This is a genomic window from Streptomyces spinosisporus, from assembly GCF_022698145.1.
Lineage (GTDB): Bacteria > Actinomycetota > Actinomycetes > Streptomycetales > Streptomycetaceae > Streptomyces > Streptomyces spinosisporus.
The window spans coordinates 112,549-167,998 of record NZ_JALDAX010000008.1 but is presented as its reverse complement, the minus strand read 5'-3'; the positions used below and the strand labels follow the sequence as shown (position 1 = coordinate 167,998).

Here is a 55,450-nt window from a genome sequence, read left to right as displayed (position 1 = left end):
GCACCGACGAGGGCTTCACCAAGGACCCCCGGGTCGGCCCGTGGGCCCAAGTGATCCGCACCGACACGGAGTTCGCCGACAGCTACGCCCGCACGGACCCCGCCCGCTACCGCTCCACGGTGTCCGGCATGGCCCGCCTGCTGTTCGACCGCGACACGGTGCCGGGCCCCGAGCCCGAGGACCTGCTCGCTCTCGACGTACCGGCGCTGATCGTGCCGGGCCAGGACACCTCGCACGCGCCGTCGGCCGCGCGGTACTTGCAGGAGTGCCTTGCGGACAACGAGTACTGGGACGTCCCGGTGGCCGAACAGACGGAAGAGACCGCGCCCGCACGGGTGTTGGAGTTCCTGTCCCGGAAGCCGGCGTGAAGAACGGCGCGGCCACGGCTTCGAAGCCGTGGCCGCGCCGTTCTGTTCAGCCCTGCGAGGCGACCCGCTCCAACTCGGCGATCTGCGCCAGCCTGCGCGCATGCACACCCCCGTTGAACGGCGTGCTCAGCCACACCTCCACGATCTCCTCCGCCACCTCCGGCGCGAGGACCTTCGCCGCGAGGACGAGGACATTGGAGTCGTTGTTGCCCCGGGAGATGCGCGTGCTCCACAGGTCGTGGCAGAGCCCGGCCCGTATCCCGCGGAGCTTGTTGCAGGCGATGGTCTCCCCGAGCCCGCTGCCGCCGAGAACGATGCCGCGGTCGACGCGGCCGTCGGTCACCTCGCGGCAGACATCCGCGCACAGCGGCGGATAGTCCACCGTCCCGTCGGAGTGACTGCCCCGATCATCGACGATGTGCCCGGCGGCCGTGAGCCAGTCGGTGAGCCGGGTCTTCAGGGCGAAACCGTTGTGGTCGGCGGCGATGGCGATGCGCATCGGTGTCCCTTCGGCGGGTCGGGCGGCAGGCGGTCGGGTGGTGAGGCGGTCGGGGGGTCTGGCGGTCTGGCGGCAGGCGGTCTGACGGTCGGGCGGTCTGGCGACAGGCGGTGAGGCGGCAGGCGGCAGGCGGTGAAGCGGTCGGGTGGTCACGCGGCAAACGGTCGGGCGGTCTGCGGTGAGGCGGCAGGCGGTCTGACGGTCCGGTGGTCTGGTGGTGAGGCGGTCGGGTGGTCTGGCGGTGCGGCGGTCGGGGGTCTGGCGGTCGGGCGTTGAGGCGGTCTGGCGGTCGGGTGGTGAGGCGATCGGGTGGTCAGGCGGCAGGCGGCAGGCGGCAGGCGGTCGGGGGTCTGGCGGCGAGGCGGTCGAACGGTCGGACGGTCACGCGGCAGGCGGTCGGGCCGTCACGCGGTCACGCGATGAGGCAGTCAGGCAGGCACGCTGCGGTCACGCGGTCAGTGTGCGGGTCGTCTCTGCGAACAACTCCTCCAGCGGCAGAGGCCGTTCGAGGATCCGTTGGTCGATCGCATGCCGCATCAGCCGCTCCAGCACGGCGCGGTTGGGCTCGATCCCGTACGGCAGTGGATCCGTGCCGGTCGCGTCCATGACCCGCCGGTACATGCGGTCGGTGGGGGAGTCGCCGGCGCCGGCCCGCAGCCGGTCCACGTACAGCCCCTTGGCGCGGGCGAACGCGTCCAAGACGTCCGCCCCCAACTCCGGCCGCTCGGCGAGCAGTTCGTCCCGGATCACCACCAGGTGGTTGATCGGGTACAGCCCGCGTTCGCGCAGCGCCGCCAGTCCGGCCCGTTCGGCGTCGGGGATCAGCGGGACCAGCGCGGACGACTCGGGCCTGGGGCCGATCACCGCGGCCAGGTCACCGTCGATCACGGACTCCTCCAGCGAGCGCCCCGCCTCCAGCGGTACGACGTTCGCCGGCGGCCGGAACTCGGCCACGTGCTCGTCCCCGGACAGCACCCAGGTCACCTTGTCGAGGTCGACGCCGTACTCCTCGGCGAGGACCGCACGCGCCCAGACCCCGGTTGTCACCGTGTAGCCCCGGCTGACGCCGACCCTGCGGCCCTCCAGGTCCTTGGGCTCGCGCACTCCGGACGACGGGTCGTAAAAGATCGCGCCGTGATGGAAGCCGCGCACCAGGAAGGCGGGCACGGCCGTGAAGCGCGCGCCGTGCGCCTTCGCCACCAGATACGTGGTCAGCGCCATCTCGCTGATGTCGAACTCGTTCTCGCGCACCATCCGCCGGAACGCCTGCACCAGCACCGGCACTTCCTCGAACTCGAACGCGAAGCCGTGGGGCGTCACCGCCCCGGTCTTGAGCGCCTCGTTGTTGCCCTGGGTACGGGTCACTGTCCTGAGCTGAGGTATCACCATGCGCCGAAAGGTAGCATGGTTAGTCCATTCGTCCATAGACTGTCGTCACCCCCGAACGTGAGGAGACGACGTCATGGCGGAACAGGTGCTGGCGGCCGTACGGACGGCGCCCGGCCGGACCGAGCTGAGGGAGTTCCCGATGCCGGACATACCCGACGACGGGGCCCTGCTGAAGGTGGAGGTCGCCGGGATCTGCGGCACGGACGTGAAGATGTACGGCAAGCCGCCCTTCCCCGACCCGGTGATCATGGGGCACGAGAACGTGGGCGTCATCGCGAAGGCGGGACGCACCTTCACCGAACGCAAGGGCCTCGCGGAGGGCGACCGTATCTTCGTCGAGCACTACGTCGGCTGCTTCCGCTGCGAGTGGTGCCACCGGGGCGAGTACCGCCACTGCGAGGCCACAGACTGGCGCACCAACCCCGACGCCCGCCGCTACGGCTACACCTCGGCAGACAACCCGGGCCGCCTGTGGGGCGGCTTCTCGCAGTACCTCTACCTGCCGTGGAACGCGGTGACGCACCGCGTGCCGGACGGCGTCTCGGCCGAACTCGCGGGCCTGGTCACCCCGTTGTCGAACGGCATCGAGTGGGCCCTGGTCACCGCGGGTGTCGGCTACGCCTCCACCGTCCTGATCCAGGGCCCCGGCCAGCAGGGCCTGTCCCAGGTCGTCGCCTGCAAGCAGGCGGGCGCCTCCCTCATCATCGTCACCGGCACCACCAGGGACGCCGCGCGGCTGTCCCTGGCCAGGGAGCTGGGCGCCGACCACGTCATCGACGTGACCCAGCAGGACGCGCTCACCGCCGTCCTGGAGATCACCGGCGGCCGGGGCGTCGACGTCGTCCTGGACTGCACGGCGGGCGCCGGTACCGCCCCCGTCCTGCTCGGCATCGACGCCCTCAAGCGGCGCGAGGGCGTCATGGTCGCCCAGGGCGAGCTGGCCGCCTTCCCCGACTTCCCCATGAAGAAGCTGACGGAGAAGTCGATCGCCCTCAAGAGCGCCCGCGGCCACAGCTACCGCGCCTGCGAACTCGCCCTGGAGCAGCTCGCGTCGGGCCGCTTCCCGCTGGAGAAGCTGAGCACCCACAGCTTCCCGCTCGCCGAGGCCGACCGTGCCATCCGTACCGTCGGCGGCGAGAGCGGCGAGGACGCCGTGCACGTCTCCCTGCTGCCCTGGGCGGCGGCATGAGCATCGTCGTCCGCGATCCCCGCCGCGCCGACCGCGCGACCGTCGACGCCTTCGCCGAGTTCGGCGTCGCCACCGTCCACGAGGCCCAGGCGCGCACCGGCCTGCTCGACCCTGCGCTGCGGCCCGTCTGGTCGGGCGCGCACATCGCCGGCACCGCCGTGACCGTCAGCGTGCCGCCCGCCGACAACTGGATGATCCATGTCGCGGTCGAGCAGTGCCGCGACGGCGACGTCCTCGTCGTGGCCCCCACCTCTCCTTCCGAGGCGGGCTACTTCGGCGACCTGATCGCCACCGCAGTCGCCGCACGCGGAGTGCGCGGCCTGGTCATCGACGCGGGCTGCCGCGACGTCGCCGACCTCAAGAGGATGGGCTTTCCCGTGTGGGCGCGGCACATCAGCGCCTTCGGCACGGTCAAGGAGACCCTCGGTGACGTGAACACCCCGATCGTCTGCGCCGGACAGCGGATCGCGCCCGGCGACGTGATCGTCGCCGACGACGACGGCGTGGTGGTCGTGCCCCGGCTCGAAGCGACCGCCGTGCTCGCGGCGTCCCGCGTCCGCGAGGAACGGGAAGCCGCACTGCGCAAACGCTACGCGAGCGGTGAACTCGGCCTCGACATCAACGACATGCGCGAGCGACTGGCCCGCAAGGGCCTGACCTACGTCGACCGGGAGCCGACCGATGATCATTGACATCCACGGCCACTACACGACGGCCCCGCCGCAGCACCAGGCCTTCCGCGATGCACAGTTGGCCCGGCTCGCCGACCCGTCGCTCCCCGCCCCGCAGCCCGCGGCGATCAGTGACGACGCCATCCGGGAGAGTGTCGAGCACAACCAGCTCAAGGTTCTGCGGGAGCGCGGCGCCGACCTCATGCTCTTCTCGCCGAAGGCCTCCGGCATGGCACACCATGCGCCGGACCCGGCCACCGCCCGCGACTGGGCCCGCGCGAACAACGACCTCGTCCGGCGCGTCGTCGGCCTGTTCCCCCAGCACTTCGCGGCCGTCTGCCAGCTGCCCCAGACCGCGAACGGCCCGCTCGACGACGCGATCGCCGAACTGCGCCGCTGCGTGGAGCAGTTGGGCTTCGTCGGCTGCAACCTCAACCCGGACCCGTCCGGCGGCCACTGGAACGCACCGCCGCTGACGGACCCGTACTGGTACCCGCTCTACGAGATGATGACCGAGCTGGACGTCCCCGCGATGATCCACGTCTCGACGTCCTGCAACCCCAACTTCCACACCCTGGGCGCCCATTACCTCAACGCGGACACCTCCGCCTTCATGCAGTTCGTCGAGGGCGACCTGTTCGACCGCTTCCCGACGCTCAGGTTCGTCATCCCGCACGGCGGCGGGGCGGTGCCGTACCACTGGGGCCGCTACCGCGGACTGGCCGTCCGGATGGGCCGCCCCGACCCGGCCCAACACCTCAGGAACAACGTCTACTTCGACACCTGCGTGTACCACCAGCCGGGCATCGATCTGCTGCATCGTGTGGTCGGCACCGACAACATCCTGTTCGCTTCGGAGATGCTGGGTGCGGTGCGCGGGGTCGACCCGGCGACCGGGATCGCCTGGGACGACACCAAGCAGTACGTCGACCGGGCTTCACTCACCGACGAGCAGCGCAGGAAGGTCTTCGAGACCAACGCCCGGCGCGTGTACCCGCGGCTGGACGCACGACTGACGGCGGAAGGCAGGTAGCCCACACCCATGTCCCGACTCCGACTCACCTTCGCCTGCGGCGACTACGACCGCACCCGCGCCCTGGAAGAGGGCACGGTCCGACCCGACGGCATCGAGCTGACGTATCTGCGCCTGCCCGTCGAGGAGACGTTCTTCCGGATGATGCGCCACCAGGAGTTCGAGGTGGCGGAGATGTCCCTGTCCTCGTACGTCCTGTCCCTGCGAAACGACCCCTCGCCCTTCGTGGCCCTGCCCGTCTACACCTCGCGGATGTTCCGCCACGGAGCGCTGTACTGCCATGCCGACTCCGGCATCACCACGCCCGAGGACCTCAGGGGCAAGCGGATCGGCACCCCCGAGTACCAGCTGACCGCCTGTGTCTGGATGCGCGGCATCCTCGCCGACCGCCACGACGTGCCCGTCGACTCCGTCAGCTACTTCACCGGCGGACAGGAGACGCCGGGACGCATCGAGAAGGCGGGCGTCGACCTGCCGGACTCGCTGCGCATCAGCCGTATCCCCGAGGACCGCACGCTCGCGCAGATGCTCGCCGAGGGCGAGATCGACGCCCTGTGCACTCCCCGCGTGCCGAGCCCCTTCACGGCGGGGGATCCGCGCGTGCGACGGGTGTTCCCGGACGTCGTCGCCGCGGAGAAGGAGTACTACGCTGCGACCGGCATCTTCCCGGTCATGCATGTCGTGGTGATCCGCCGGGACGTCTACGACCGGCACCGCTGGGTCGCGCAGTCCCTGTACAAGGCGCTGCTGTCCGCCAAGGACGCCGCCTACGACACCCTCTACGACACCTCGGCCCTGCGCTTCATGCTGCCCTGGCTGACACCCCAGCTGGAGGAGGCCCGGGAGCTGATGGGCCGGGACTACTGGTCCTACGGCGTCGAGGGCAACCGGGAGACCCTCGCGACCTTCCTGCGCTACCACCACGAGCAGGGGCTGTCCGCCCGGAGGTGGGAGCCGGAGGAACTGTTCGCCCCTGAGTCGCTGGAGGCGGCGGTCATCTGACGGGCAAGGCACTTCGGCCGGAGCGAGGGCGGTAAGCCCTGACTCCGGCCGGCTGCTTCGTCAGGCCGACGTCACGGCGTCGGTGCGGGCCGTCAGCAGGGTCTTGAGCGGCGTCGCGGGATCGGCCGCCAGGGCGGCCGGGACGGTCCTGCCGTCCGTGAGGGCCTTGCGGACCGCCATGTAGTCGGCCGGGCTGTTGACCGCGTCCACCGCCAGGAGCTCGCCCCGGCGGTAGTAGAGGACGGAGAACCGCTCGTCGTCCGGCTCACCCCGTACGACGTACTCGTCGTATCCGGCCGCAAGCCCCGCGATCTGCAGCTTCAGATCGCCCTGGTACGACCAGAACCAGGGCACCGTCCGCGCCGGTTCAGGCCTGCCGAGCAGCGTGGCGGCAGCGGCCGTCGCCTGCGCCACGGCGTTCTGCACCGACTCCAGCCGGATCCGGCCCAGCCCCGTCAGGGGGTGCGGCTGGACCGTGCAGTCCCCGGCGGCGGTGATGTGCGGATTGCTCGTACGGGCACAGGCGTCGACGACGATGCCGCCGTCGCACTCCAGCCCCAGCTGCTCGGCGAGTTCGGTGCGGGGCACGACACCGACCCCGACCAGCACGAGGTCGGCGGGCAGCGTCGAGCCGTCGCTCAGCCGTACCGCGCCCACGCGGCCGTCCGTTCCCTCGAAGCCGGTGACACCGGTCGACAGCAGCACCCGGGTGCCGCGCCGCCGGTGCGCCTGCAGATAGAACTCGGAGACCACGGGCGCGACCGCGCGGGCGATCAGACGGTCGGCCGCCTCGACGACGGTGACGTCCTTGCCGAGCCCGCGGGCCACGGCGGCGGCCTCCAGGCCGATGAACCCGCCGCCGACGACCACGACGCGGGAGGCGGAGCCGAGCCGGGTGCGCAACTCGGCGGCGTCGTCACGGTCCCGCAGCGAACAGATGCCGTCCAGCCCGGCGCCGGGGACGTCGAGCCGCCGGGGTCCGGCTCCGACGGTGAGGGCCAGCCGGTCGAAGGACAGGGTGCGTCCGCCGGAGGTCCGGGCCGCTCCGGAGCCCGGGCGGCCGGAGCCGGCGAGCGTGATCCCGGTGACGCGTTCCCCGCTGACGAGATCGATGCCCGCGTCGGCGTAGTAGGCGGGCGAACGGAAGGCCAGGGACTCGGCGTCGGCGTGGCCGGCCAGGAACTCCTTGGACAGCGGCGGCCGCTGATACGGCGGATGGCGCTCCTCGCCCACCAGCGCGATCGGTTCCATGTCTCCCAACTGCCGCAGGGAGACCGCCAGTTGGAGACCTGCCTGGCTGGCACCGACGATGAGCGTTCCGCCCGTCATTGCGTGACCCCTCTCGACCCCCGGTTAATGTCATACCATTATACCAAGGTGGAGGGTAAAAAGAAGGGCGGGCCGGGAACGCCAACGTCCCCGGCCCGCACCCGCCCCTTGGGCCTACCGCCCGGACCGCACCACGGTCACGTCCGCCGCCCGCACCCACTCGACACGGTGGCCGTACTGGATCTCGTAGTAGAGGTCCTTGCCCCGCACCACCTTGTGCGAGTCGGTGGTGAAGGTGACCGCGTAGTAGTACTCGCCCGGCATCACATCACCGACCACGTACTTCTGGCCCTTCGGCAGCGTGTACGGCAGCGGAGAGACGGACTGGACCGGCACACCCGCCGGATACGCCGACGCCTCCGGATAGGCACGGCCGTACACCGGGACGCTGTCCACACCCGGCTTGGGGGTCACCACGAAGCCGGACGCGTTCACCGCGGTCGGGTGCTTCTTCGGGTTCTTGAACCACGCCTTCTGACCGAGGTACCAGATCGCCGTCCAGTCGCCCCAGTGACCGGCGACCGCGTACTGCTGGCCCGTGGAGACCCGTGAGGACACGTCGTTGACGTCGATCGTGGACGGGCCGGTGCCGTGCGCGCCGACGTCCTTGATCAGGGCCGAGTTCTCGTCGTGGTCGGAGTAGAGCCGCACCTCACTGGAGCCGTGCGCCGCACAGGGCTCGTCCTTGGTGACACAACCGGTGTACTCCGGCTGGTTGGACGCGTAGTCGGGCAGGATCGTCACCAGCCCGCCGCTCTTGCCCGCGGTCCGCTTGAAGGGGTGGCCCAGCAGGTCGAAGTAGTGCCGCCAGTCCCAGTACGGGCCGGGGTCGGTGTGCATCCCGGGGATGGTCGAGGTCGTCGGCCCCGGCACGTTCTCATGGCCGAGGATGTGCTGCCGGTCCAGCGGGATGCGGTACTTCGCGGCGAGGTACTTCACCAGCCGCGCGGACGAGCGGTACATCGCCTCCGTGTACCAGGCGTCGGGCGAGACGAGGAAGCCCTCGTGCTCCAGACCGATCGACCTGGCGTTGACGTACCAGTTGCCCGCGTGCCAGGCCACGTCCTTGGCCTTCACATGCTGGGCGATGAACCCGTCCGTGGAGCGCAGGGTGTAGTTCCACGACACATAGGTGGGGTCCTTGATCAGATTCAGTACGCCGTCCCAGGCGCCCTCGGTGTCATGGATGACGATGTACTTGATGCTCTGCGCGGCCGGGCGGTCGCCCAGGTCGTGGTTGCCGTAGTCGCCGTCCCCGAACTCCTCGTACGGCGCCGGAATCCACTCGCAGGACACCGACTTCGGGCACTCGGTGCCCTCGTTCGAGACCGTGCGCAGACCCGTCCTGCTGATCTGCGCGGTGTCGGGGGCGAGCCCCGGCCGGGCCGCCAGGGCGACCTGCTGCCCCGCGTCCGTGGTGCGCCGCTCGCCGGTGCGGATGACGTCGTACACGTCGTTCGCGTACGCCGCCGCCGTCGCGGTGTCGTCCGCGCCGGAGAAGCGTGCCACCGCGCCGTACCAGTCCGCCGGGTCCGCGCTGAGCGGCTCACCCAGGTCCTTCTGGGCGGCGGCCAGCAGCGCGGCACCGCCCGCCACGTTCGCGGCCGGGTCCGTACGCAGCTTCTCGGCACTCAGCCCGGTGAGGCCGGCCGCCTTCGGCAGGGTCCGGAGGCGGGCCGGGAGCTGGGAGTTCGCCGGCACCTCGGTGTCCGGGTGCAGGGCGGGCCGGGCCGAGTCCCCGCGGGGGTCCTCGGTGCCCTCGCTGTGGTGCGAGGCGGCGGCGAGTGCGGTGTGGGCGTCGGTGAGATGCATCGGGCCGTACCCGCCGGAGACACTCGGCGCCCCCTCGTGGGCGTCCCAGCGCGACTGCAGATAGGAGACGCCGAGCAGCACGCTCTGCGGTACGTGGTACTCGGCGGAGGCGGACGCGAACGCCGACTGCAGTCGGTTCGCGCTTGTGGAGGACTGGGCCTCGGACGGGGCCGCGCCGAGCAGCGGCAGCAGCAGCGCCGCGGTGGCGAGAGCGCCCGCGGTTCTGCGGGCGCGTCTGTGACCGGATGCGGACGTGGGGTCGGGGGCGGATTCTCGCAATGCAGCCTCCAGGGACGGACGAGCGTGACGGGGCGTGCAGGGCCGAACGGGTGCGTCTGTGTTACCCGCTGGCAGATGATCCGTCAATCATGCCCAGAGGCAGCAGATTTCCCACGTCAACACGAGGATGGGGGAGTTTCGCGGCGGCGCCGTGCGGGCCTGCGGGGCGTCAGTGGCGTACACCAATGGCCCCGCACAAAGGTTTTTGCAAAGACAAAAGGCCCGCGGTGCGCACCCCCCGTGCGCATCGCGGACCTTCGTCCCCCTCAGCGAGTGCCGACCGCCGCGCGTACGGCCCTGCGGGCCAGCTGGCAGTCGTCGTGCAGCCGCCTCAGCAGCAGCCGCTGTTCCTCGCCGGACGGCGCAGCACCCGGGTGGGCCGTGCCCGGTGCCGCCGGGGCCGTGTCGTGCATCGAACGCTGCACGGCCGTCTCGTAGGTGCGGATCTCCCGGGTCAGCACCAGCATCAGGTTCACCAGGAAGGCATCGCGCGAGGCCGGGCCCGCCGACTGCGCGATCTGGCTGATCTGACGACGGGCCACCGGGGCGTCACCCAGCACCGACCACAGCGTCGCCAGGTCGTAGCCCGGCAGGTACCAGCCCGCGTGCTCCCAGTCCACCAGCACTGGACCGGCCGGTGAGAGCAGGATGTTCGAGAGCAGTGCGTCGCCGTGGCAGAACTGGCCCATGCCCTGCCGACCCGAGGTGTGCGCGATGCCGTGCACCAGTTTCTGCAGGTCGCCCATGTCGCGGTCGGTCAGCAGGCCCAGTTCGTGGTAGCGGGAGATGCGGGCCGCGTAGTCGAGCGGGGCGTCGAAGGTGCCGGCCGGTGGCCGCCAGGCGTTGAGCCGGCAGACCGCGCCGAGCGCCATCCTGATGTCCGCGCGCGGCGGGGCCTCGGCCGGGTGCCGCTGCAGTGCCGCGACCCGCCCCGGCATCCGCTCGATGACCAGGGTGCAGTTGTCCGGGTCCGCCGCGATCAGCCTCGGCACCCGCACGGGCGGGCGGTGCCGGACGAACGAGCGGTACGCCGCTATTTCGTGGCGGATCCGCTCGGCCCAGGCAGGGGAGTGGTCGAGTAAGCATTTGGCGACGGCCGTGCTGCGCCCGGTCGTGCCGACCAGGAGCACGGACCGGCCACTGCGGCGCAGCACCTGCACCGGAGCGAACTCCGGACAGATCCGGTGCACCGACGCGATGGCGGTACGCAGCTGGGCGCCCTGGGGGCCGGACAAGTCGAGTCTCCCGCTGAGCGGTTGGGTGCCGATCCCCGGCATACGCCGCGGCCGGCCCGCGCCGAGCGCGGGGGCCGCCGGACGGGCCCCGGGGTCGAGATACGGGCCGCTGTCCGCCGGGCGGGGGCGCAGCGACCGGGGCGGTGCGGACACGGAGGACGATGCTGCGTACATGGGCGAAACAGATCCCTTCGTGTGCCTGCGACGACAATGCGCTACCCGGCCCGGCCCCTTGGGTGCACCCTGGGGAATGCACCCCGTCTTGCGACAGGCGACCGGGTCGGGGTGGCGCGTTCCTACCTGACACCCGTCGGCCAGTGGCACACCATCTGGCGGACCCTGGCGAACCCTGGCGAATAGTCGCCCGGCAACTTGCACCGGGCTACTGTCAACTCAGCCGAGAACCTGGGGGCTTGACGTGAGCGGACAACCCAACACCCGCCTTGCGGACCTGTTCGGCCTGGCCGGCTGGTCCAAGGGGGAACTCGCGAGGCTGGTCAACCGGCAGGCGGCGGCCATGGGCCACCCCCAGCTGTCGACCGACACCTCCCGGGTGCGGCGTTGGATCGACATGGGAGAGATCCCGCGCGATCCGGTGCCGCGGGTGCTGGCGGCCCTGTTCACCGAGCGTCTCGGCCGTGTCGTGACCATCGAGGACCTCGGTCTGGTCCGGCACGGGCGTGTGGGGAAACGGCAGGACGCCGGGAGTGCGGAACATCCCGACGGTGTGCCGTGGGCGCCCGAGCGGACTGCGGCGGTCCTCACCGAATTCACGGGAATGGACCTCATGCTCAACCGACGCGGCTTGGTGGGTGCGGGTGTCGCGCTCACCGCGGGATCCGCACTCAGCAGCGCCATGTACGACTGGCTGCACACCGATCCGACCCTCTCCGCCGACGCTCCCGACTACGACAATCCCCTGCACGCCGACCCCGCTGGGTTCGACCGCTTCGAGGCCGCCCCCATCGGGTCGCAGGAGATCGAGGAACTGGAGCGCTCGGTCGAGGTCTTCAGGGCCTGGGACGCCGCCCGCGGCGGCGGGCTGCAGCGCAAGGCAGTCGTCGGCCAGCTCAACGAGGTGGGCGGCATGCTCGCCTACCGTCACCCCGACCATCTCCAGCGGCGCCTGTGGGGCGTCGCCGCCAACCTCGCCGTCCTCGCGGGCTGGATGTCGCACGACGTCGGCCTGGAGCCCACGGCCCAGAAGTACTTCGTCATCGCCGCCCATGCGGCCCGTGAGGGCGGCGACCGGCCACGCGCCGGGGAGGCGCTCTCCCGAGCGGCTCGCCAGATGGTGCACCTCGGCCGGCCCGACGACGCACTCGACCTGATGAAGCTCGCCCAGTCGGGCTCCGGCGAAGAGGTGCTGCCGCGCACCAGGGCGATGCTCTACACCATCGAGGCCTGGGCACAGGCCTCCATGGGCAAGGGCCAGGCGATGCGCCGCACGCTCGGCCTGGCGGAGGACCTCTTCGTCTCCGACAACGGCGACGTGCCGCCGCCGAGCTGGATGCAGATGTTCAAGGAGGAGGACCTCTACGGCATGCAGGCCCTGGCCTACCGCACGCTGGCCGAGCACGAGCCGGGAGCGGCCGCGCACGCCCAGCACTACGCGGAGAAGGCCCTGGCCCTGCGGGTCGACGGACGGCAGCGGTCGAAGATCTTCGACTTCCTGTCCATGGCCTCGGCCTGCTTCATCGCCGACGACCCGGAACAGGCGGACCGGTACGCACGCCTGGCCCTGATGTCGATGGGAACCAACTCCTCCCACCGCACCTGGGACCGGCTGCGCCAGATGTACCGGCTCACCGCGGAGTACTCCAGCTATCCGAAGATCCATGAGTTGCGGGAGGAGATCAAACTGTCGCTGCCGAGGGCGGCGAAGGGCAGCAGCGCACGGGTATAGGGGGTCCGTGCAGCTGAGGCCGCTTCGTCACGCCGTCCGGGTCGATACCGCTCGGCGGCGGTTCACAGCACCCTCGCGACGAGTACGCACGCGTCGTCGTTCCGTTCGGCCGCGCCGAACTCCTCCACGACCGTCCGTGCGCAGTCCTGCGCGGTCCGGGCCCCGCCGAAGCGGGGGGCCAGGTCGAGGAGCCGGTTCACGGTCTGCGTGACCGTGTGCCGGGGCACCAGCCCGTCGGTGTGCAGCAGCAGCAGGTCGCCCGGCTCGAGGGTCTCTTCGGCCTGCTCGTAGGAGGCGACCGAGGTCGCACCGAGCAGCACACCGCCCGGTGCGTGCAGCATGCGCCCCGTCCCGCCGCGGAACAGCAGCGGGGCGGGGTGCCCGGCCTGCGCCCAGGTCAGCGTGCGGGTCTCGGGGCGGTAGCGGCAGCAGACGGCGCTGCCGAGGGCGGGCTGCACGGTGGCGTCGAGCAACTGGTTGAGCCAGGTCATCAGTTGCCCGGGCGCGGTGCCGGCCATCGCCATGCCGCGCACGGCGCCCAGCAGTGTCGCCATGCCCGAGGTGACGGCGACGCCGTGTCCGGTGAGGTCGCCGACGCTCAGCAAAGTCTGGCCGTCGGGCAGTTCGAGTGCGTCGTACCAGTCGCCGCCGATCAGGTCGCTCGTCGTCGACGGCAGATGGCGGGCCGCCAGATCCAGCGTCTCGGGCCCCTTGTGCGGGAGCCGCAGGCTGCCGCGCCACGGCGGCAGCACGGCCTCCTGCAGCTCGACGGCGACCCGGTGCTCCGTCTGCGCGCGGTGCTGGTGGTGCTGGAGCGAGTCACGGGTCTCGCTCACCACCCGTTGGCTGCGGCGCAGTTCACTGACGTCGCGCAGCACGGCCCACATCGAGGCGGTGCTGCCGTCGGTGTCGAGCACCGGTTCGCCCATCATGTGCACCGTGCGCACCTCGCCGTCCGGCCGCACGATGCGGAACTCGCCGTCGATGGGCTTGGCGTCGATGAGGCAGTCCGTGACCATCGTCGTCAGCTTGGTGCGGTCCTCGTCCATGACCACGGCGGGCAGTTCGTCGAGGGTGAGCGGGGGAGCGGCGGGGTCACGGCCCAGGATGTGATACAGCTCGCCGGACCAACTCGCCTCGTCCGTCAGCAGGTTCCACTCGGCGCTGCCGACCCGGCTGAGCAGCGAGCCGCGCCGGGACGCGGGCGCCGCGGCCCGGGTCTGTGGTGCCTGGGGCACGGGGGACGGCCCGTCCCGCAGCTGCCCCAAGTGGGCGTCGAGGTCGGTGAGTTGGTGCAGTGCGAGGTCGTACAGCGCGCGCTGCCAGCGTTCCTGGGGGTCCGAGCCGTCGCCGTGTGCGTCGCGCCGTACCGCGTCCACGTCGCCCTTGAGCCGCCGCGTCTGCGATATCAGCGCGTCGACCGAGCCGCGTCCTGGCGGCTCGGCGGCTGGGCGATCCGCGGAGAGATGGGACGGCATGGCGCACTCCGAGGCGGGACGGTACGACCGGGCTGACTGCTCTGGGGACCGTTACGACTCTTGCACAGCCCGCGACCGCCTGTAAGGGGTTTGGCAAGACACGATCCGGTGGTGCTTCTGACATATGCCACCGTCCCCACGGAGGGGTCGTGCGGTGCGCATGGTGTACGTGCGACGGTCGAGCAAGTCGTAGGCAGCGTACGCGATTTGGGGTGCTGCCCGGAGCGTCGGTCGCATGTTCCATCACACGTTCGACGGCTGTCTGTTCCAGGGCGACCCGGGGCCTTCGGGGCGCACCGTGCGGGCTGCACGCCAAGCCGATCAAGGTGTGATGCAGGTCACATAAACTTGTAAGCGCTTCCCTGTAATGCGATCGGCATCAGCGGGGTCGTACAAGCATGGACATCACGCTCGAGCAGCCTGCCCGCGGCCGCCTCATCACCGCCGACGAGCAGGAGCTGCCCGCTCCGGTCACCTTGCGCTATGTCTCCACGGACCCGCTGGCCGTGCACCTCGACTTCCCGCCCGAGGTCTCCCTCGACGGCACGCCGGTCACCTGGACGTTCGGCCGCACTCTGCTGGACGAGGGGCTGCGCGGCCCGGCCGGCGCCGGTGACGTGCACATCTGGCCGTGCGGTCCCGCCCGCGTCGTCATGGAACTCCACTCGCCCCACGGCCTGGCCCTCATCCGGTTCGAAAAGGCAGTGCTGCAGCGGTTCCTGCTGCGCACCTACGCCGCGGTGCCGGCCGGCCAGGAGGACATCGGCGCGGCCGTCGAGGAGAGCCTGGGCTCGCTGTTCGGCAACGTGTGAACCGGTGCCCCCGGGCCGGTACGTCCGAGCCGGGGCCACCGGATCGTTCAGTAGCGCAGGATGCCCGCGATGCCGGTGGCGTCGCCGAGCATCCCGTCGGGGACGAAGCGCACGTCCGCGCCCGTCTCCAGGCACTGCTCGACGATCTCGTCCACGATGTCCTCGCGCGCGTCGAGGTCGCCGCTCTCGGCGGGCACCAGATGGTCGCCGTGCGCGTCGCGCATCGTCACGCGGTAGTTCTCCTCGACGGCGAGCAGCCGGACGCGACCCTCGCGGGCGCTCTGCCAGACCTCGTCGACACCGGCCGCGAACGCCTTGCGGCCACGGGCCGTTTCGAGCTCCCGGGCCACCGCGTCGCTGCTCTTGCGGGCCACGGATTCGATCACGGGCCGGATCGCCTGCCACACGGCGTCCGGGGTGCCGTGCGCGAGACCGCCGTGCGGCACGTGCACCGCCTCCTTGGTCGCGCCGCCCACCTCGTCCAGCACCGACAGGGCGGCCGGATCGCCGGTGACGTAGAGCGGCCGGGGGGACTCGCGCAGGACCATGCCCATCGCGGTGTCGGCGTCGCGCAGGAAGTGGCGGGTGTCCTCGTCGCGGAAGGTGCTCGGCATGTCGCCGATCCGCTCCTGCCGCTCGGCGTCGAAGTTCTGCGGGCGCCTGGTCAGCGGGAATCCGCCGGCGCCGTCCTCCGTGACCCGGTCCGCGCCTCCGCTCCAGAGCGTGGCCCGGTCGGCGGAGACCGACAGCACCCAGAACGGCCGCTCGGCGGCCTGTGCGGAGACGAGGTTGCGGGTGAGGAAGGTGTCGGAGAGCACCACCCGCTCCGGGACGGTACGGCCGAGCGACCACACCTGGTGCTCGCCCGGAGCGGCGAAGATCACCAGACCGTCCTCGGCATGCGTGAGATCCACCTCCGTGAGTGCCTGGTCGAGCTGACGGACCACGTCCAGGCGGCGCTCCCGCGTCACCGCGGGATCGGCCTCCAGTTGCTTCTTGGCCTCGGCCACCACATTGCGCAGCCGGACCGGATCCTGGGTGTTCTCGGGCTCGCGGCGATGCGTCGGCGTCAGCACGGACACGGCCGGATAGACGCGCGGGCGCCGGAGCTCGGACAGCGTTGACGGACTCAGGTCGTGCTCCATAACAGCACCATAGGACCGTTTCGCCGATCGGGCATTAGGGGCAGGAACGGCAGACACACGGGCGTTTCACACGGCGCGGACTACCGTCGGTCGCCGACCGGTTCGATCACCGCGATGTTCCCCTGCGCCACGGCGCACAGGGTCTGTGTACCGGCGTCGTCGATCGTGACCACGTCGCAGCGGGAGACGACCCGGGTGCGGCCGGCCCGCACCACCTGGGCGTGGGCGCGCAGCAGCCGGCCGGTGGCCGGGCGCAGATAGTCGACGGTGAAGCCGGACGTGATCACATCCGTCCCGACGACGGTCGCCGCGGCGAGCGTCAGCGTGTTGTCGGCCGCGTAGGAGAGCACACCGCCGTGGACGAAGCCGTACTGCTGGAGCAGGTCCTCGCGGATGTCCAGCTCCACCGTGGCCTCGCCGTCGCCGAAGGCCGTCACGCGCGCGCCGAGCAGCCTGCTGAACGGCTGTTCCGCGAGGGCCTTTCGGGCCAGCTCCAGATCCGTCGTCCCACCCACGTCCCCACCTCACTTCACCTGTGAAGTGAGGGTGGCGCGAACGCGTGCCGTCTGTCAACATCGGCCCATGTCCGAGCCTGATCAGCGGCTTTTCTTCCTGTTGCAGCGGGCGGCGCACCGGCTGCGCACCGCGGTCGACCGGCGCTGCCTGGCCGTCGCCCACGTGACCACCGCACAGCTCGGCGCGCTGTACGCGGTGCGGGACCGGCCGGGGATCACCCAGCAGGAGCTGGCCCGCGTCCTCGGCCTGCGGGAGTCCGCGGTCACCGCGCTCGTCGGCCGGCTCACCGCGGCCAACCTGCTGCACAAGCAGGCGCACCCCCGTGAACACCGGGCCGTGGTCCTGGAGTTGACCGACGCGGGGACCGCTGCCCTGAACGCCGCGGAGCCGGAGGTCGACCGCTTCAACGCGGAGTTGCGGGCGCTGCTCGGCGACGACGGGTTCGTACGGACGGCCGAGGCCCTGCACCGTCTCGCGTACTGGGAGATCTGAGGCGCAGCCGGGAGAGCCGGGCCGCCCCGGACGTCAGTGTTCGTCCTCCTCCGGCCCGCAGGAGCTGCCGGTCGGCGGCAGGCTGCCGTACAGCAGGAAGGCGTCGACCTTGCCGTGCACGCACTTGGAGGAAGCGTAACCGGTGTGCCCCTCGCCCTTGTTGTCGAGCACCACGGCCGAGTCGCCGAGCCGTTTCGCCGTCTCCACGGTCCAGCGGTACGGCGTCGCCGGGTCACCGCGGGTGCCGACGAGCAGCATTCTGGGCGTGTGGAGGTCCCGTACGTCCTCGCGGATGTAGTCGGTGCCCTTGGGGCGGCCGTAGCACATCAGCAGTTCGGTCAGGCGGTAGCGGCCGAAGACCGGTGATGCCTGCTCGTACTCGGTGCGCAGCCTGCCGAGTTCCCTGACGATGGTGGCCGCGGCCGGACGGTCGGGGTCGTCCGCGCAGTTGATCGCCATCAGGGCCGCCGGAAGGTTGTCGAGCGGTACGTCGTTCTCGTCGACCAGTCCGTCGTGCCGCTGCTGCCGCACGGGCAGACCCGCGCCGCCGCTCGCGAAGGCCATGACGCCGCGGGTGTCGCCGTCCTCCACGAGTTCGGCGATCGCGCGCTCCAGCGAGGGCCACAACTGCTTGCTGTAGAGCGCCTGGCTGATCGCGCCCACGAGATCCTGTCCCGTGAACTCCTGGCCGAAGTCCGTGGGCACCGGATCCTCGTCGAGGGAGTGGACGAGCCGTACGACCTGCTCCCGGGCGTCGCGCGCGTCCTGGCCGAACGGGCAGGCGATGTCCTCAGCGCACCAGTCGATGAAGTCGTCGAGTGCCGTCTGCTGCCCCTCGGCGCCCGCGACCCCCTGCTCGGACATCGGCTCGGTGAGCGTGTCCACCCCGTCGAGCACCAGCCGGCCGACCTTCTTGGGGAACCGGGCCGCGTACACCGCACCGAGCCGGGTTCCGTAGGAGAACCCGAGGTAGTTGAGCTTCTTGTCGCCCAGTGCCTGGCGGATCACGTCCAGGTCGCGTGCCGTGTTCACCGTGCCGATGTGGGGGAGCACCGGACCCGAGTGCTTGGCGCATTCGGCAGCCGCCTTCTTCAACTGTTCGAGGACGGCCCGCGGATGGTCCGCCTCGGCGCCCGAGGCGGCAGTGATCGAGGCCTCGGCGGCCCCGTCCCCGCAGCTGACCGGCGAGGACCGGCCGACGCCGCGGGGGTCGAAGGACACCACGTCGTAGTTGTCGGTCAGGCCCATGAAGTCGTCCCCGCCGGCGGCGAGTTCACTGACGCCCGCCGCGCCGGGGCCGCCGAAGTTCAGCACGACCGAGCCGCGCTTCTTGCCCGTCGCGCGGTAACGGGCCAGCGCCAGGTCGAGCGTGCGGGCCCTGGGCCTGCCGTAGTCGAGGGGAACGGTGACCTTGCCGCACTGCAGGTCCCTGGGCATGTCCTCGCCCTTGCACGGGGACCACTTGACCTGCTGCCCGTAGAACCGCGTCAGGCCGGGGCCGGTACCGTCCGAGGCCACGGCGGGCAGACCCGCGCCCACCAGGGCTAGAGCGGTTGCTCCGGTGGCGGCGCAGCGTCGGACGACCGCGGGCCGCGTCGACAACTTGGCCAGCATGGATGCCTCCAGGGACGCCTGCCGGGGACCGGAAGCGCGACGCCCTCGATCACGATAAGCGGGCCTCGCCGGGCCCGCCTCCGGACCGGCGGGACCGCGCCGGGTGCCCTACCCTGTGCGCCCCTGCGCGGTCGTACGGCAGTTTTGCTGCTAGTTCGATAACCGTGCCGCTCGATGGGGTGAAAGACCGATAAGCCATAACCCGGATGGTTCGCCCGCGTTTTATCCCGTGCGGGCAGGTGCCCGCTTCTCCGGCGCGGGGTACGTGCCCGCGACCATGTCTGGAAGGCAGGGAACCTATGAGAAGGGTTACCCGAAACGGTCTGATCGCCGTCGCCGCTGCGTCGGGCGCGATGGCGCTGACGGCGCCGGTGACGGCCGCCTTTGCGGCCGACGGCGCCTCCGCGAATGGTGCCTCGGCCGACTCGCCCGGCGTGATCTCCGGCAACACCGTCCAGGTCCCGGTGGACATCCCGGTGAACGTGTGCGGGAACACCGTGAACGTGGTGGGGCTGCTCAACCCGGCCGCGGGCAACAGCTGCACCAACGACAGCGCGAGCGGTGCGCACGGGACGGAGGGCACCGCCGCCGGTGGCAGCTCGGCCGAGGGAAGCGGAAAGGATTCGCCGGGAGTGGGCTCCGGCAACACCGTCCAGCTGCCGGTCCACGTGCCGGTCAACATCAGCGGCAACACCGCGAACGTGGTCGGCGTCGGCAACGCGGCCACCGGTAACGAGTCCACCAACAGCTCGGGCCACCACACCGAGCCCGCCCCGGAGCAGGCCGCCCCGCCCAAGGCGCACCCCCGGCCGGTGACCGACCGCCACGAAGCCCCACCGCGGCCGGAGGCCACACTCGCCCACACCGGCACCGACCGGACGCTGCCCACCGCCGTGGCGGGCGCCGCGCTGGTCCTCGGCGGAGCCGCCCTGCACCGCGGTGTCCGGCGCCGGGCGATGCGCTGACCGCGCCGCCCGCGCCACTGATCACGGAGGGTCCTGCCGGTCATGACGCCCGGCAGGACCCTCCGTCGTCAGGACCCGGCCAGGCATCGGCTCAATCCCACCGTGACGCCTCCCTCAAGATCCGCAAGGATGCTGCGGGCGCGGTCGATCACCGCGCGCCGCATCCGCCGTCCCACCAAGGAATGGAGCGCACGCATGACCTCCGCCGCCCTCGAAGACCTCGTCGTCACGCAGGCCGGTCCCGACGACTGGCCGGTCATCGGCGGATGGGCCGCGGACGAGGGCTGGAACCCGGGCACGGCCGACGGACCGGCCTTCTTCGCACAGGACCCGGAGGGCTTCTTCCTCGGCCGGATCGACGGTGAGCCGGTGTCGGCGATCTCCGTCGTCAACTACGGCGCCGACTACGCCTTCCTGGGCTGCTATCTCGTACGGCCGGACCTGCGCGGGCGCGGACACGGCCTGACGACGTGGAAGACCGCGCTGGCCCACGCGGGCACCCGCACCATAGGACTCGACGGGGTGGTGGCGCAGCAGGACAACTACCGCCGCTCCGGCTTCGAACTCGCCCACCGCACCGTCCGGTTCACCGGAACCGCGCCCGTCACGGACGTACCGGCCGACGTCCGCGCCCTGCGCCCCGCCGACCACGCGGACGTCACCGCCTACGACGGCGTCTGCGGTCCGGCCGACCGGCCCCGCTTCCTGGCCCACTGGCTCACCGGCCCCGGGCACCACGCCGTGGTCCGCCGCACCGGCGACCGCGTCACCGGCTACGGAGTGCTCCGTCCCGCCCACGACAGCCTCCGTATCGGCCCGCTCTTCGCCGACACCCCCGAGGACGCGCAGGCCGTGTTCGCGGCGCTCGCCGCCGAGGCGGCCGGGCGGGAGGTCGCCCTGGACGTGCCCGCGACGAACGCGGCGGGCATCGCCCTGGCCGAACGGTCCGGCCTGCGCCCCTCCTTCGAGACGGCCCGCATGTACACGGGCCCGGTCCGGCCGTACGCCAGGGAGCGCGTCTACGGCGTGACGACGCTGGAGCTCGGCTGAGGGGCTGAACCATGGCGGACGGTAAAGCCGTTGCTCACGTGGGCCCCGGATGCTGGAGTGAGGCCATGGACCATGCGGCTGTGCTCTCGCTCTACGACCGTGACATGCGCGAAGGCGCACAGCCGGACGGCCCCGACGCACGCGTCGAACGGACGGGCGGCGTGGTCCGCCAGGTGTCGTCGGCGCGCGGCTGGAACGGCGTCGTGTGGTCCGACCTGGACGAGACGGACGTCGACGCGGCGATCGCCGCGCAGGTCGCGTACTTCTCCGGGCTGGGCCGCGAGTTCGAGTGGAAGGTGTACGGGCACGACCGGCCCGTGGACCTGGCGCAGCGGCTCGGCGCCGCCGGTTTCACCGCCGAGCCCAAGGAGACGCTGATGGTCGCCGAGGTCGCGGAACTCGCCCTCGACGCCGAGCCGCCCGAGGGGATCCGTCTGCTTCCCGTCACCGACGCGGCGGGCGTGGATCTGGTGGCGGACGTGCACCGGCAGGCCTTCGGCACCGACGGCTCCCGGATGCGCGACCAGTTGCTGGCCCGGCTGGCCCGGGAGCCCGACACGGTCGTCGCCACTGTCGCCCTCGCCGGCGACGTGCCGGTGAGCGCCGCCCGCATGGAGTTCGTCCCCGGCACCCGTTTCGCGGGCCTGTGGGGCGGCGGCACCGTGCCCTGCTGGCGCGGCCGCGGCATCTACCGCGCCCTCGTCGCCCACCGCGCCCACACAGCAGCCACCCTCGGCTACCGCTACCTCCAGGTCGACGCTTCGACCCAGAGCCGCCCCATCCTTGAACGGCTGGGTTTCGAGGCGCTGACCACGACCACCCCGTGGGTGTGGGTGCCGTAGGGGCCGCAGGGTGTGGGGCTCAGTCCAGCCCGAACGCATCCGCCAGTGCATCGATCTGGGCCGTGAGCAACGTGCTGCCGTCGTGGCCCATGCCCTCGAACTGGCCGGAGACCTCCAGGCCGATGGCGCCGTGCATGTGGGACCAGGCGAGCACGGCACCGGCCAGTGCGACGCCGGCCGATCCGCCGGGCGTGCGGGGGCGTGCCCAGTGTGCGACGGTCGTGTCCCGTTCGGCCCAGGCCGTCATCTGTTCGACCACGGGCCGGACGGCCGCCGACGGTTCGGCCGCTTCGAAGACCGCGAGGAACGGCTCGAGTACCGCCCGCGCGCTGTCCAGCGTGTCGGCGGGAGCGGTGTAGCCCGGCACCGGTGTGCCCTCGATCAGCAGATAGCGGTGCGGCTGCGCGACCGCCCATGTGCGGCAGGCCCCCGCGAGTGCCCGCGCCCTGGCCCGCGGTGACGTGTCCGGGGGCAGGGCGTCCGCGGCTGCCGTGACGGCCGCAGCCAGGTCCGCGTAGGCGTCGCGGATGAGATCGGTCAGCAGCGCGTCGCGGCTGTCGAAGTAGCGGTAGAGCGCGGGCCCGGACAGCCCGACCTCCTTGGCGATCCGGACCAGCGCCACCGCCGCCGTACCGCCCTCGGCGAGCTGGCGGAGCGCGATCTCCTTGATCTCCGCACGCGTCTGCTCGCGATAGCGCGCTCTGGGGCTCTGTGCGGTTCCGGCCACGGACGGACTCCTCTCGGTGCTGGTGACACACCTTAACGAGGGGCCGGGCCTCCCACTCTTGCTATCCCCTATCGAAAGAGTTACAGTCTCTAACAGAAGCTACGATCGCTAACTAACAATGGGAGTTCGATCATGACTGCCCCTCCTACCGACCCGCCCGCACAGCACACCGTCCTCGGCTCCGGCCCCGCCGGCACCGCCCTCGCCAAGGAACTGGTGCGCAGGGGCCACTCCGTGCGCCTGGTCGACCGCAGGGCCGACGGGCCCGGCTTGGACGGCGTCCAGCGCCTCGCCGCCGACGTGAGCACCGCCGAGGGGGCGCGCGCCGCGGTCGCGGGCGCCGACGTGGTGTACCACTGCGTGAACGTCGCCTATCACCTCCAGGTCGAGGTGATGCCCCGCGTCCAGGAGGCGGTGCTCGGCGCGGTCGAGGCCGAGGGCGCCCGCCTCGTGGTGCTCGACACCCTCTATCCGTACGGCGAGACCGGGGGAGCGGTCATGACCGAGGAGACCCCGTGGAAGGCGACCAGCCGCAAGGGCCGTATGCGCGCCGAACTCGACGAGAAGTACCTCGCGGCGCACCGTGAGGGCCGCGCCCGCGTCGTCCTCGGCCGCTCGGCGGACTTCGTCGGCCCCGGCGTGCTCAACTCCACCCTCGGCGCGACCGTGTTCCCCGCCGCGCTCACCGGCGGGGAGGTCCTCGGCTTCGGCGACATCGGCCTGCCGCACAGCTACACCGGCATCGAGGACGTGGCCACCGGACTGGCCACGCTCGGCGAGCACCCCGAGGGCGACGGCCGGGTCTGGCACCTGCCGACGGCGCCGGCCGTCAGCACCCGCGCCATCCACGAGATGATCGAGGAGCGGATCGGCGGGCCGCTGAAGGTCGGCGTCCTGACGGAGCCGCGGCCGGTGGGACCCTTCGACGCGCAGTTCATGGCCGAGTACGCGGAGATGTTCTACCAGCACACCGAGCCCCAGATCATGGACTCGTCCGCGTTCGAGCAGGCCTTCGGCGTGGCACCGACCCCGCTGGGCGCAACCCTCGACGCCACCCTGGCCTGGTACGGGGAGTGGCTCGCGCAGCAGCAATGAGCGGGGCTGTGTGCCCGGATGTCACATCCGGGGCCGCCCGATCCGTCGCAGCACCATGACGACGAACCAGCAGAACCAGAGCATCCTCCTCGCGGGCGCGAGCGGCGTCCTCGGCGGTCACCTCACCCGTGCCCTGACCGAGGCCGGCCACAAGGTCACCGGCCTCGGCAGGGGCGCGGCGAACGGTGTCCGGGCCGACCTCATGGACCGCGACGCGTTGCTGAGGGCCGTGGACGGCCGGCACTTCGACACCGTCATCCACGCCGCGACCGCCCTGCGCAAGCCACCCATGCGTCACCGCGACATGTACGCCACCGACGCGCTGCGCATCGCCGGCACCACCCATCTCATCGAGGCCGCCCGCGCCACCGGCGCCCGTCGCTTCGTGGTGGAGTCGATGGTCTTCGGCTACGGCTACGGGGACTTCGGCGACCATGTGGTCACCGAGGACGACACCTTCGGCCCGCGCGGCACCACGCCGCAGCTGGAGCGGCACCTCGAGGGAATGCGCGTCAAGGAACAACTGACCTTCGAGGCGACCGATTTGGAGGGCATCGCCCTGCGCTTCGGCCTCTTCTACGGCCCCGGCGGCACCGATGCGCTCCTGCCCATGCTGCGCAAGCGGCAGATGCCGCTGCCCGACGACCAGGGCAGGGTGCTGCCGTGGGTGGAGCTCACCGACGCCGCCCGCGCGACGGCGGCCGCGGTCGAACGCGGCCGCCCCGGGCGTGCGTACAACGTCGTGGACCGCACCCCGCTCGGGTTCCGGGCCCATGTCGTGTGCGTCGCCGAGGAGTTCGGCGTACCGAAGCCCATGACGGTGCCCCACTGGATGACCCGCCCGATGCCGTACGCGCACACGATGATGTCGTCGAGCATGCGGGTGTCGGCGGCACGGGCCGAGCAGGAACTGGGCTGGACGCCTCGCTACGCCTCCGCCCGGGAGGGTCTCGCGGCGCTGGCGGCCCGGCGTTGACGCCCGGCCGGCTTGTCCCGGCACCGTGACCGCGGCCGGACGGGGTGCTGCCGCACCCCGTCCCGGTCCCCGAACAGTGGTGTCAGCGACGGGCCTTCGACCGGTCCAGTGCGGCGACGCCGAGTGCGGCGAGGCCGATCTGGATGAGCCATTCGATCCAGTCGATGCCGTTGGTGTCGGACACGTCGAAAGCGTTGGCGATCGCCGAACCGATCAGCGCGGCGACGATGCCCACGAGGATCGTCCACAGAATGCCGATGCGCTGTCGTCCCGGGACGACGAGCCGACCGAGCACACCGATGACGATGCCGATCACGATGGCACTGATGATGCCTGAGATCTCCATCTCCGCCCCTTTTTGTCAAGGCCCCCGCACTATCCGGATGCCCGCTGGAGACGGGGACAGTCCGCTCCGTTTCCTCCTCGTGTCTCCGTCCGGGTCAACGACGGGTCAATCTCCGGCCCTGTGCGTCCCATGACGCCTGTTCACCCCCATCCCTGCCATGTACGGTTCAACCGTTCCGCCGGACGGCAGCCGTGCGGCGGAATGTCCACGCGCGCGGACGCCCTGCATCTACGCGCGTAGGGCCGGCCCCGCACCGCACTGCCCCCGCACGTCCCCCACCCCACACGGAGGTACGCCGGATGCCCGGACTCACCCGGTCCCGCCACAGACTCACCACCGCTCTCGCCGCGTTCGGCCTGCTCGCCGCGGCCGGCGCCGCTCAGGCCGGCGTCACCGCGACCCCCGCCCACGCGGCCACCACGCACCGCATCCTGTTCGACGACGGTCACGCCGAGGAGGCCGGCAACGCGGACTGGATCATCTCGACCAGCAAGCCCGACCCGCTGGGCCAGGACTCCTCGCCGTCCTCGGAGACGGACTGGACCGGTGCGCTCTCCTCATGGGGCGTCGCCCTGCAGAAGACGGGCGACTACAGCCTCAAGACCTCCACCGGCGCCCTCACGTACGGCGGTTCGTCGTCGACCGACCTGTCGAACTTCGACACCCTCGTACTGCCCGAGCCCAACACCCTCTTCACCACCGCCGAGAAGACGGCGATCATGAACTTCGTCAAGAACGGCGGCGGCCTGTTCATGATCTCCGACCACACCGGCGCCGACCGCAACAACGACGGCGAGGACGCGGTCGAGATCCTCAACGACCTGATGACCAACAACAGCGTCGACTCCACCGACCCGTTCGGCTTCTCCATCGACACCCTGGACGTGGGCTCCGGCTATCCGGCCGCGATCAGCGACAGCGCCGACCCGGTGCTGCACGGCTCCTTCGGGACCGTCACCAAGAGCCTGATCGCCGACGGCACGACGGCCACCCTCAAGCCCTCCGACAACTCCTCCGTCAAGGGCCTGGTGTACCGCAGCGGTTACTCCGGGAACACCGGAGCCTTCTTCCTCACCAGCACCTTCGGCAGCGGCCGCGTCGCCTTCTGGGGCGACAGCTCGCCGATCGACGACGGCACGGGCCAGTCCGGCAACACGCTCTACGACGGCTGGAACGACACCGGCGCCACCAACGCCGCGCTCGCCCTCAACGCCACCGCCTGGCTCGCCGGGGACGGCGGCAGCGGGGACGGGGGCGGCGGCTCGGACACCTGCACGGCCGGCCAGCTGCTCGGCAACAACGGCTTCGAGTCGGGCGGCGCCACCTGGAGCGCCTCCAGCGGTGTGATCACCAACTCCGGCGACGAGACGGCCCGTTCGGGCTCGTACTACGCCTGGCTGGACGGCTACGGGAAGGCCACCACCGACACGCTCTCCCAGTCGGTGACCATCCCCTCCGGCTGCACCACCGCCGCCCTCAGCTTCTATCTGCACATCGACACGGCGGAGACCACCACCAGCACGGCCTACGACACCCTCAAGGTCCAGGTCGTCAACGGCTCCGGGACCGTCTTGGGCACCCTCGCCACCTACTCGAACCTGAATGCCGCGAGCGGCTACACCAAGCGCAGCTTCAGCCTGGCGGGCTACGCCGGACAGACGGTCACGCTGAAGTTCACCGGCACCGAAGGCTCCATGCTGCAGACGTCGTTCGTCGTCGACGACACGGCACTCGACGTCGCCTGACACCGGTGGGGCCCGGCCCGCGCCGGGCCCCACGGCGTCACTTCCCCGGCACCGTCCGCTCGGGCGTGTTCCAGCCGGACACCCGTACCCGCGGCGCCGAGCCGTGCAGATCCGCCGTCCGGTAGGTGGCGGTCAGGGTGACCGACTCACCCGGCCACAGGCTCACCTCGTTGTCCGACCACCGCACCGGCAGCACGGGCCTGTCCTTGGCGTCCACGAGGTGTACGTCCGTGAGCAGCGAGGGTGTCTTTCCGCTCCCGGTGTTGCGGAGGGTCACGGTGGTGGTCGCGGTGCCGCCCGATGCCGAGGTCGACGCCGTCGCCGAGACCGGCACCCGCGCCATCGAACTCAGCCCCGTCAGATCGGCGTAGCTCGTCGTCGGCGTGTAGTACCAGTCGGTGTTCGCCCAGTCGAGCGTGTCCGGCTCGGTGGACAGCCAGTAGACGTTCCGGTCGATCTCCTTGCCCGCGGCGTCCGTCAGCGTCAGCCGCACCAGATAGGTCTTCGACACACCGCTGATCGAGGCGGGCAGTGTCAGGGCGGTGGTGTGCGCGCCGTCGCCGCCGACGCTCACCCCGCCGACGGCCTTGTCGTATCTGCGGGCGCCGTCGGGGGTGAACACCGTGGCCCGGGCGGTGAGTCCGGAGACGGCCTCGTGCCGGTTGTCAATCACGACCACCGAGCGGTCGTCGTACGAGTACTGCACATGCAGCGGCTCGTTCGCCTTCTTCGCGCCGAAGTAGGCGCCGCCCTGGTCGAGATAACGGTCCATCAGCTGCCAGTGCAGGGAGGTCCAGCCGCTGTTGAACATCCAGTGGACGACGCCGGTCGAGGGCTTCGAGGCATCGGTGGCGTTGCGTCCGTACGCCTCGAACTGGGCGCGGACGTTCTCGTACTGCGCGAGCTGCGCCTTGCGGACGTAGTCGGTCAGGCTCGTCGGGGCGCCGTAGCGGCCGGTGAGGGCGTTGTCGTAGATCTTGAGCGTGCCGAAGGTCGACGACGGCGAGCGGTGGTACTGCTTGGCGTCGGGGTTCTTCCAGAGGGTGTCGAGTTCGGCCGGGGTCATCATGCGCCGCAGGGTGTCGAGGGTGGGGATGTCGGGGCCCGCGCTGGTCTCGGAGTTGAAGCCCGTGGCGCCGCCCTCACGCTTGGCGTACCAGTAGCCGGGCGGGACCCAGTCGTAGGGGCCCGTCATCTTCATGCCCGAACTGCCCGACTGCGGCGAGGAGTTGTCGGAGGCGGCGGCGATGACCGGGGTGGGCCAGTCGGCGGCCTTCAGCGCGTCGAGGTAGTTCTTCTCGATGGTGGCGTCGGGCGCGAAGTCGCTGCCGATGAGGAACGAGATCACGCTCGGGTGGTCGCGCTGCCGGGCCGCCTCGGCGGCCATCGACGCCTTGGCGACCGGGTAGTCGGCGGAGGTCCACTTCTCGCCGGACTCGTCGCCGTTGACCTGGCCCTCCCATTTGTCGCAGCACTCCCAGCCCGGCAGCGCGAGGATGCCGTAGCGGTCGGCGAGGTCGAAGAACTCGTCGGGTTCCAGGTGGCCTTCGAGGCGGATGGTGTTCAGGCCGAGGTCGAGCGCGTACTTGAGCCGGTCTTCGACGTAGGTCCGGTCCCAGCGCAGGAATTCGTCCGGCGACCAGCCGCCGCCCTTGATCAGCAGCTTGCGGCCGTTGATGCGGTACTGGCGTGCCCCGTCGGAGTCGAGCGGCGCCCGGACGTCGCGGATGCCGAAGGTCTCGTGGGCGGTGTCCGAGACGGTGCCGGTGACGGACGCGGTGAGCCTCAGGTCGTACAGGGGCTGTCCGCCCATGCCGGCCGGCCACCACACCTTCGGCGAGGCGAGATGGAGACCGGACACGTCGGACGGGGTGAAGGAGACGGGCCTGGTCTCGTGCGCGGCGAGCGTGACGGTCTTCGCGAACGTCGTCGGGCCGATGCTGCCGGAGACCGTGGTCGTCACCGGTGCGCCGGTCTCGTTGCGGGCCTGCGCCTTCACCGTCAGGTCGGCCGAGGCGAGCGAGGGCACGTCGAGCTTCGTCACGACATGCGCGTCCCGCAGGGCGACCGGGCCGCCGCGGCGGACGAGGACGTCGCGGACGATGCCCATGTTCTCGTCGGGCGGCGGCTGGATCCAGTCGATCCAGCCCATGGTGAGGTTCTTGTTCGGATCGTTTGGCTGGATGCGGAAGGCGACGGTGTTGGTGCCGGGGCGGACGAGCGAGGTCACGTCCAGCTCGTGGTGGGTGTAGGCGCCGGTGACGTCCTTGGTGGCGGCGATCCGCTTGCCGTTGACGTAGACGTCGGCCGCCGAGATCACACCGCTGAAGTCGAGGTAGGTGCGCTCGGAGGTGTCGGCGACGGTGAAGTCCGAGCGGTACCACCACGGCACCTGGAAGTCGGCCTTCGGGATCTTCTGCTGGTTCGTCGAGCGGAACGGATCGGCGTACACGCCGTTCGCCAGCAGGGCGGCGAGGACGGTGGAGCGGGGGCCCGTCGGGTACCAGCCGGTGGCCGGGTAGCCGGGGGAGGAGATGTCCGCCGCCGGGTCGGGGACCTTGGCCGTCGACTGCACGGAGAAACCGGCGAGCGCGGTCGAACTGCCGGGCGCGGAGGCGACCTTGGTGGGTCTGATCGGTGGGGTGGCGGACCGGTGGCCGTCGGGCTCGGCCCATGCGCCGGTCGTCAGTGCACCCAGCAGGCCCAGGACCACGGCGGCCGTGGTGAGACGGTGTCTGATCACGGAGGCTCCAGCCCCTTCGTAAAGTTAGGAAACTTTACTAATGCAGGTCACGCTAGGGCGCCGAGGGGAAGGTGTCAATCACCGCGGCCGGGGCGGCAATTGGTCAGGACACGGCCGAGCGGCGCTCGAACACCACGTCCCGTGCCGTCCCGAGCGCGGTGGCCACGGCGCCCAGCAGTACCGCGTCCTCGCCGAGCCGACTCGGCGCGACCTTGGGGCGCAGAGGGGTGAGCGCCTTCAGGTTGTCGCGCACCGGGGTGAGCAGCAGATCCACGCTGTGGGCCACGCCGCCGCCGAGGACCACCAGATCCGGGTCGAGCACCGCCGCGGCGGCCGCCACGGTGTGGGCGATGCGCTCGCCCTCCAGCCGGACCGCCCGGACCGCGGCGTCGTTGCCCTGCCGGGCCGCGTCGAACACGTCCTTCGCGGTGAGCTGCCCGCTCATCCCGAACCTGCGCGCCGCCTCCACGACGGCCACCCCGGACACGGCGTCCTCCAGCCGGTCGGGCTTCTGCAGCCCCGGCCACGGCAGGAACCCGATCTCACCGGCCAGCCCGTGCGCCCCCGTGAACAGCCGCCCCTCGCTGACCACGCCCATGCCGAGACCGGTGCCGATCAGGATGTACGCGAACAGCCTGTTGCCGGCGCCGACGCCGTAGGTGTACTCGCCGAGGGCCGCCAGATTCGCGTCGTTGTGCACCTCCAGGGGCACGCCCAGCTCCTTGCGCATCCGGTCGAAGAGCCCGGCCCGGCCCCAGCCCGGCAGATGCATCGCGTACCGGACCCGGCGCTGCTTCTCGTCGTAGACGCCGGGTGTGCCCACCACCGCGTGCACCACCTCGTCGGGGGCCACGCCCGAGCCGGAGACCACCTGGCGGGCGGTGGACACCACCAGCTCCGCCATCGCGCCCGAACTGCGCGCGCGATTGCGCACGTCGGAGCGGGCGACCACGGAGCCGTCCAGGTCGGCCACGGCGATCCGCAGCCAGCTGCGGCCGACGTCGATGCCGAGGACATGGCCGGCCGCGGGGTCCGGCGCGTACAGGACGGCGGTGCGACCGCGCTCGGGGGCGAGCGTGCCGACCTCGCGGACCAGTCCCGCCTTCTCCAGTGCGGCCAGCGCGCTGGAGACCGTGGGCTTGGACAGGCCGGTGTCGCGGGCCAGTTGGGCGCGTGACGCGGCGCCGCCGCTGCGCAGCCGGTCGAGCAGCAGACGCTCGTTGGTGCTGCGCAGCCGTCTGCGGTTCCAGGGCTGTGCCTGCTGGTCTACGGCGTCACTGGCTGGCATCGCACCATTCTCACGTATCGGTGGGGACCTCTTGACGCATCTAGTAAGGCTCCTTAACTTTATCGGCCAACAGCCTTGCCGGGCCGGCCACGGGCAGCCCAGCGCCCGGTGCTTCAGGAGACCTCATGTCCGCTAGTCCGCCACCCACCGGTGGCTTCGTCCGTCGCGTCGGCCTGTTCCAGGCCACCACCATCAACATGAGCCAGATGTGCGGCATCGGGCCGTTCGTCACCATCCCGCTGATGGTCGCGGCGTTCGGCGGCCCGCAGGCGGTCATCGGCTTCGTCGCGGGCGCGCTGCTCGCGCTCTGCGACGGACTGGTGTGGGCCGAGATGGGCGCGGCGATGCCCGGCTCCGGCGGCAGCTACGTCTATCTGCGCCAGGCCTTCCAGTACCGCACGGGGCGGCTCATGCCGTTCCTGTTCGTCTGGACGGCGATGCTGTTCATCCCGCTGATCATGTCGACCGGCGTGGTCGGCTTCGTCCAGTACCTCGGGTATCTCGCGCCCGATCTCGGCCAGACGTCCGGCGACCTGATCGGCCTCGGCGTCATCGCGCTGGTCATCCTGCTGCTGTGGCGGGGCATCGAGCACATCGCCCGGCTCACCGCCGTGCTGTGGGCGATCATGATCACCTCCGTGCTGCTGGTCATCGTCGCCGCGGCGACGGACTTCAGCGCGCACCTCGCCTTCACCTACCCGGCACACGCCTTCGACCTGACGAGCGACCACTTCTGGCTCGGCTTCGCGGGCGGCCTGACCATCGGCATCTACGACTACCTCGGCTACAACACGACGGCCTACATGGGCGCCGAGATCAAGAACCCGGGACGGGTGCTGCCGCGCTCGATCGTCTTCTCCATCCTCGGCATCATGGCGATCTATCTGCTGCTGCAGATCGGCACGCTCGGGGTCATCGACTGGCACCGCATGACCGACGCCAAGGACATCGCGTCCACCTCGGTGGCGTCGGCGGTGCTGGAGGAGACCTGGGGCAAGGGCGCCGCCGACACGGTCACCGTCCTCATCCTGATCACGGCCTTCGCCTCGGTCTTCACCGGCCTGCTGGGCGGCTCGCGCGTGCCCTACGACGCGGCACGCGAGCGCGTCTTCTTCCGGCCCTACGCCAAGCTGCACCCCAGGCACCGCTTCCCGATGCTGGGTCTCGCGACGATGGGCGTGATCACGGCCGTGGGCTTCCTGATCGGCCGGCACACGGATCTGGCGACGCTGATCCAGCTGCTGACGACGGTGATGGTGATCGTCCAGGCGCTCGCCCAGATCGTCGCCCTGACGGTGCTGCGCAAACGCCAGCCGACGCTGCGCCGGCCGTACCGCATGTGGCTCTACCCGGTGCCGAGCATCATCGCCTTCGTCGGCTGGTGCGTGATCTACGGCTACGCGGACAAGAACTCGCCGGGCCGCCATCCCATCGAGTGGTCACTGGCCTGGCTCGCCCTCGGCTGCGTGGCGTTCGTGCTCTGGGCGCGCTTCGAGAAGGTGTGGCCGTTCGGCGAGAAGGAGATCGCGGAGGAGTTCCTCACCCCCACGGAACCGGACGCGTCACCGGCGAGCGCGTAGAACCGCGGCCGCGCAGGTCGCGGCCTGCCGGTCCTGAAGACCTTCGCGGGAGTTCTCGGGGAAGCACGGGAGGTGTGCGGTCCCCGGGACCTCCCGGCATTGACATGCAGGCAAATGCCTGCATAACTTGGAGTGTGCGATCAGGCAGTGACTCCGGGATGGACAAGGTCTTCAAGGCGCTGGCCGACGAGACGCGCAGGCGGTTGCTCGACCGGCTGCACGAGGAGAACGGGCAGACGCTGGGCGAGCTGTGTGCGCGCATCGCCATGACGCGCCAGTCGGTGACCCAGCACCTGGGCGTCCTGGAGGAGGCGAACCTGGTCAGCACCGTGCGGCGGGGGAGGGAGAAGCTGCACTACCTCAACCCGGTCCCGCTCCACGAGATCCAGGAGCGGTGGATCGACAAGTTCGAGCGCCCGCGCCTGAGCGCGCTGAGCGCGGTGAAGCGACAAGCCGAGGAAGCCACCACCATGAGCGACAAGCCCACATTCGTCTACGTCACCTATATCCGCAGCACCCCCGAGAAGGTCTGGGACGCCCTCACCGACGCCGAGCTGACCGCCGCCTACTGGGGCCACAGCAATGTCTCGGACTGGCAGCGCGGCTCGCGCTGGGAGCACGTCCGGACGGACGGTTCGGGCATCGCCGACGTCGTCGGCAAGGTCGTGGAGAGCGAGCGACCGACCCGTCTGGTCACCACCTGGGCCGCGCCGGAGGACGAGGAACGGGAGGACGTGCACTCCCGTGTCACCTTCGACATCCGGCCGCACGAGGACATCGTCCGCCTCACGGTGACCCATGAGGACCTCAGGGACGAGGGCGAGTTCGCCGATGTCTCCGGCGGCTGGCCGGCCGTGCTGTCGAACCTCAAGTCCCTTCTGGAGACCGGCAGTCCGCTGCCCCAGGAGCCGTGGGCCGTCCCCGGCCACTGAGGCCGGGATGCTCGGAAGCCGAGGCGGGGACGGCCAAAGGGCCGGTCCGCCCTGTGCCCGGACCGGCCCTTCCGTCATTCGTTCCCGGCCTGCTCCCTAGGGCTTGGGCGTGCTCCTCGCCGCCGTGACGGCGCACATCAGCCCGAGGACCACGGCCAGGGCGCCGATGATGATGTTGTTCAGGACGACGCCGGTGTCGGGGCTGGTGCCGACCACCCAAGGCGCGATGATCATCCAGATGCCCACCGCGCAGAACGCCCAGCTGAGGCCGTACATGCGCTCCGGGGCCCGGGTGAATCCGAGGGCCAGCAGACCGATCGCGATGCCCACGATCAGGTTGTGGGTCACGAGCGGGGGCTGGCTCGTCGTGTAGTGGAGTATCCAGGGGGATGCTGCGCAGTACAGGCCGAGCAGGAACACCGGCCCGTCCACGAGCGCCACATCCCGACCGCCGAGCATACGGGCGTAGCGCGCCCGCATTTCGGAAACATCAGGGTGACTGGTGATGTCCCCTCTGGTGTGCGAGACATCGGCCATGGCTCGTCTCCTTTTCCTCGCAGGCCCGACCGCGTCTGGTGCGGTGTGCGGTAAAGCGCCGCTCAACCGCATTGTGCGCTTATTTTTCCCTTATGTGTAGAGGTCAGGGCCGCGCCCCCGGGGAGCGCCGACGCTCCCCGGGGGCCGTCGGGGAGAGAGGGGTCCCGGCCGGTGGGGTCCTTCAGCCGGCTCCCCGACTCACTGGCACTTCCCGCGTGGACGGGACGGCGGATGCGCCACGGCGCGGAAATCTTCGGTACAGCGGAAGTCTTCGGCACAGACGGGCGAGCACCAGGACCCCGGCCGCCGCCGCGAGGAGCCGTACGACGAAAGGGACGGCGGAGGTGCGTCCTCCGCCGTGCTTCTGAGCCGAACCGCCTTGTGCGCGCAGCCGTTCGGTGACTGCCGCCCACACCCGGGAAGGAGGCTCGGTCGAGGCGTCGTCCGGTTCCGCACCGCGGCCGGCCGCCACGGCCCGCAGCAGTCCGGCCAGCGCGGTACTGCACTGCACGCACACGGTCACGTGCTCCTCGGCCGCGACGATCTCCGTGGACCGGTGCAGCCGGTTGCCGTCGAGCGCGATCGCCGCGAGGACGTCCGGCGGGACATGACCGTTCTCGTACGGGCCTGACATCCGCCACCTTCCCCTGCCGTAGCTCGTGTGCCCTGAGAGCGCACTGTTTCTGCATCGAAAAGAGGTGCGAATGAGGTGTGCGGGGTCTCAGATGCACTCCTGCTGGAGGCAACGCCGCAACTGGTGAAGGCCGCGGCGGGCGTAACTCTTCACCGTGCCGAGCGGCCATCCGGTGAGTTCCGCGATCTGCGTCTGCGTGAGGTCCTCGTAGAAGGCCAGCCGCAGCACCCGCTGCTGGGCGGAGGGCAGCTTGGCCAGTTCGTGCAGGACGAGGACGCGGTCGAGCGCCGTGTCGGGCTGCCGGACGGCGGGGTCGGCCAGAACCAGCGAGGAGCCGGCGGAGGCCACCACGGCCAGCCGGCGGGTACGGGCGGAGAGCGCGTCGGCGATCTTGCGCTTGGTGATGCCGACGATCCAGCCGCCCAGCGTGCCGCGGTCGGGACAAAAGCCCCCGTGCCCGCGCCACACTCCGAGGAACACCTGCTGGGTGACGTCCTCCGCCTCCTTGGCGTCGCCCAGGGAGCGCCGGGCCAGCGTGTACACCAGGGCCGACCAGCGGTGGTACGCCGCCTCCAGACAACCCTCGTCACCCGCGGCGAGGCCACGGGCGAGGTCCTCGTCGGCGAGCGACGCCTCCACCGGAGCCGACTCGGGTAACCGGGATGCCGGTTCCCGTCGTGACACCGCGGGGGTCCGGGCGATGGCACTGCGCTGCGGGCTCATGACGACGGCTCCTCACGTCGACGCGTCGGCGCCGGGCGTCCCCTGCCCGGTGACGGGTGCGCACATGGTCGGAGCCGGGATGAAAGGTCATCAACTCGCATTGTTTGTGCGTCGTATAGTCACTTCATGAGCCGCTCGTCCGATACCGGGGACTCCACGCCGGACGTGTCCCTCACCACCGGAGCCGTCGCCCGTCGGCTGGGGGTGTCGCCCACCACGCTGCGCTCCTGGGACCGCCGCTACGGCATCGGGCCCGCCGTCCGCGCCGACGGACGGCACCGCCGCTGGACCCCGCAGGACGTGGCGATGCTGGAGGCGATGTGCCGGCTGACCTCGTCGGGGGTGCCGCCCGCGGAGGCGGCCCGCGCCGCCAAGGAGTCGGCCGGTGTGCTCCCTCGGGAAAACCCGCCCGTGGCGTCGCCGGCGCGGGACCGTTCGAAGGCGTCCGGCACGCTGCCGCTCGGCGACGTCCGCCAGGAGTGCCGGGGGCTGGCCCGCGCCGCCGTGCGGATGGACGCACCGGCCCTGGAGGACCAACTGGCCGCCGCCGTCGAGCAGTACGGCGTCGCCGTAGCCTGGCAGGAGGTGATGGTGCCGACCCTGCACGCGGTGGGACGCAAGTGGGCCTCGTCCGGCGACCGCTATGTCGAGGTGGAGCATCTGCTGTCCTGGCACGTGTCCACCACCCTGCGGCGCAGCACCCCGCGCCCCTCGGCGGCGGCCGACGCGTCGGTGACCGGGCCCGTCGTCCTGGCCTGCGTTCCGGGCGAGCAGCACACCCTGCCGATCGAGGCGCTCAACGCCGTCCTGGGTGAACTGCGCCTGCCCACGCGCATGTTCGGAGCCGCCGTACCCGCGGAGGCGCTCGGCACGGCGGTGCAGCGGCTCGGGCCGTCCGCCGTGGTGCTGTGGGCGCAGGCGCGCTCCACGGCGAGCCTGCCGCTGGCCCGGCACGTCGCGGGCACCCAGTGGGGGGTGAAGGGCGCGCGCGGCCGCCCCCTGGTCGTGCTCGGCGGGCCCGGCTGGTCCGGCCCGCACGCCCGCGGGATGCACCGGCCGCCGACCCTCAAGGACGCCGTCGACGTCCTCTCCGTCCCGTACGGGCAGGGGGCGTCCGGCGAACGGCCCTGACGGTTCGCCCGGTGGGTGGACGCGGCGCCGTGCGGCGCATCCGAACGGCGCGCCGCACGGGAAGTCATCCCCACACACCGCCGCCCGGGACGCCACCGGGCGGCCCGAGATCCGAGGGGCTCCCATGTCCGCGCCCGCCCACACCCCCGACGTTCTGGTGATCGGAGCCGGTGTCGCCGGTCTCGCCTGCGCGCACGACCTTCTCGCGGCGGGCCTCGACGTCCAGGTCGTCGAGGCCTCCGACGCGGTCGGTGGACGCATGCGCTCCGACCGGGTCGGGGAATTCGTCGTCGACCGCGGCTTCCAGGTCTTCAACACGTCGTATCCCCAGGTCCGGCGCCGTCTCGCGCTGCGCCGGCTGGGCCTGCGGCCCTTCACGCCGGGTTTCCTCGTCCACACCGAGAAGGGCAGGCTCCGCTTCAGCGATCCCACGCGACGCCCGCGCAACCTGCCCGACCTGCTGCCGGGGCGGCTCGCGGGACCGCGTGACCTCGCGGCCCTGGGCCTGCTCTCGGCCCGGGACATGCTCGCCCCCGTGCGCCTGGTGAAACGGTCGCAGGACCGCACCACGCGCACCGCGCTCGCGGACGCCGGGTTCTCCGAGGACTTCGTCGAACGTTTCTTCCGGCCGTTCCTGTCGGGCGTCTTCCTGGAGGACGGTCTGGAGACCTCCAGCCGCTTCTTCCACCTCGTCTGGCGCAGCATGCTGCGCGGCACCCTGTGCCTGCCGACCGCGGGCATCGGTGCGGTGCCCGCCGCGCTCGCGGCCCCGCTGCCCGCCGGGACCGTGCGGTTCGAGACCCCCGTGAGCGCTCTGACCGACGAGGGCGCCGTCACGGCCGACGGCACCGAACTGCCCGCGCCCACCGTGGTGGTGGCCACCGGCCCGGCCCCCGGTCTGCTGCCCGGACTCGAACTGCCCGCCTACCGTACGGTGACCACGTACTACCACGTCGCCCCGCGCTCCCCGCTGCGCGAGCCGACCCTCCTGGTCGACGAGCGCCGCCGCTTCGCCAACACCTGCGTCCTCAGCGATGTGGTCCCCCAACTCGCCCCGCCCGGTTCGGCACTCGTCGCGACCTCGGTGCTCGGCACCGACGACGACAAGCGCGAGACGGCCGTGCGCGAGGCGACGGCGGAGGTCTACGGCACGGACACCGCTGGCTGGGACCTGCTGACCACCCGCACCGTCCCGGACGCCCTGCCCGCCATGCCGCCCCCGCAGCCGCTCAGCCGGACCACCCGCGTGGCGCGCGGCCGTTACGTGTGCGGCGACCACAGATGGGCCTTGGCGCGGTGCAAGCGCCGGCGGCGGAAGACCGAGCGGGCCTCGATCATCACGACCGGCGCGCCCCGATCGGGTCCGTTCTCGCCCGCGGCCAGGAAGTGCGGGCCGAGCTGGTCGCCGAACAGCCAGTGGGGGGTGGCCATGGGACGGTCTCCTCAGTCCAGGCCGCGGGCCTGCTTGAAGCGGGCCAGGCCGTCGGGGAGTTCGATGATCGGATCCGGGTAGTCGCCGACTGCGGCCCGGTCCAGGCCCTGCAGCTTCCACGGCTCGTGCACCAACGGGCCCTCGATCTCGGCGAGTTCGGGCACCCAGCGGCGGACGTACGCGCCGTCGGGGTCGTAGCGCTTGCCTTGCGTGACGGGGTTCAGCACCCGGTTGGGGCGGCTGTCGGTCCCGGTGCCCGCCATCCACTGCCAGTTCATCTGGTTGTTCGCGATGTCGCCGTCGACCAGGAACTCCAGGAAGTGGCGGGCGCCCTCGCGCCAGTCGACGTAGAGCGTCTTGGTCAGGAAGCTCGCCGTCAGCAGGCGGCCCCGGTTGTGCATCCAGCCCTCGTGGCGCAGCTGGCGCATCGCCGCGTCGACGACCGGGTAGCCGGTGCGGCCCTCCTTCCAGGCCTCGGTGTCCTCGCGCGCCTCACGCCCCGAGCGCCAACGGTCGTGCTTGGTGCGGTAGTCGGAGGTGGACGCGGCCGGCCGGGCCGCCAGGACCTGGCGGTGGAAGTCGCGCCAGGCGATCTGCCGTACGAACGCCTCGGCGCCGGGCCCGCCCGCCCTGCGCGCCCGGTGGACGAGTTCGACGGGGGAGAGCGTGCCGAAGTGCAGGTGCGGTGAGAGACGGGAGGTGGCGTCGCCCGCCAGGTCGTCGTGGCGGTCCTCGTACGCGGCGATCCCGCTGCGCAGCCAGGCGGACATCCGTCTGCGGCCCTCGGTCTCGCCGCCGGACGCCAGGCCTTCCGACAGTCCCGTCAGTCCGGAGCGCGAGAGGAGCTTCTCGGAGCCGACCCCGTCGGGGACGCGCACGGTACGCGGGGCCGCGAACGCGTCGCGCAGCGGGACCCGGGACCACTGCCGGAGGTAGGGGGTGAAGACGGCGAAGTGGTCCGTGGAGGCCGGGGTGACCTCGCCGGGCGTGACGGCCGTGGTCACCGTGTCGTGGACGTGCAGCCGCCGCCCCTGTGACTCCAGGGCCCGCCGCAGCCGCTGCTCGCGCAGGTGTGCGTAGGCACTGACGTCGCCCGCCATGTGCACCTCGCCGGCGTCCGTCTCGGCCGCCACCTTGCACACCTCGTCGACGACGTCCCCGGAGCGCATGATCAGCCGTCCGCCCCGGTCCCGCAGGCCGGCGTCGAGGTCGTGCAGGCAGTCGGCGAGGAACGCCAGCCGGTTGGGCGCGGCGAAACCGGCGTCCGTGACGCCCCGGTCGCGGACGAACAGGGGCACCACCTCGTCGGCCTCACTCGCGGCCCGCAGCGGGGGATGGTCGTGCAGACGCAGATCGGCGGTGAAGAGGACGACCGAGACGTTCATGGTGCTTCTCCGGGAGAGGGAGAGGGGCGGACCGGGGTGCGTGCGGTCCGGTGGGCGCGGCCGTCAGCCGCCGGCCGCCTGTTTCTCGGCCGGTGCCGAGGGGGTCCGGGCCGCGGCGAGCGCGATGTTGCGGGCCATGCCGCCGAACACCACGCCGTGGAAGGGGGAGATGCCCCACCAGTAGGCGTGGCCCGCGAGGCCGCGCGGGTGGAACAGGGCCCGCTGGTGGTAGCGGGTGCGGCCGTCTCCGTCGGTCTGCGCGTACATCTCCAGCCAGGCGAGGCCCGGCAGCCGCATCTCGGCCCGCAGCCGCAGCAGACGGCCGGGCTCGATCTCCTCCACCCGCCAGAAGTCCAGCGAGTCACCGGCCCGCAGATGCGCGGCGTCGCGCCGTCCCCGGCGCAGCCCCACGCCGCCCACCAGCCGGTCCAGCCGGCCCCGGACCGCCCAGGCGAGCGGGAAGGAGTACCAGCCGTTCTCCCCGCCGATCCCCTCGATCACCTGCCACAGAGCCTCGCACGAGGCGTCGACCGGGAGCTCCCGCACGTCGGTGTACAGGCTGCCGCCCGCCCAGTCGGGGTCGGTGGGCAGCGGATCGCTGGGCGCGCCGGGCACCGAGGCCGACGACCAGCGGGTGGTGACCTTCGCCTCGCGGATGCGCTGCAGCGCCAGCCGTACCGACTCGTCGAAGGGGATCGGACGCCCGTCGCCGTCGGGCACGTACTGCGCGATGTCGTGCTCGCCGCAGACCACCTCGTGGCGCAGCGACTCCGCCAGCGGCCGGGCGATCGACGCGGGGACCGGTGTGATCAGTCCGACCCAGTGACTGGACAGGCCCGGCGTGAGCACCGGGACGGGGAGGATGAGGCGACGCGGCAGGCCCGCCACGGCCGCGTAGCGCAGCATCATGTCCCGGTACGTCAGCACGTCCGGCCCGCCGATGTCGAAGCCGCGGCTGACGTCGGCCGGCATCCGGGCGCTTCCCACGAGATAGCGCAGCACGTCCCGCACCGCCACGGGCTGGATACAGGTGTGCACCCAGCTGGGGGTGACCATCACCGGAAGACGTTCGGTGAGGTAGCGCAGCATCTCGAAGGAGGCGGAGCCGGAGCCGATGACGACGGCGGCGCGCAGCACGGTCGTGGGGACGCCGGAGTCCAGCAGGATCCGGCCCACCTCGGACCGGGACCGCAGGTGCGGTGACAGCTTGTTCTCCGGCACGCCCGCCGGCGTCAGACCAGCGAGATAGACGATCCGCCGTACGCCCGCCGCCCGGGCCGCCTCCCCGAAGACCCGTGCCGCCTCGCGGTCGGTCTTCTCGAAGCTGTCGCCCGAGCCCAGCGCATGGACCAGGTAGTAGGCCACGTCGATGCCGCGCATGGCGTCCGCGACGGAGTCGGCGTCCGTGACGTCGCCCTGCACCACCTCCGCCTTCCCGGCCCACGGATGATCGCGCAGCTTGCCGGGGGAGCGGGCCAGGCAGCGCACGCGGTGGCCCTCGTCGAGCAGCTCCGGCACCAGCCTGCCGCCGATGTATCCCGTCGCGCCGGTGACCAGGCAGTGCAGGCCCGATCCGTTGTCGTCAGCGTTCATCAGCTCCGGGTCCTTTGCGTCGGTCCCCCCTGTGATCACTTCCACGGCAGCCGCCGCTGTATCGGAAGGGGGCGGTGTGAGATCTGCCGAGTACCCCTGCGCCGGTCGATCACCACTCCCTCACGCTGCGAGGAGCCAGGGCGATCCCGGGCGCCGCCAGGACATGCCGGGCCGGATCACGGGCATCCGGATTCCACGACAGAGGTCGTGCAAGGACAGAGATTCACCATGGAGGTGTCGGCCGGTATGGGCGCGAAGGTGTTGGAGCGGTTTCCCGCGGGTTCTCCTCGCGGATCGTGGCCGGCGGAGGAGTACGCGGCTCAGCGCCGGGCCGAGGGTGAGTCCGCGACGGTCGTCATGGACCTGAAGTCCGACGCGTTCCTCGTGGTGGTCCCGGCGGGCGACGACGACTGAACGCCGTCCTGCATTCCGCCGGTCCGCAATACGAGATCAATTCCAGGCTGCCTTGACGGTTTTCCACCGCGGCTGCCACGATCGACGGCATGACCATGCGACTGGACCTCACGCGGCGACGCCATGTCGACCTCGCACGCGTCTCCAGCGCCTCCTGTCGCCCCGCGGCCTGACCGACTCCCGGCGTCCGCCGCGCCTTCTTCGATTTCCCGCCTGAATTCGACGCGCCCCGCTTTTCTCCGCGGCGCGCTCCCTGTGCATTCCCTCGGTGAATTCGGCGTGCCCGAAAACTTCCGCAACAGGAGTTCCGCATGTCCCGCGCCTCCGTGCAATACGCGTGAGGGGCGCGAGCGCGACTGCCCCCCGAAAGAGGACCCATGGCCACCGTCCTGTCCGTCTCCGGCAGCCCCTCCGCCTCCTCCCGCACCAACCGGCTGCTGCGCCACCTCGATCAGCGGCTGCTCGCCCAGGGCCACGAGGTGATCCCGCTCGACGTCCGCACCGTCCCCGCCGAGGCCCTGCTCGGCGCGGACCTCCGGCACCCCGCGATCACCGAGGCCACCGAGCTCTTCGCGCAAGCCGACGGCGTGGTCGTCGGCACGCCCGTCTACAAGGCCTCGTACTCGGGAGTCCTGAAGGCGCTGCTCGATCTGCTCCCGCAGTACGCCCTGATCGGCAAGACCGTGCTGCCGCTCGCCACCGGCGGGTCCACAGCCCATGTCCTGGCCATCGACTACGCGCTGCGCCCGGTGCTCAGCTCCATGGGGGCGGGCCACATCGTGCAGGGCTGGTTCACCCTCGACAAGGACATCACCGTGCACGAGGACGGCTCCCTCACCGTCGCGCCGGCCGCCGGTGAGGCCCTTGCCCAGGTCGTGGACCAGTTCTCGGCGGCCTTGAGCCGCACCCCTTTGCTGGCGGCGGCGAGCTGAACACCGGGTGCCGGTACGTCCCGAACGGCAACCGGACGCCCCCTCCACGGCCTCCCGTAGCGACGCCCTGATCGGAGACCCCACGTGTCCCTCACCTTCCACTGGTTCCTGCCCACCAACGGCGACAGCCGCCATGTCGTCGGCGGCGGCCACGGCACCCCCGCCACCGCCTCCGGACGGGACCGGCCGCCGACGGTCGCCTATCTGAGCCAGATCGCCCGTGCCGCCGAGGATCTGGGATTCGTGGGTGCGCTCACCCCGACCGGCGCCTGGTGCGAGGACGCCTGGCTGACCACCGCCATGGTCAGCCGGCACACGGAACGCCTGAAGTTCCTGGTCGCCTTCCGGCCCGGCTTCGTCTCACCCACGCTGGCCGCCCAGATGGCCGCCACCTTCCAGCGCCAGAGCGGCGGACGGCTGCTCCTGAACGTCGTCACCGGCGGCGAGAGCCGTGAGCAGCGGGCCTACGGCGACTTCCTCGACAAGGACGCGCGGTACCGGCGTACCGGTGAATTCCTGCAGATCGTACGGGAGTTGTGGGAGGGCAAGTCCGTCGATCTGCACGGCGAGCACCTGCGGGTCGAGGACGCGAGGCTGGCCCGGTTGCCCGACCCGGTCCCCGACGTGTACTTCGGCGGCTCCTCGCCCGTCGCCGGAGAGATCGCCGCCAAGCACGTCGACGCCTACCTCACCTGGGGCGAGCCGCCCGCCCAGGTCGCCGAGAAGATCGCCTGGATACGGGGCCTGGCAGCCGCGGAAGGGCGCACCCTGCGCTTCGGCATCCGTCTGCACGTCATCACCCGCGACACCTCCGAGCAGGCCTGGGCGGAGGCGAACCGGCTCCTCGACGGCTTCGACGAACGGACCGTGCAGTCGGTCCAGGAGGGCCTCGCCCGCAGCGAGTCCGAAGGACAGCGGCGCATGCTCGCCCTGCACGGCGGCGGCAGTCGCGACCGACTGGAGATCCACCCCAATCTGTGGGCCGGCATCGGCCTGGTGCGCGGCGGGGCGGGCACCGCCCTGGTCGGCAGCCACGACGAGGTCGCCGAACGGATCAAGGAGTACCACGCCCTGGGCATCGACGAGTTCGTGCTCTCCGGCTACCCGCACCTGGAGGAGGCGTACTGGTTCGGCGAGGGCGTCCTGCCGCGCCTGGCCGCACAGGGACTGTGGCGGCACCCGACCGCCGAGCGGACGGCACAGACGTCGTAGCGTCGCGTCACACCTTGCCGCCGAAGAAGACCTGGCTTCTCGTCGGCCGGGGACGGCATGCAGCAGCCACTGCTCCTTGCGCCGGTAGGCGGTGGGGACTGTCGATACCGTCGTTCCGTCACCGTGGGCCGGACCGTGCGGCGTGCGCATCAGATCTGTGCCAGGGCGGCGAGATGGGCCCGGCGCACGTCGGACGTCTGCCCCTGCACCAGCAGGAACATCCCCTCGCGGGCCAGGCGCTGGGCGGTGCCGTCGAGTCGCAGGGCACGGCCGCTCCCGGCCACGATCGCCGCGGTCGTGGCCGCGCGCATGAGGTCGTAGGCCCGGGTCTTGAGCGTCAGCCGCTCCTCGATGCGCTCGTGCGGCACGGGGTGCTCGGCCAACTCGTACGCCTGCCGCCGCACCTCGTCGAGACGGCCGCGAAGGCCGTGTGCGGTCCGGGTCTCCCCGGCCTCGTCCAGCACGCGGAGCGCGGCCTCGGCGACCCCGAAGACGGCGGGGGAGGCGTTGGTGTTGCGGGGCCGGTCGACGAGGGCGAACTCCTTCTGCGGCGTGCGCAACACCACCGACTCGTCGGGCAGCCACAGGCCGTCCAGCTCCAGCGTCACCGTGCGGGCCGCCGTCAGCGCCGCCAGCCGCATCGGGGGCGAGGGACGCAGCCCCGGCTGCTCGCGCGCGTCGGTGAAGGCGAACACCACCTCGTCCGCCTCGGTCACACCGGCCAGCAGCATCACGTCGTTGAGCCCCCAGCCCGTGTACCAGGGCACCGTGCCGTCGAAGCGCCAGCCGCCCCGCTCGGCCCGCGCCCGCACCGGCACCCGGGGAAAGGCCCGCACATGCGCGAACGCGATCCCGGCCATCAGCTCGCCGGTCGCCAGCGGACGCAACAGCCGCTCGCGCACCGGGAGTTCGGCCCGCGCGAGCAGTCTCACCGGCGTGTGGTGCTGGGTCTGCACGAACCATGTCGAGCAGCAGGCCCCGGCCAGGATCTCGGCGATCTCCCGCGCCACCGCATCGGGCGCACCCGCTCCGCCGTACTCCTCGGGCGCGGACACCCCCAGCAGCCCCGCACGCCGGAGGGCCTCGACATGACTGACGGGCACGCCCTCCTGGTCGACCCGCGCCGCGTTCGGGGCGAGGACGTCCTCGGCGAGGGACCGGGCGGCGGAGACGAGAGGGTGCGGTGCGACGGCCATGCGGAAGATTCTCCCGGTCTCCTCGTGCGCGGTGTCGATCCGGGGGTGCGCCGTTCGTGTAGGAGGTGAGAGAACAGGGACACCAAGGAGGACGTCATGACGCACTACCTGCTCAGCGTGGTCACGCCGGCCGACGGACAGCCCCCGTCCGAGGCGGAGCTCGGCGAGATCATGCGCAACGTGGAGGCGTTCAACCAGGAACTGCGCGACGCCGGGGCCTGGGTCTTCGCCGGCGGTCTGCACGGCCCGGACACCGCCACCATGCTGCGCCCCTCGGGGAGCGACGTGCTGATCACCGACGGGCCGTACGCCGAGGGCAAGGAGTATCTCGGCGGGCTCTGCCTGATCGAGGCCCCCGATCTGGACGCGGCCCTGGAATGGGGCAGGAAGGCCGTGCGGGCCACCACCCTGCCCATCGAGGTGCGGCCCTTCGTGGACCAGCACTGATGCCCGACGCCCCGGAGGTCGAGGCCGCGTTCCGTGCCGAGTACGGACGCGCGGTCTCGGTCCTCGTCCGCCTCCTCGGCGACATCGACCTCGCCGAGGAGGCGGTGCAGGACGCCTTCATCACGGCCCTGCAGAAGTGGCCGCACACGGGCGTCCCGCCGAGCCCGGCCGGCTGGATCATCACCACCGCACGCAACCGTGCGATCGACCGGCTGCGCCGGGAGGCGAAACGCGACGAGCGGCACGCCGAGGCTCTCCTGCTGCACTCCGCCGACGCACCGCCCGAGGAGGGTCCCGTGCGCGACGAACGGCTCCGGCTGATCTTCACCTGCTGCCATCCCGCCCTCGCCCCCCAGGCCCAGGTCGCGCTGACGCTGCGGCTGCTGGGCGGGCTCACCACCCCGCAGATCGCCCGCGCGTTCCTGGTGCCCGAGCCGACCATGGCCCAGCGCATCGTGCGCGCCAAGGCCAAGATCCGCAACGCCCGGATCCCGTACCGCGTGCCCCGCGACGCCGACCTCCCGGACCGGCTCAAGGGCGTCCTGGCCGTCGTCTACCTGATCTTCAACCAGGGCTACGACGGCACACCCGAGCTGACCGCGGAGGCCGTACGCCTCGGCAGGCTGCTGGCCGATCTGATGCCGGACGAGCCCGAGGCCGTGGGCCTGCTCGCGCTGATGCTGCTCGTCGACTCGCGCAGCGACGCGCGCCGGGGCGGCGACGGCGGACTCGTACCGCTGCCCGAGCAGGACCGGGCCCGCTGGGACGGCGAGCTGATCGCCGAGGGGCAGTCGCTGGTGCACCGCTGTCTGCGCCGGGGCCGGCCCGGGCCGTACCAGATCCAGGCCGCCATCCAGGCGGTGCACAGCGTCGCGGCCACCGCGGACGCCACCGACTGGAGCCAGATCCTGCGGCTGTACGACCAGCTCCTGACCGTCGCGCCGAGTCCGGTCGTGGCCCTGAACCGGGCCGTCGCGGTGGCGGAGACCGAGGGCCCGGGACAGGCCCTGGCTCTCGTCGACCCCCTGGACCTCGACGCGTACCACGTCTTCCACGCGGTCCGCGCCGACCTGCTGCGCCGCCTGGGCCGCGACACCGAGGCGGTGCAGGCGTACGAGGAGGCCATAGCGCGCAGCGACAGCGCCGCCGAACGCGGCTATCTGGACCGCCGGAAGCGGGAACTGGTCGGCGAATGAGGCGGGGAATTTATGTGGGTGGGTGAAAGGTTGGCATATACACCCGATGGACCACCCCACCCGTGAGGCACCGTGAACCACCCCGCCCCCGAGCAGCCCGCCGATGTCGTGGCCCGGCTGCGCGCCACCTTCCGCACCGGCCGCACCAAGCCCGTCGAGCGGCGCACCGCGCAGCTGCACCGGCTGCGCGAGATGCTCACGGACAACGGCCCGGACCTCGCCGCCGCCCTCCATGCCGACCTGGGCAAGAGTTCCGCCGAGTCCCGGCGCACCGAGATCGGCTTCACGATCCGCGAGATCGACCACACCCTGGACCACCTCGCCGACTGGCTGCGCCCCGAGTCCGCCCCGGTCCCGGCCCACCTCGGCACGGACGCGCGCGCCTGGACGCAGTACGACCCGCTCGGCGTCGTCCTCGTCATCGCGCCCTGGAACTACCCCGCCCAGCTGCTGCTCACCCCGCTGGTCGGGGCGCTCGCCGCGGGCAACGCGGTGGTCGTCAAGCCCAGCGAAATGGCGCCCGCCACCTCTGCGGTGCTCGCCCGCCTGCTGCGCGCCCACCTCGACACCGACGCGGTCGCCGTCGTCGAGGGCGGCATCCCGGAGACCACGGCCCTGCTGGCCGAGCGGTTCGACCACATCTTCTACACCGGCAACGGCACGGTCGGCCGTGTCGTCCTGCGTGCCGCCGCCGAGCACCTCACCCCGGTCACCCTCGAACTCGGCGGCAAGTCACCGGCGTTCGTCGACCGCGGCACCGACCTCGACGTCGTCGCCGACCGGCTGGTGCGCGGCAAGTTCCTCAACGCGGGCCAGACCTGTGTCGCCCCCGACTACGTCCTGACCGACCCGGAGACGGCCGCCGCCCTCGAACCGAGGCTCGCCCGTGCCGTCGAATCCGTCTACGGCACCGACCCGGAGGCCTGCGGCGAGTACGGCCGGATCGTCAACGAACGCCACTTCGACCGGCTCGTGGGCCTGCTCGACTCGGGCCGCGTCGTCGTCGGCGGCGACAGCGACCGTACGACGAAGTACATCGCGCCGACCGTGCTGGCCGACGTCGACCCAGAGGCGCCCGTCATGCGGGAGGAGATCTTCGGCCCTGTCCTGCCGGTCGTGACCGTGCCCGACCTGGACGCGACGATCGGCTTCATCAACGACCGCGACAAGCCGCTGGCCCTGTACGTGTTCTCCGAGTCGGACGAGACCCGGGGCCGGATCGCCGCCGAGACCTCCTCGGGCGGCATCGGCCACGGCCTGCCGCTCGCCCATCTCACCGTCTCCGACCTGCCGTTCGGCGGCGTGGGGGAGAGCGGCATGGGCAACTACCACGGCCGCTACTCGATCGAGACGTTCAGCCACCGCAAGGCGGTGCTGGAGAAGCCGCTGCGCTGAGCGGCCGGTCCTCACGTGGTTTCATCAGCTGTCGCTTATATAAGTGACAGCTGATATGTTGGGCCGCATGCACGCCTTCGATGTGCTCGGCGATCCCGTGCGCCGGCGGATTCTGGAGCTTCTGGCCGACGGGGAGATGACCTCAGGCTCGGTCTGCGAGGTCATAGGGGAGGAGTTCGGGATCTCCCAGCCCGCGGTGTCGCAGCATCTGAAAGTGCTGCGCGAGAACGGATTCGCGACCGTGCGCCCGCAGGGGGCCCGGCGGCTGTACGCGGTCAACGCGGAGCCGCTGCAGGACATAGACGCCTGGCTCGACCGCTTCCGCCGCTTCTGGACCCCGCATCTGGACGCACTGGCCACCGAACTGGCCCGCGGCAGGCGCGCGCGCCGGCTCGGCGGCGCCGACGAAACCCCGAGGAGTACCCCATGACCGACGTGACCCACGACATCAACGACGTACGCCGACAGGTCGGCAGGCGCACCTTCAAGGCGGGGAGGCGCGCGTGGTGACCGTGAGCAGGTCCTACGACGCGCCCCTCGACGACGTGTGGGACGCCTGCACGAACGCCGAGCGCATCCCGCGCTGGCTGCTGCCGGTGTCGGGGGAGCTGCGACTGGGCGGCCGCTACCAGCTGGAGGGCAACGCCGGTGGGGTGATCGAGCACTGCGATCCGCCCAAGAGCTTCTCCGCGACCTGGGAGTACGGCGGGGAGACCAGCTGGATCGAGCTCCGGCTGACACCCGAGGAGGGCGGCACCCGCTTCGAGCTGGACCACATCGCCCATGTCGACGACACCAAGTGGGCGGAGTTCGGTCCGGGTGCGGTCGGGGTCGGGTGGGACCTGATGGTGCGGGGGCTGTCGCTGCACCTGGCGAGCGGCGGGGCACCCGTCGACCCGAAGAAGTTCATGGCCTGGATGGGCTCGGACGAGGGGCGCCGGTTCATGACGGACAGCAGCGAGGCCTGGTACGCGGCCAATGTCGCGGGCGGCGAGGAGGAGAAGACGGCGCGCGAGGCGGCGGACCGCACCACGGCCGCCTACACGGCCTCCGAGGACGCCGGCTGACCCAACAGGGCCGATTCGAGCGGAACTTGTCTCTTTCGGGCGCCCGTCGTGCACGGCACGACGGGCGCCTGTGTGCACATTTCGGATCGGGAACAGTGATTGACTGGTCTACACCCTTGACTGGTACAGACCAACGCGGTTGAGTGTGCCTTCACACCCCCCACCACGGCCGTACCCCTCGCCGGGTGCGGCCGTGCTCCGTAGAGGAGTTGATGTGTTGTGAGGCGCCGCATCGCCGCAATCCTGTCCTCGCTCGCCCTCGGTGGCGCCGTCGTGGCGCTCCAGCCGGCCCCCTCGGCCTCGGCCGCCGGCTTCGTGGTGAGCGAGTCGCAGTTCAACCAGATGTTCCCGAACAGGAATTCCTTCTACACCTACAGCGGTCTGACGGATGCGCTCAGTGCGTACCCGGGCTTCGCCAACACCGGCAGCGACACGGTGAAGAAGCAGGAGGCGGCCGCCTTCCTGGCCAATGTGAACCACGAGACCGGCGGGCTGGTCTACGTCGTGGAGCAGAACACCTCCAACTACCCGCACTACTGCGACGCGAGCCAGCCCTACGGCTGCCCGGCCGGACAGGCCGCCTACTACGGCCGCGGGCCGATCCAGCTGTCGTGGAACTTCAACTACAAGGCGGCGGGCGACGCGTTGGGCATCGACCTGCTCAACAACCCGTACCAGGTGGAGCAGAACGCGTCCGTGGCCTGGAAGACGGGCCTGTGGTACTGGAACACCCAGTCCGGACCCGGCACCATGACCCCGCACAACGCCATGGTCAACAGCGCCGGTTTCGGCCAGACCATCCGCTCCATCAACGGCTCGCTGGAGTGCGACGGCAAGAACCCCGCGCAGGTGCAGAGCCGGGTCGACGCCTACCAGAAGTTCACCCAGATCCTCGGCGTCTCCCCGGGCGACAACCTCTACTGCTGATCCCGCTTTCTGCGCCATGGTGTCATGCACCTGTTCATTCCGACCTCCCTCGGAAGGGCATCACCATGCGCACCCCCCACGTCCTGCTCGCGACGACCGCGGCGCTCGCCGCCGCGGTCGTCCCGCTTCCGGCCGGTGCGACCACGACGGTCCCGGCACCGGGCACCTACTACCTGCAGAGCGCCACGACCGGACTCGACGCGGCCGACAACGCGGGCGCCGTCGAGCAGCACAGACCCAAGGGCGACGAGGACCACCAGCAGTGGCGCCTCGCCGCGAGCGGATCGTCGTACGTCCTCGAAAGCACGGACGCGACCGGCAGCTGCCTCGGCCGCTCGGGCGACCAGGCCCGCACCGTCGCCTGCACCGACCCCGACGCGGCCTGGGAGTTGACCCCCGTCGGAGCCGACCGTCACACCCTCAAAGTGCCCGGGGCCGAGCGCTACCTGACCGTGGCGGACAAGCCTTCCGGCGCCACCTACCCGGCCCAGCTGGCGATCGGCGCTTCGGGCACCCTCGCCACCTGGTACCTCACCCCCGTCGCCCCGGCGACGAACCCCATGCCCCCGCAGGACCGACGCACCCTCGACCAGGTCACGTTCCTCACCGCCCACAACGCCTACGCCAACGGCGTCGACGGCGGCTTCGCCCCGCCCTTCGTCAACCTCGTCCCGAACCAGACACGCGGCATCGACCGGCACCTCGCCGACGGGGTCCGCGGATTCATGCTGGACATCCACCAGACCCCGGACGGCGCGATCCTCTGCCACAACAGCTGCACCCTGGTCAGCAGGCCGGTCGCCCTGTGGGTCGACCTCCAGCGCATGGTCGACTTCCTCGAGACGCACCCCGACCAGTTCGTCACCGTGTTCCTGGAGGACTACGTCGACCCCGAAGTGCTGCGGTCCGAACTCGCCCGCGTGAACGGTCTGTCCGACGTCCTCTACCGGCCCGACCGGACCGGTGACGGCAGAACGGCTGGCCGAAGATGGTCGACCTGATCGCGGCCGGTCAGCGGCTGCTGATCTTCACCGACCACAGCCGCTCGGCGGACGAGTCGGCGGGACTGACCCGGGACAGCTTCGGCGTCATGTACCAGCGGGAGTGGACCGTGGAGAACTACTGGTCCATGGGCGCGGGCGTCGGCTCCTCCGACTGGTCCTGCTACAGCCGGTGGTACGACGCGAACACCAACATCCCGCTGACCCGCACGGAACCCGGATTCCGCCCGCTCTTCGTCATGAACCACTTCCGGGACGCGGCCATCGCCGGCACGGCCTCGACGGACAACACCAAACTGGCCGACCGCGCCCGGCGGTTCTGCCTGCCGGCCGCCCGCAAGAAGCCCAACTTCCTGGCCGTGGACCACTACGACCTCGGTGACCCGGCCTCCGCCGTCACGGAACTGAACACCTACACGTATCCGTAAAGTCCGCACGGCGCACGGCGCGGGGTGTGCGAAACTCCGCCGATGACCACCGAAACGATCACCGCGGACGCCGCGGGCACCTTCAAGCTCGCCGACCTGACCGTCAACCGCATCGGCTTCGGAGCGATGCGGCTGACGGGCTCCGCCGCCTTCCACCTCGGCACGCCGAGCAACCGGGAACGCTCGATCGCCGTGCTGCACAAGGCGATCGAGCTCGGCGTCAACCACATCGACACGGCCGCCTTCTACTTCTCGCAGCTGCGCTCCGCCAACGAGATCATCAACAGCGCGCTGGCCCCGTACCCGGACGACCTGCTCATCGCCACCAAGGTCGGTCCCTACCGCGACTACCACGGCGAGTGGGGCACCTCCGCCCGCCCCGACCAACTGCGCGGACACGTGGAGGAGAACCTGCGCCAGCTCGGCCGGGACCATCTCGACCTTGTCTATCTGCGCCGGATGCGCCAGGAGTGCGTCGCCGAGCACTTCGGCGCGCTGGCCGAACTGCGTGAGGCGGGCCTGATCCGGCATCTGGGCCTGTCCGACGTCGAGCCTCGCCACCTCGCCGAGGCGCAGGCGATCGCGCCGGTGGTGTCCGTGGAGAACCGCTACGGCCTGGACTCCCGCAACCCGGCCACCGACGAGGTCCTGCGCATCTGCGGGGAACAGGGCATCGCCTTCGTGCCCTTCTACGCCATCGCCGGCAAGCGCGCGGCGCAGCCCGCCGCCGACACACACGACGAAGAACTCCTCGCGGTGGCCCGCGCCCACGACGCCACCCCCGCCCAGATCCGCATCGCCTGGACCCTCCACCAGGGCCCCCACGTCCTCGCCATCCCCGGCACCGGCAACCCCGCCCACCTCACCGAGAACATCGCAGCCGGCGCCCTGCGGCTGACGGAGGAGGAGGCGACACGACTGGACGCGCTGCGCCGCGCGGCGGACTGACACCGGTCTGCGAGCGCCCGGTGCGAGAGCTTCTGGTGCATGCGCCAGCCGCGATGCCGGCCACTTGGCACACCTGCGGAGAACGTCGCGGCAGCGCGCTGCGGCTGACCGCCGGGGAGGCGACACGACTGGACGCGCTGCGCCGCGCGGCGGACTGACACCGGTCTGCGAGCGCCCGGTGCGAGAGCTTCCCCCGGGGCTGAAGGAGGAGTAGAAGGCGTACGTGGGTCGGTCGTGTCGACGTCGCGGCGTCTCGGCGCGCGCGACCCGGCTGCAGCTGGTGTGCTGGTTCAGGAGCATTCCGCACCCTTCGGGAGACGCAGATGAGTACCTACCGAGTCGCCCAGGTCGACACCGCCGGCGGACCCCTGCGGATCGTCGAGCGTGAAGTGCCGCGGCCGGGCCCGCGCCATGTGCGGATCGCCGTGGAGGCCTGCGGGATCTGCCACAGCGACGCCGCCTTCGTGAACGCCCTGCTGCCGGGAGTCCGCTTCCCTGTCGTGCCCGGACACGAGAACGCCGGGCGGATCGAGGAGCTCGGCGACGGCGCGGCGGACATGGGCTGGCAGGTCGGCGACCGGGTGGCCGTCGGCTGGTTCGGCGGCAGCTGCGGCCACTGCACCCGGTGCCGGCAGGGCGACTTCATCGTCTGCGACACCCTGAAGGTGCCCGGCTGGGCCTACGACGGCGGCTTCGCCGAGTCGATGATCGCGCCCGTCGACGCGCTGGCCCGCATTCCCGAAGCCCTCTCTGCGACCGACGCGGGCCCCATGGCCTGCGCGGGCGTCACCGTGTTCAACGGGATGCGGCGCAGCTCCGCACAGCCGGGCGACCTGGTCGCCGTGCTCGGCCTCGGCGGACTGGGCCACCTGGGCGTGCAGTACGCCGTCGCGATGGGCTTCGAGACCGTCGGCATCGCCCGCGGAGCCGACAAGGCCGACTTCGCCAAGCAGCTCGGCGCCCACCACTACATCGACAGCACCGCGGACACCCCCGTCGCGGAGGCGCTGCAGTCTCTCGGCGGCGCCAAGGTCGTCGTCGCCACCGCCAGCAACTCCGACGCCATCACCGCCGCCTTCGACGGACTGGCGCCCCGCGGCGAGCTGGTCGTCATCGGGGCCGACGCCCAACCGCTCGGCATCAACCCCAACCAGTTGCTGATGAGCGCCAGGGTCATCCGCGGCCACCCGTCCGGCACCGCCCAGGACGTGCAGGACACCATGGCCTTCAGCGCCCTGCACGGCATCCGTCCGATGACGGAGGTCGTGCCGCTGGAGCAGGTCGACGAGGCGTACCAGAAGATGCTCTCCGGCCGCGCCCGCTTCCGGATGGTCCTCACCAACCGCTGACGGACACCCACCCGGGCGGCCGAGCCGCGCCCCCCGGGTGGCCGCCTCACACCAGCCAGGCGCCGTCCTTCATGAGATGCCGCTTGGGCAGTTCGCGCTGCTCGTGCCAGGCCTGCACCGCGCGCGGACGGACCTGGAAGAAGGCGTACGACGCGCTGTCCCGCCGCGGATCCCAGCCCGTTTTGGCGAGGAACGCCTCGGCCGCCGCATCCGGCACCTCCTCAAGGCCCCAGGCCTCCACGTCGCCGTCGATGAGCACCACGTCACGGGTGTCCCCGAGCGCCAGCCGGGCCCGGCGCCCGGCGCTCAGATTGCGGCCGGTCGGATTGGTCGTCCGCGTCGCCAGCCACACGGACGCGTCGTGCCACACGAACCAGAGCGGAACCAGACACGGCAGACCGTCGACGTCCGCTGAGGCCACCCAGATGTCGATCTCCTCGTCCAGCCGGCGCAGGACGTCCTGTCTGCGCTGCCGGGGATCGCGCGGCGACGTGTCGATCTTCATGCCCGTGAACGCTAGCCGCCCGCAACGGTCCCGCGCGTCGGTCCGGGGCCCGGCTCCGGCTCGTACCCGGGACCTAGGACGAGCGATTCCGGCCGAGCCGTGCCCCGGGGCGCATCCGGCTGGCGCCCGAAGGGTTTTACGTATAACCTCTCCCGTCAATCGCCCCTCCCGGAAGGCCCCGATGAGACACGTCGCCCTGGTCACCCTCGTCGTCGACGACTACGACGAGGCGATCGGCTTCTACACCGAAGCCCTCGGCTTCCACCTCGTCGAGGACAGCCCGCGCCCCGACGGCTCCCGCTGGGTCGTCGTCGCGCCGGGCGATCAGGGCACCGCGCTGCTGCTCGCCCGGGCCAAGGGTGACGAGCAGCGCGCCCGGGTCGGCGACCAGACCGGCGGGCGCGTCGGGTTCTTCCTGCACACCGACGACTTCGCTCGCGATCACGCCCGGATGCTCGCCGCCGGCGTGACCTTCCTGGAGGAGCCGCGCCACGAGCCGTACGGCTCGGTCGCCGTCTTCCAAGACCTCTACGGCAATCGCTGGGACCTGCTCCAGCCCGCCGGCTGACCGCTCCTCCCGCCGCCCGGACCCGGTTCCCCGGGCCGGCGAAGACCAACCCCGTCCCCCAACCACCCCGCTCGACGAAAGACCCCGCCATGACCGCTACGCGCGTAGACGCCGATGTGATCCGCCGCCTCCCCAAGGCCGTCCTGCACGACCACCTCGACGGCGGCCTGCGCCCCGCCACCGTGGTGGAGCTCGCCGCAGCGGTCGGCCACGCCCTGCCCACCACCGATCCGGACGAGCTGGCCGCGTGGTACTTCGAGGCGGCCAACTCCGGTGACCTGGTCCGCTACATCGCCACCTTCGAGCACACCCTCGCGGTGATGCAGACCCGCGAGGGCCTGCTGCGCACCGCCGAGGAGTACGTCCTCGACCTGGCCGCGGACGGCGTGGTGTACGGCGAGGTGCGCTACGCCCCCGAGCTGATGCTGAACGGCGGGCTCACCCTGGCGGAGGTCGTCGAGACCGTCCAGGAAGGGCTCGGGGCGGGTATGGCGAAGGCGGCGGCCGCGGGCACGCCGGTCCGCGTCGGCACCCTGCTGTGCGGCATGCGGATGTTCGACAGCACGCGCGAGACCGCCGACCTCGCCGTCGCCTTCCGCGACGCCGGCGTCGTCGGCTTCGACATCGCGGGCGCCGAGGACGGCTTCCCGCCCGCCGACCACCTCGACGCCTTCGAGCACCTGCGCCGCGAGAGCGTGCCGTTCACCATCCACGCCGGCGAGGCCCACGGCCTGCCCAGCGTCCACCAGGCACTGCAGGTGTGCGGCGCCCAGCGCATCGGGCACGGCGTGCGCATCACGGACGACATCGTGGACGGCAAGCTCGGACGGCTCGCGGGCTGGGTCCGCGACCGCCGTGTCGCGCTGGAGATGTGCCCGACCTCCAACCTCCAGACGGGCGCGGCCACTTCGATCGCCGAGCACCCGATCACCGAGCTGAAGGACCTCGGCTTCCGGGTCACCCTCAACACCGACAACCGGCTGGTGTCGGGCACGACGATGACGCGTGAGATGTCCCTGCTGGTGGAGCAGGCGGGCTGGACGACCGAGGACCTGCGCACGGTCACAGTGAACGCCGTGAAGAGCGCGTTCATCCCGTTCGGCGAGCGCAGGGCCCTCATCGAGGACGTCGTCCTGCCGGGCTACGAAGCCGCGCTCTGCAGCAGTCCCCGTACATAGGCGGCCTGTCCGACGTGCTGGTGATCGTCGGACAGGACACTGACCAGCCGTACGCCCAGGGTGACCGGCGGGTCCCAGCGCTCGTCGACCACGCGCTCCAGATCCTTGGCGGCGAGATCGCGCAGCGCGCCGAGCGTCTGCTCGTGGACGGCGTCGTAATAGCCGGTCAGCAGGGTGCCGGAGTCGACCCGCAC

52 protein-coding genes and 3 pseudogenes (2 of these 55 running past the window's edge) are annotated in these 55,450 nt (G+C 71.4%); 33 read left to right on the top strand and 22 right to left on the bottom strand.

The features are described from left to right. Positions 1 to 368: the final stretch of an alpha/beta fold hydrolase gene (locus MQN93_RS22180; protein ID WP_242710947.1), read on the top strand. Its footprint begins 487 nt before the window's first position; the window shows 368 of its 855 coding nt (coding positions 488–855); the start codon falls outside the window, past its left edge; its stop codon occupies positions 366 to 368. A gap of 46 nt (positions 369 to 414) precedes the next feature. Here the strand turns inward: MQN93_RS22180 and rpiB are convergent, their stop codons facing one another. Next, positions 415 to 867, bottom strand: a complete 453-nt coding sequence (gene rpiB / locus MQN93_RS22175) for a ribose 5-phosphate isomerase B (protein WP_242710946.1) — start codon at positions 865 to 867, stop codon at positions 415 to 417. A gap of 447 nt (positions 868 to 1,314) precedes the next feature. After that, positions 1,315 to 2,256: an ABC transporter substrate-binding protein gene (locus tag MQN93_RS22170; RefSeq protein WP_242710945.1), complete on the bottom strand. Its 942-nt coding sequence runs from the start codon at positions 2,254 to 2,256 to the stop codon at positions 1,315 to 1,317. Positions 2,257 to 2,329: 73 nt separating this feature from the next. Between MQN93_RS22170 and MQN93_RS22165 the strand changes: the two genes are divergently transcribed. Genes MQN93_RS22165 through MQN93_RS22150 form a run of 4 tightly spaced genes read left to right on the top strand, consistent with a single transcriptional unit; the run spans position 2,330 to position 6,151 of the window. Then, positions 2,330 to 3,445, top strand: a complete 1,116-nt coding sequence (locus MQN93_RS22165; RefSeq protein ID WP_242710944.1) for a zinc-dependent alcohol dehydrogenase — start codon at positions 2,330 to 2,332, stop codon at positions 3,443 to 3,445. Beyond that, positions 3,442 to 4,137 (top strand): 4-carboxy-4-hydroxy-2-oxoadipate aldolase/oxaloacetate decarboxylase, encoded by a 696-nt coding sequence (locus MQN93_RS22160; protein WP_242710943.1) that lies wholly within the window; start codon positions 3,442 to 3,444, stop codon positions 4,135 to 4,137. The genes MQN93_RS22165 and MQN93_RS22160 overlap by 4 nt, the downstream gene beginning before the upstream one ends. Further along, a complete protein-coding gene (locus MQN93_RS22155) occupies positions 4,127 to 5,149 on the top strand; it encodes an amidohydrolase family protein (RefSeq protein WP_242710942.1) in 1,023 nt (340 codons plus the stop codon). The genes MQN93_RS22160 and MQN93_RS22155 overlap by 11 nt, the downstream gene beginning before the upstream one ends. Before the next feature lie 9 nt (positions 5,150 to 5,158). Further along, complete coding sequence (locus MQN93_RS22150) at positions 5,159 to 6,151, top strand: substrate-binding domain-containing protein (protein ID WP_242710941.1); 993 nt, start codon at positions 5,159 to 5,161, stop codon at positions 6,149 to 6,151. 60 nt (positions 6,152 to 6,211) lie between these two features. On the opposite strand, the gene MQN93_RS22145 is transcribed toward MQN93_RS22150, so the two are convergent. The 3 genes from MQN93_RS22145 to MQN93_RS22135 all read right to left on the bottom strand — a co-directional run bounded on the left by MQN93_RS22145 (position 6,212) and on the right by MQN93_RS22135 (position 10,980). After that, complete coding sequence (locus MQN93_RS22145; protein ID WP_242710940.1) at positions 6,212 to 7,480, bottom strand: NAD(P)/FAD-dependent oxidoreductase; 1,269 nt, start codon at positions 7,478 to 7,480, stop codon at positions 6,212 to 6,214. Between the two features lie 114 nt (positions 7,481 to 7,594). Further along, positions 7,595 to 9,571, bottom strand: a complete 1,977-nt coding sequence (locus MQN93_RS22140) for an N-acetylmuramoyl-L-alanine amidase (protein ID WP_242710939.1) — start codon at positions 9,569 to 9,571, stop codon at positions 7,595 to 7,597. 266 nt (positions 9,572 to 9,837) lie between these two features. Continuing rightward, on the bottom strand, positions 9,838 to 10,980 hold the full coding sequence (locus tag MQN93_RS22135; RefSeq protein WP_016433300.1) for an aminoglycoside phosphotransferase family protein: 1,143 nt from the start codon (positions 10,978 to 10,980) through the stop codon (positions 9,838 to 9,840). 244 nt (positions 10,981 to 11,224) lie between these two features. Between MQN93_RS22135 and MQN93_RS22130 the strand changes: the two genes are divergently transcribed. Then, complete coding sequence (locus MQN93_RS22130) at positions 11,225 to 12,712, top strand: DNA-binding protein NsdB (protein ID WP_016433299.1); 1,488 nt, start codon at positions 11,225 to 11,227, stop codon at positions 12,710 to 12,712. A gap of 62 nt (positions 12,713 to 12,774) precedes the next feature. Here the strand turns inward: MQN93_RS22130 and MQN93_RS22125 are convergent, their stop codons facing one another. Next, a complete protein-coding gene (locus MQN93_RS22125) occupies positions 12,775 to 14,190 on the bottom strand; it encodes a PP2C family protein-serine/threonine phosphatase (protein ID WP_242710938.1) in 1,416 nt (471 codons plus the stop codon). 398 nt (positions 14,191 to 14,588) lie between these two features. Between MQN93_RS22125 and MQN93_RS22120 the strand changes: the two genes are divergently transcribed. Continuing rightward, positions 14,589 to 15,002 (top strand): SsgA family sporulation/cell division regulator, encoded by a 414-nt coding sequence (locus tag MQN93_RS22120; protein WP_016433297.1) that lies wholly within the window; start codon positions 14,589 to 14,591, stop codon positions 15,000 to 15,002. 47 nt (positions 15,003 to 15,049) lie between these two features. Here MQN93_RS22120 and MQN93_RS22115 read toward each other — a convergent pair whose 3' ends face one another. Further along, positions 15,050 to 16,147, bottom strand: a complete 1,098-nt coding sequence (locus MQN93_RS22115) for a baeRF3 domain-containing protein (RefSeq protein ID WP_242710937.1) — start codon at positions 16,145 to 16,147, stop codon at positions 15,050 to 15,052. An 80-nt stretch (positions 16,148 to 16,227) separates the two neighbouring features. Then, a complete protein-coding gene (locus tag MQN93_RS22110) occupies positions 16,228 to 16,662 on the bottom strand; it encodes a PaaI family thioesterase (protein WP_242710936.1) in 435 nt (144 codons plus the stop codon). 67 nt (positions 16,663 to 16,729) lie between these two features. Between MQN93_RS22110 and MQN93_RS22105 the strand changes: the two genes are divergently transcribed. Next, complete coding sequence (locus MQN93_RS22105; protein ID WP_242710935.1) at positions 16,730 to 17,155, top strand: MarR family winged helix-turn-helix transcriptional regulator; 426 nt, start codon at positions 16,730 to 16,732, stop codon at positions 17,153 to 17,155. Positions 17,156 to 17,188: 33 nt separating this feature from the next. Here the strand turns inward: MQN93_RS22105 and MQN93_RS22100 are convergent, their stop codons facing one another. After that, positions 17,189 to 18,769: an alpha/beta hydrolase gene (locus MQN93_RS22100; protein ID WP_242710934.1), complete on the bottom strand. Its 1,581-nt coding sequence runs from the start codon at positions 18,767 to 18,769 to the stop codon at positions 17,189 to 17,191. A gap of 299 nt (positions 18,770 to 19,068) precedes the next feature. Here MQN93_RS22100 and MQN93_RS22095 point away from each other — a divergent pair, with 299 nt between their 5' ends. From MQN93_RS22095 to MQN93_RS22085, 3 genes are all read left to right on the top strand, one after another. Beyond that, positions 19,069 to 19,734: a chaplin gene (locus MQN93_RS22095; protein ID WP_242710933.1), complete on the top strand. Its 666-nt coding sequence runs from the start codon at positions 19,069 to 19,071 to the stop codon at positions 19,732 to 19,734. Between the two features lie 195 nt (positions 19,735 to 19,929). Next, positions 19,930 to 20,784, top strand: coding sequence for a GNAT family N-acetyltransferase (locus tag MQN93_RS22090; RefSeq protein ID WP_242710932.1), 855 nt, complete (start codon positions 19,930 to 19,932; stop codon positions 20,782 to 20,784). A gap of 65 nt (positions 20,785 to 20,849) precedes the next feature. Next, the gene (locus MQN93_RS22085; RefSeq protein ID WP_242710931.1) at positions 20,850 to 21,626 is read left to right on the top strand and encodes a GNAT family N-acetyltransferase; all 777 of its coding nucleotides are present in this window, start codon (positions 20,850 to 20,852) and stop codon (positions 21,624 to 21,626) included. Between the two features lie 19 nt (positions 21,627 to 21,645). On the opposite strand, the gene MQN93_RS22080 is transcribed toward MQN93_RS22085, so the two are convergent. Then, positions 21,646 to 22,353 (bottom strand): TetR/AcrR family transcriptional regulator, encoded by a 708-nt coding sequence (locus MQN93_RS22080; RefSeq protein ID WP_242710930.1) that lies wholly within the window; start codon positions 22,351 to 22,353, stop codon positions 21,646 to 21,648. 132 nt (positions 22,354 to 22,485) lie between these two features. Between MQN93_RS22080 and MQN93_RS22075 the strand changes: the two genes are divergently transcribed. Together MQN93_RS22075 and MQN93_RS22070 are read left to right on the top strand one after the other, a co-directional pair. Next, the gene (locus MQN93_RS22075) at positions 22,486 to 23,448 is read left to right on the top strand and encodes an NAD-dependent epimerase/dehydratase family protein (RefSeq protein ID WP_242710929.1); all 963 of its coding nucleotides are present in this window, start codon (positions 22,486 to 22,488) and stop codon (positions 23,446 to 23,448) included. 55 nt (positions 23,449 to 23,503) lie between these two features. Beyond that, positions 23,504 to 24,424 (top strand): NAD-dependent epimerase/dehydratase family protein, encoded by a 921-nt coding sequence (locus MQN93_RS22070; protein WP_016433287.1) that lies wholly within the window; start codon positions 23,504 to 23,506, stop codon positions 24,422 to 24,424. Between the two features lie 82 nt (positions 24,425 to 24,506). Here the strand turns inward: MQN93_RS22070 and MQN93_RS22065 are convergent, their stop codons facing one another. Beyond that, positions 24,507 to 24,770 carry a GlsB/YeaQ/YmgE family stress response membrane protein gene (locus tag MQN93_RS22065; RefSeq protein WP_016433286.1) on the bottom strand — a complete coding sequence of 88 codons (264 nt, stop codon included), beginning with the start codon at positions 24,768 to 24,770 and terminating at the stop codon, positions 24,507 to 24,509. A gap of 299 nt (positions 24,771 to 25,069) precedes the next feature. On the opposite strand from MQN93_RS22065, the gene MQN93_RS22060 reads away from it, so the two are divergent. After that, positions 25,070 to 26,515 carry an immune inhibitor A gene (locus tag MQN93_RS22060; RefSeq protein ID WP_242710928.1) on the top strand — a complete coding sequence of 482 codons (1,446 nt, stop codon included), beginning with the start codon at positions 25,070 to 25,072 and terminating at the stop codon, positions 26,513 to 26,515. Positions 26,516 to 26,552: 37 nt separating this feature from the next. Here the strand turns inward: MQN93_RS22060 and MQN93_RS22055 are convergent, their stop codons facing one another. Then, the gene (locus MQN93_RS22055) at positions 26,553 to 29,258 is read right to left on the bottom strand and encodes a glycoside hydrolase family 2 protein (protein ID WP_242710927.1); all 2,706 of its coding nucleotides are present in this window, start codon (positions 29,256 to 29,258) and stop codon (positions 26,553 to 26,555) included. Between the two features lie 103 nt (positions 29,259 to 29,361). Continuing rightward, complete coding sequence (locus MQN93_RS22050; protein WP_242710926.1) at positions 29,362 to 30,546, bottom strand: ROK family transcriptional regulator; 1,185 nt, start codon at positions 30,544 to 30,546, stop codon at positions 29,362 to 29,364. A 125-nt stretch (positions 30,547 to 30,671) separates the two neighbouring features. On the opposite strand from MQN93_RS22050, the gene MQN93_RS22045 reads away from it, so the two are divergent. Both MQN93_RS22045 and MQN93_RS22040 read left to right on the top strand, forming a co-directional pair. Further along, the gene (locus MQN93_RS22045; RefSeq protein WP_242710925.1) at positions 30,672 to 32,126 is read left to right on the top strand and encodes an APC family permease; all 1,455 of its coding nucleotides are present in this window, start codon (positions 30,672 to 30,674) and stop codon (positions 32,124 to 32,126) included. 158 nt (positions 32,127 to 32,284) lie between these two features. Then, positions 32,285 to 33,058 carry an ArsR/SmtB family transcription factor gene (locus tag MQN93_RS22040; RefSeq protein WP_242711088.1) on the top strand — a complete coding sequence of 258 codons (774 nt, stop codon included), beginning with the start codon at positions 32,285 to 32,287 and terminating at the stop codon, positions 33,056 to 33,058. Between the two features lie 96 nt (positions 33,059 to 33,154). Here the strand turns inward: MQN93_RS22040 and MQN93_RS22035 are convergent, their stop codons facing one another. From MQN93_RS22035 to MQN93_RS22025, 3 genes are all read right to left on the bottom strand, one after another. Further along, complete coding sequence (locus tag MQN93_RS22035; protein ID WP_016433280.1) at positions 33,155 to 33,595, bottom strand: SPW repeat protein; 441 nt, start codon at positions 33,593 to 33,595, stop codon at positions 33,155 to 33,157. 181 nt (positions 33,596 to 33,776) lie between these two features. Continuing rightward, positions 33,777 to 34,229, bottom strand: a complete 453-nt coding sequence (locus MQN93_RS22030; RefSeq protein WP_242710924.1) for a hypothetical protein — start codon at positions 34,227 to 34,229, stop codon at positions 33,777 to 33,779. An 87-nt stretch (positions 34,230 to 34,316) separates the two neighbouring features. After that, on the bottom strand, positions 34,317 to 34,952 hold the full coding sequence (locus MQN93_RS22025; RefSeq protein ID WP_242710923.1) for a sigma-70 family RNA polymerase sigma factor: 636 nt from the start codon (positions 34,950 to 34,952) through the stop codon (positions 34,317 to 34,319). Positions 34,953 to 35,078: 126 nt separating this feature from the next. Here MQN93_RS22025 and MQN93_RS22020 point away from each other — a divergent pair, with 126 nt between their 5' ends. Continuing rightward, the gene (locus MQN93_RS22020) at positions 35,079 to 36,083 is read left to right on the top strand and encodes a MerR family transcriptional regulator (protein ID WP_016433277.1); all 1,005 of its coding nucleotides are present in this window, start codon (positions 35,079 to 35,081) and stop codon (positions 36,081 to 36,083) included. 124 nt (positions 36,084 to 36,207) lie between these two features. Further along, positions 36,208 to 37,365: pseudogene (locus tag MQN93_RS22015) on the top strand (FAD-dependent oxidoreductase); the annotation flags it as partial. On the opposite strand, the pseudogene MQN93_RS44575 reads toward MQN93_RS22015, so the two are convergent. The 3 genes and pseudogenes from MQN93_RS44575 to MQN93_RS22005 form a co-directional block, all read right to left on the bottom strand. Further along, a pseudogene (locus MQN93_RS44575) lies at positions 37,362 to 37,514 on the bottom strand (cryptochrome/photolyase family protein); the annotation flags it as partial. The pseudogenes MQN93_RS22015 and MQN93_RS44575 overlap by 4 nt on opposite strands. 12 nt (positions 37,515 to 37,526) lie before the next feature. Next, positions 37,527 to 38,900, bottom strand: a complete 1,374-nt coding sequence (locus tag MQN93_RS22010; RefSeq protein WP_242710921.1) for a cryptochrome/photolyase family protein — start codon at positions 38,898 to 38,900, stop codon at positions 37,527 to 37,529. Positions 38,901 to 38,963: 63 nt separating this feature from the next. Next, positions 38,964 to 40,493, bottom strand: a complete 1,530-nt coding sequence (locus tag MQN93_RS22005; protein WP_242710920.1) for an SDR family oxidoreductase — start codon at positions 40,491 to 40,493, stop codon at positions 38,964 to 38,966. 246 nt (positions 40,494 to 40,739) lie between these two features. Here MQN93_RS22005 and MQN93_RS22000 point away from each other — a divergent pair, with 246 nt between their 5' ends. From MQN93_RS22000 to MQN93_RS21990, 4 genes are all read left to right on the top strand, one after another. Then, positions 40,740 to 40,907, top strand: a complete 168-nt coding sequence (locus MQN93_RS22000) for a DUF8839 family protein (RefSeq protein ID WP_505016694.1) — start codon at positions 40,740 to 40,742, stop codon at positions 40,905 to 40,907. 89 nt (positions 40,908 to 40,996) lie between these two features. Beyond that, positions 40,997 to 41,080, top strand: a complete 84-nt coding sequence (locus MQN93_RS44400; protein WP_361374499.1) for a putative leader peptide — start codon at positions 40,997 to 40,999, stop codon at positions 41,078 to 41,080. A 204-nt stretch (positions 41,081 to 41,284) separates the two neighbouring features. Continuing rightward, a complete protein-coding gene (gene ssuE, locus MQN93_RS21995) occupies positions 41,285 to 41,839 on the top strand; it encodes an NADPH-dependent FMN reductase (protein WP_242710919.1) in 555 nt (184 codons plus the stop codon). A gap of 84 nt (positions 41,840 to 41,923) precedes the next feature. Then, the gene (locus MQN93_RS21990; RefSeq protein WP_242710918.1) at positions 41,924 to 43,051 is read left to right on the top strand and encodes an LLM class flavin-dependent oxidoreductase; all 1,128 of its coding nucleotides are present in this window, start codon (positions 41,924 to 41,926) and stop codon (positions 43,049 to 43,051) included. Positions 43,052 to 43,200: 149 nt separating this feature from the next. Here the strand turns inward: MQN93_RS21990 and MQN93_RS21985 are convergent, their stop codons facing one another. Beyond that, on the bottom strand, positions 43,201 to 44,247 hold the full coding sequence (locus MQN93_RS21985; RefSeq protein WP_242710917.1) for an acyl-CoA dehydrogenase family protein: 1,047 nt from the start codon (positions 44,245 to 44,247) through the stop codon (positions 43,201 to 43,203). A gap of 96 nt (positions 44,248 to 44,343) precedes the next feature. Here MQN93_RS21985 and MQN93_RS21980 point away from each other — a divergent pair, with 96 nt between their 5' ends. From MQN93_RS21980 to MQN93_RS21940, 9 genes and pseudogenes are all read left to right on the top strand, one after another. Continuing rightward, positions 44,344 to 44,694, top strand: a complete 351-nt coding sequence (locus MQN93_RS21980; protein ID WP_242710916.1) for a YciI family protein — start codon at positions 44,344 to 44,346, stop codon at positions 44,692 to 44,694. Then, complete coding sequence (locus MQN93_RS21975; RefSeq protein WP_242710915.1) at positions 44,694 to 45,890, top strand: RNA polymerase sigma factor; 1,197 nt, start codon at positions 44,694 to 44,696, stop codon at positions 45,888 to 45,890. Before MQN93_RS21980 ends, MQN93_RS21975 begins: the two co-directional genes overlap by 1 nt. Positions 45,891 to 45,962: 72 nt before the next feature. Beyond that, complete coding sequence (locus MQN93_RS21970; RefSeq protein ID WP_016433265.1) at positions 45,963 to 47,285, top strand: aldehyde dehydrogenase family protein; 1,323 nt, start codon at positions 45,963 to 45,965, stop codon at positions 47,283 to 47,285. Positions 47,286 to 47,352: 67 nt separating this feature from the next. Beyond that, positions 47,353 to 47,715, top strand: coding sequence for an ArsR/SmtB family transcription factor (locus MQN93_RS21965; protein ID WP_016433264.1), 363 nt, complete (start codon positions 47,353 to 47,355; stop codon positions 47,713 to 47,715). Positions 47,716 to 47,791: 76 nt separating this feature from the next. Further along, the gene (locus MQN93_RS21960; protein WP_242710914.1) at positions 47,792 to 48,352 is read left to right on the top strand and encodes an SRPBCC family protein; all 561 of its coding nucleotides are present in this window, start codon (positions 47,792 to 47,794) and stop codon (positions 48,350 to 48,352) included. A 219-nt stretch (positions 48,353 to 48,571) separates the two neighbouring features. Continuing rightward, on the top strand, positions 48,572 to 49,279 hold the full coding sequence (locus tag MQN93_RS21955; protein ID WP_016433262.1) for a chitinase: 708 nt from the start codon (positions 48,572 to 48,574) through the stop codon (positions 49,277 to 49,279). Positions 49,280 to 49,344: 65 nt separating this feature from the next. Further along, a pseudogene (locus MQN93_RS21950) lies at positions 49,345 to 50,708 on the top strand (phosphoinositide-specific phospholipase C-related protein). A 42-nt stretch (positions 50,709 to 50,750) separates the two neighbouring features. After that, positions 50,751 to 51,656 carry an aldo/keto reductase gene (locus MQN93_RS21945; RefSeq protein WP_242710913.1) on the top strand — a complete coding sequence of 302 codons (906 nt, stop codon included), beginning with the start codon at positions 50,751 to 50,753 and terminating at the stop codon, positions 51,654 to 51,656. Between the two features lie 323 nt (positions 51,657 to 51,979). Then, positions 51,980 to 53,005: an alcohol dehydrogenase gene (locus tag MQN93_RS21940; RefSeq protein WP_242710912.1), complete on the top strand. Its 1,026-nt coding sequence runs from the start codon at positions 51,980 to 51,982 to the stop codon at positions 53,003 to 53,005. 46 nt (positions 53,006 to 53,051) lie between these two features. On the opposite strand, the gene MQN93_RS21935 is transcribed toward MQN93_RS21940, so the two are convergent. Further along, on the bottom strand, positions 53,052 to 53,510 hold the full coding sequence (locus MQN93_RS21935; protein ID WP_242710911.1) for a pyridoxamine 5'-phosphate oxidase family protein: 459 nt from the start codon (positions 53,508 to 53,510) through the stop codon (positions 53,052 to 53,054). Between the two features lie 181 nt (positions 53,511 to 53,691). On the opposite strand from MQN93_RS21935, the gene MQN93_RS21930 reads away from it, so the two are divergent. Next, positions 53,692 to 54,078 (top strand): VOC family protein, encoded by a 387-nt coding sequence (locus MQN93_RS21930; RefSeq protein WP_242710910.1) that lies wholly within the window; start codon positions 53,692 to 53,694, stop codon positions 54,076 to 54,078. Positions 54,079 to 54,167: 89 nt separating this feature from the next. Further along, the gene (locus tag MQN93_RS21925) at positions 54,168 to 55,256 is read left to right on the top strand and encodes an adenosine deaminase (RefSeq protein WP_242710909.1); all 1,089 of its coding nucleotides are present in this window, start codon (positions 54,168 to 54,170) and stop codon (positions 55,254 to 55,256) included. Here the strand turns inward: MQN93_RS21925 and MQN93_RS21920 are convergent. Continuing rightward, positions 55,220 to 55,450, bottom strand: the 3' end of a protein-coding gene (locus MQN93_RS21920) for a mycothiol transferase (protein WP_242710908.1). The gene runs 285 nt beyond the window's last position; 231 of the gene's 516 nt are visible here — the last part of the coding sequence; its start codon lies beyond the right edge, outside the window; its stop codon occupies positions 55,220 to 55,222. The genes MQN93_RS21925 and MQN93_RS21920 overlap by 37 nt on opposite strands.

Excerpts from the sequence above, each read along its gene's own strand:
- MQN93_RS21985 (WP_242710917.1), bottom strand. The coding sequence starts at position 44,247 with ATGGCCGTCGCACCGCACCCTCTCGTCTCCGCCGCCCGGTCCCTCGCC.
- MQN93_RS22170 (WP_242710945.1), bottom strand. The coding sequence starts at position 2,256 with ATGGTGATACCTCAGCTCAGGACAGTGACCCGTACCCAGGGCAACAAC.
- MQN93_RS22145 (WP_242710940.1), bottom strand. The coding sequence starts at position 7,480 with ATGACGGGCGGAACGCTCATCGTCGGTGCCAGCCAGGCAGGTCTCCAA.
- MQN93_RS22090 (WP_242710932.1), top strand. The coding sequence starts at position 19,930 with ATGACCTCCGCCGCCCTCGAAGACCTCGTCGTCACGCAGGCCGGTCCC.
- MQN93_RS21945 (WP_242710913.1), top strand. The coding sequence starts at position 50,751 with ATGACCACCGAAACGATCACCGCGGACGCCGCGGGCACCTTCAAGCTC.
- MQN93_RS22115 (WP_242710937.1), bottom strand. The coding sequence starts at position 16,147 with ATGGAGCACGACCTGAGTCCGTCAACGCTGTCCGAGCTCCGGCGCCCG.
- MQN93_RS22050 (WP_242710926.1), bottom strand. The coding sequence starts at position 30,546 with ATGCCAGCCAGTGACGCCGTAGACCAGCAGGCACAGCCCTGGAACCGC.
- MQN93_RS21935 (WP_242710911.1), bottom strand. The coding sequence starts at position 53,510 with ATGAAGATCGACACGTCGCCGCGCGATCCCCGGCAGCGCAGACAGGAC.
- MQN93_RS21940 (WP_242710912.1), top strand. The coding sequence starts at position 51,980 with ATGAGTACCTACCGAGTCGCCCAGGTCGACACCGCCGGCGGACCCCTG.
- MQN93_RS22075 (WP_242710929.1), top strand. The coding sequence starts at position 22,486 with ATGACTGCCCCTCCTACCGACCCGCCCGCACAGCACACCGTCCTCGGC.
- MQN93_RS44400 (WP_361374499.1), top strand. The coding sequence starts at position 40,997 with ATGACCATGCGACTGGACCTCACGCGGCGACGCCATGTCGACCTCGCA.
- MQN93_RS22095 (WP_242710933.1), top strand. The coding sequence starts at position 19,069 with ATGAGAAGGGTTACCCGAAACGGTCTGATCGCCGTCGCCGCTGCGTCG.
- MQN93_RS22155 (WP_242710942.1), top strand. The coding sequence starts at position 4,127 with ATGATCATTGACATCCACGGCCACTACACGACGGCCCCGCCGCAGCAC.
- MQN93_RS22040 (WP_242711088.1), top strand. The coding sequence starts at position 32,285 with ATGGACAAGGTCTTCAAGGCGCTGGCCGACGAGACGCGCAGGCGGTTG.
- MQN93_RS22085 (WP_242710931.1), top strand. The coding sequence starts at position 20,850 with ATGGACCATGCGGCTGTGCTCTCGCTCTACGACCGTGACATGCGCGAA.
- rpiB (WP_242710946.1), bottom strand. The coding sequence starts at position 867 with ATGCGCATCGCCATCGCCGCCGACCACAACGGTTTCGCCCTGAAGACC.
- MQN93_RS21975 (WP_242710915.1), top strand. The coding sequence starts at position 44,694 with ATGCCCGACGCCCCGGAGGTCGAGGCCGCGTTCCGTGCCGAGTACGGA.
- MQN93_RS21930 (WP_242710910.1), top strand. The coding sequence starts at position 53,692 with ATGAGACACGTCGCCCTGGTCACCCTCGTCGTCGACGACTACGACGAG.
- MQN93_RS22000 (WP_505016694.1), top strand. The coding sequence starts at position 40,740 with ATGGGCGCGAAGGTGTTGGAGCGGTTTCCCGCGGGTTCTCCTCGCGGA.
- MQN93_RS22105 (WP_242710935.1), top strand. The coding sequence starts at position 16,730 with ATGTCCGAGCCTGATCAGCGGCTTTTCTTCCTGTTGCAGCGGGCGGCG.
- ssuE (WP_242710919.1), top strand. The coding sequence starts at position 41,285 with ATGGCCACCGTCCTGTCCGTCTCCGGCAGCCCCTCCGCCTCCTCCCGC.
- MQN93_RS22165 (WP_242710944.1), top strand. The coding sequence starts at position 2,330 with ATGGCGGAACAGGTGCTGGCGGCCGTACGGACGGCGCCCGGCCGGACC.
- MQN93_RS22020 (WP_016433277.1), top strand. The coding sequence starts at position 35,079 with ATGAGCCGCTCGTCCGATACCGGGGACTCCACGCCGGACGTGTCCCTC.
- MQN93_RS21925 (WP_242710909.1), top strand. The coding sequence starts at position 54,168 with ATGACCGCTACGCGCGTAGACGCCGATGTGATCCGCCGCCTCCCCAAG.
- MQN93_RS22005 (WP_242710920.1), bottom strand. The coding sequence starts at position 40,493 with ATGAACGCTGACGACAACGGATCGGGCCTGCACTGCCTGGTCACCGGC.
- MQN93_RS22160 (WP_242710943.1), top strand. The coding sequence starts at position 3,442 with ATGAGCATCGTCGTCCGCGATCCCCGCCGCGCCGACCGCGCGACCGTC.
- MQN93_RS22060 (WP_242710928.1), top strand. The coding sequence starts at position 25,070 with ATGCCCGGACTCACCCGGTCCCGCCACAGACTCACCACCGCTCTCGCC.
- MQN93_RS22025 (WP_242710923.1), bottom strand. The coding sequence starts at position 34,952 with ATGAGCCCGCAGCGCAGTGCCATCGCCCGGACCCCCGCGGTGTCACGA.
- MQN93_RS22065 (WP_016433286.1), bottom strand. The coding sequence starts at position 24,770 with ATGGAGATCTCAGGCATCATCAGTGCCATCGTGATCGGCATCGTCATC.
- MQN93_RS22035 (WP_016433280.1), bottom strand. The coding sequence starts at position 33,595 with ATGGCCGATGTCTCGCACACCAGAGGGGACATCACCAGTCACCCTGAT.
- MQN93_RS22120 (WP_016433297.1), top strand. The coding sequence starts at position 14,589 with ATGGACATCACGCTCGAGCAGCCTGCCCGCGGCCGCCTCATCACCGCC.
- MQN93_RS22030 (WP_242710924.1), bottom strand. The coding sequence starts at position 34,229 with ATGTCAGGCCCGTACGAGAACGGTCATGTCCCGCCGGACGTCCTCGCG.
- MQN93_RS22010 (WP_242710921.1), bottom strand. The coding sequence starts at position 38,900 with ATGAACGTCTCGGTCGTCCTCTTCACCGCCGATCTGCGTCTGCACGAC.
- MQN93_RS22150 (WP_242710941.1), top strand. The coding sequence starts at position 5,159 with ATGTCCCGACTCCGACTCACCTTCGCCTGCGGCGACTACGACCGCACC.
- MQN93_RS22070 (WP_016433287.1), top strand. The coding sequence starts at position 23,504 with ATGACGACGAACCAGCAGAACCAGAGCATCCTCCTCGCGGGCGCGAGC.
- MQN93_RS22135 (WP_016433300.1), bottom strand. The coding sequence starts at position 10,980 with ATGTACGCAGCATCGTCCTCCGTGTCCGCACCGCCCCGGTCGCTGCGC.
- MQN93_RS21980 (WP_242710916.1), top strand. The coding sequence starts at position 44,344 with ATGACGCACTACCTGCTCAGCGTGGTCACGCCGGCCGACGGACAGCCC.
- MQN93_RS22045 (WP_242710925.1), top strand. The coding sequence starts at position 30,672 with ATGTCCGCTAGTCCGCCACCCACCGGTGGCTTCGTCCGTCGCGTCGGC.
- MQN93_RS22100 (WP_242710934.1), bottom strand. The coding sequence starts at position 18,769 with ATGCTGGCCAAGTTGTCGACGCGGCCCGCGGTCGTCCGACGCTGCGCC.
- MQN93_RS21965 (WP_016433264.1), top strand. The coding sequence starts at position 47,353 with ATGCACGCCTTCGATGTGCTCGGCGATCCCGTGCGCCGGCGGATTCTG.
- MQN93_RS22125 (WP_242710938.1), bottom strand. The coding sequence starts at position 14,190 with ATGCCGTCCCATCTCTCCGCGGATCGCCCAGCCGCCGAGCCGCCAGGA.